Annotated in this window: 52 protein-coding genes; 26 read left to right on the plus strand and 26 right to left on the minus strand. The window is 61.9% G+C overall.

The window, feature by feature from the left end; all coding sequences use genetic code 11:
* On the plus strand, nucleotides 1-224 hold a 224-nt coding region (locus P3C18_RS09495; protein WP_275961620.1), incomplete at its 5' end, for a hypothetical protein.
* Between the two features lie 42 nt (nucleotides 225-266).
* Here P3C18_RS09495 and pssA read toward each other — a convergent pair.
* Both pssA and ilvC read right to left on the minus strand, forming a co-directional pair.
* A complete protein-coding gene (gene pssA, locus P3C18_RS09500; RefSeq protein WP_275961621.1) occupies nucleotides 267-1,079 on the minus strand; it encodes a CDP-diacylglycerol--serine O-phosphatidyltransferase in 813 nt (270 codons plus the stop codon).
* Nucleotides 1,080-1,235: 156 nt separating this feature from the next.
* On the minus strand, nucleotides 1,236-2,252 hold the full coding sequence (ilvC, locus tag P3C18_RS09505) for a ketol-acid reductoisomerase (protein ID WP_275961622.1): 1,017 nt from the start codon (nucleotides 2,250-2,252) through the stop codon (nucleotides 1,236-1,238).
* 125 nt (nucleotides 2,253-2,377) lie between these two features.
* On the opposite strand from ilvC, the gene ilvY reads away from it, so the two are divergent.
* Entirely contained in the window at nucleotides 2,378-3,259 is an 882-nt protein-coding gene (ilvY, locus tag P3C18_RS09510; RefSeq protein WP_275961623.1) for an HTH-type transcriptional activator IlvY, read from the plus strand.
* 78 nt (nucleotides 3,260-3,337) lie between these two features.
* On the opposite strand, the gene ilvN is transcribed toward ilvY, so the two are convergent.
* Both ilvN and P3C18_RS09520 read right to left on the minus strand, forming a co-directional pair.
* Entirely contained in the window at nucleotides 3,338-3,829 is a 492-nt protein-coding gene (gene ilvN / locus P3C18_RS09515; protein ID WP_090256033.1) for an acetolactate synthase small subunit, read from the minus strand.
* 2 nt (nucleotides 3,830-3,831) lie between these two features.
* Nucleotides 3,832-5,556 (minus strand): acetolactate synthase 3 large subunit, encoded by a 1,725-nt coding sequence (locus tag P3C18_RS09520; protein WP_275961624.1) that lies wholly within the window; start codon nucleotides 5,554-5,556, stop codon nucleotides 3,832-3,834.
* A 407-nt stretch (nucleotides 5,557-5,963) separates the two neighbouring features.
* On the opposite strand from P3C18_RS09520, the gene P3C18_RS09525 reads away from it, so the two are divergent.
* The gene (locus P3C18_RS09525) at nucleotides 5,964-6,407 is read left to right on the plus strand and encodes a DUF4124 domain-containing protein (protein WP_275961625.1); all 444 of its coding nucleotides are present in this window, start codon (nucleotides 5,964-5,966) and stop codon (nucleotides 6,405-6,407) included.
* Nucleotides 6,408-6,422: 15 nt separating this feature from the next.
* On the opposite strand, the gene P3C18_RS09530 is transcribed toward P3C18_RS09525, so the two are convergent.
* The 3 genes from P3C18_RS09530 to mrcB are packed head-to-tail and all read right to left on the minus strand — an operon-like array spanning nucleotide 6,423 to nucleotide 9,786.
* Entirely contained in the window at nucleotides 6,423-6,752 is a 330-nt protein-coding gene (locus P3C18_RS09530; RefSeq protein ID WP_275961626.1) for a YqcC family protein, read from the minus strand.
* Nucleotides 6,752-7,450 carry a tetratricopeptide repeat protein gene (locus P3C18_RS09535; RefSeq protein ID WP_275961627.1) on the minus strand — a complete coding sequence of 233 codons (699 nt, stop codon included), beginning with the start codon at nucleotides 7,448-7,450 and terminating at the stop codon, nucleotides 6,752-6,754. Before P3C18_RS09535 ends, P3C18_RS09530 begins: the two co-directional genes overlap by 1 nt.
* 17 nt (nucleotides 7,451-7,467) lie before the next feature.
* Nucleotides 7,468-9,786, minus strand: a complete 2,319-nt coding sequence (gene mrcB, locus P3C18_RS09540; protein ID WP_275961628.1) for a penicillin-binding protein 1B — start codon at nucleotides 9,784-9,786, stop codon at nucleotides 7,468-7,470.
* A 117-nt stretch (nucleotides 9,787-9,903) separates the two neighbouring features.
* Here mrcB and P3C18_RS09545 point away from each other — a divergent pair, with 117 nt between their 5' ends.
* The 5 genes from P3C18_RS09545 (at nucleotide 9,904) to P3C18_RS09565 (ending at nucleotide 13,867) form a co-directional block, all read left to right on the plus strand.
* Entirely contained in the window at nucleotides 9,904-11,466 is a 1,563-nt protein-coding gene (locus P3C18_RS09545) for a bifunctional aminoglycoside phosphotransferase/ATP-binding protein (protein ID WP_275961629.1), read from the plus strand.
* An 85-nt stretch (nucleotides 11,467-11,551) separates the two neighbouring features.
* Entirely contained in the window at nucleotides 11,552-11,896 is a 345-nt protein-coding gene (locus P3C18_RS09550; RefSeq protein WP_275961630.1) for a pentapeptide repeat-containing protein, read from the plus strand.
* Nucleotides 11,893-12,648 (plus strand): class I SAM-dependent methyltransferase, encoded by a 756-nt coding sequence (locus P3C18_RS09555; protein ID WP_275961631.1) that lies wholly within the window; start codon nucleotides 11,893-11,895, stop codon nucleotides 12,646-12,648. The genes P3C18_RS09550 and P3C18_RS09555 overlap by 4 nt, the downstream gene beginning before the upstream one ends.
* A gap of 39 nt (nucleotides 12,649-12,687) precedes the next feature.
* A complete protein-coding gene (locus tag P3C18_RS09560; RefSeq protein ID WP_275961632.1) occupies nucleotides 12,688-12,960 on the plus strand; it encodes a TfoX/Sxy family protein in 273 nt (90 codons plus the stop codon).
* 106 nt (nucleotides 12,961-13,066) lie between these two features.
* Complete coding sequence (locus tag P3C18_RS09565) at nucleotides 13,067-13,867, plus strand: cyclic nucleotide-binding domain-containing protein (protein WP_275961633.1); 801 nt, start codon at nucleotides 13,067-13,069, stop codon at nucleotides 13,865-13,867.
* A 276-nt stretch (nucleotides 13,868-14,143) separates the two neighbouring features.
* Here the strand turns inward: P3C18_RS09565 and P3C18_RS09570 are convergent, their stop codons facing one another.
* The 9 genes from P3C18_RS09570 to P3C18_RS09610 are packed head-to-tail and all read right to left on the minus strand — an operon-like array spanning nucleotide 14,144 to nucleotide 21,052.
* Nucleotides 14,144-14,551, minus strand: a complete 408-nt coding sequence (locus tag P3C18_RS09570; protein ID WP_160088618.1) for a nuclear transport factor 2 family protein — start codon at nucleotides 14,549-14,551, stop codon at nucleotides 14,144-14,146.
* Nucleotides 14,552-14,605: 54 nt separating this feature from the next.
* On the minus strand, nucleotides 14,606-15,487 hold the full coding sequence (locus P3C18_RS09575) for a ChaN family lipoprotein (RefSeq protein ID WP_275961634.1): 882 nt from the start codon (nucleotides 15,485-15,487) through the stop codon (nucleotides 14,606-14,608).
* Between the two features lie 10 nt (nucleotides 15,488-15,497).
* Nucleotides 15,498-16,265 (minus strand): heme ABC transporter ATP-binding protein, encoded by a 768-nt coding sequence (locus P3C18_RS09580; RefSeq protein ID WP_275961635.1) that lies wholly within the window; start codon nucleotides 16,263-16,265, stop codon nucleotides 15,498-15,500.
* On the minus strand, nucleotides 16,265-17,302 hold the full coding sequence (locus tag P3C18_RS09585) for an iron ABC transporter permease (RefSeq protein WP_275961636.1): 1,038 nt from the start codon (nucleotides 17,300-17,302) through the stop codon (nucleotides 16,265-16,267). The genes P3C18_RS09580 and P3C18_RS09585 overlap by 1 nt, the downstream gene beginning before the upstream one ends.
* Entirely contained in the window at nucleotides 17,299-18,198 is a 900-nt protein-coding gene (locus P3C18_RS09590) for an ABC transporter substrate-binding protein (protein ID WP_275961637.1), read from the minus strand. Before P3C18_RS09590 ends, P3C18_RS09585 begins: the two co-directional genes overlap by 4 nt.
* Entirely contained in the window at nucleotides 18,185-18,616 is a 432-nt protein-coding gene (locus P3C18_RS09595; protein WP_275961638.1) for a biopolymer transporter ExbD, read from the minus strand. The genes P3C18_RS09590 and P3C18_RS09595 overlap by 14 nt, the downstream gene beginning before the upstream one ends.
* The gene (locus tag P3C18_RS09600) at nucleotides 18,613-19,254 is read right to left on the minus strand and encodes a MotA/TolQ/ExbB proton channel family protein (RefSeq protein WP_275961639.1); all 642 of its coding nucleotides are present in this window, start codon (nucleotides 19,252-19,254) and stop codon (nucleotides 18,613-18,615) included. The genes P3C18_RS09595 and P3C18_RS09600 overlap by 4 nt, the downstream gene beginning before the upstream one ends.
* A gap of 1 nt (nucleotide 19,255) precedes the next feature.
* Nucleotides 19,256-20,326, minus strand: coding sequence for a ChuX/HutX family heme-like substrate-binding protein (locus tag P3C18_RS09605; RefSeq protein WP_275961640.1), 1,071 nt, complete (start codon nucleotides 20,324-20,326; stop codon nucleotides 19,256-19,258).
* A 21-nt stretch (nucleotides 20,327-20,347) separates the two neighbouring features.
* Complete coding sequence (locus P3C18_RS09610; RefSeq protein ID WP_275961641.1) at nucleotides 20,348-21,052, minus strand: energy transducer TonB; 705 nt, start codon at nucleotides 21,050-21,052, stop codon at nucleotides 20,348-20,350.
* Nucleotides 21,053-21,182: 130 nt separating this feature from the next.
* Here P3C18_RS09610 and P3C18_RS09615 point away from each other — a divergent pair, with 130 nt between their 5' ends.
* Together P3C18_RS09615 and P3C18_RS09620 are read left to right on the plus strand one after the other, a co-directional pair.
* Complete coding sequence (locus P3C18_RS09615) at nucleotides 21,183-23,375, plus strand: TonB-dependent hemoglobin/transferrin/lactoferrin family receptor (protein WP_275961642.1); 2,193 nt, start codon at nucleotides 21,183-21,185, stop codon at nucleotides 23,373-23,375.
* Nucleotides 23,376-23,501: 126 nt separating this feature from the next.
* Entirely contained in the window at nucleotides 23,502-23,828 is a 327-nt protein-coding gene (locus P3C18_RS09620) for a Rieske (2Fe-2S) protein (protein WP_275961643.1), read from the plus strand.
* Here P3C18_RS09620 and P3C18_RS09625 read toward each other — a convergent pair.
* Nucleotides 23,825-24,715, minus strand: coding sequence for a triacylglycerol lipase (locus tag P3C18_RS09625; protein WP_275961644.1), 891 nt, complete (start codon nucleotides 24,713-24,715; stop codon nucleotides 23,825-23,827). The two genes, P3C18_RS09620 and P3C18_RS09625, sit on opposite strands and share 4 nt — an antisense overlap.
* 121 nt (nucleotides 24,716-24,836) lie before the next feature.
* Between P3C18_RS09625 and P3C18_RS09630 the strand changes: the two genes are divergently transcribed.
* Complete coding sequence (locus tag P3C18_RS09630; protein WP_275961645.1) at nucleotides 24,837-25,574, plus strand: class I SAM-dependent methyltransferase; 738 nt, start codon at nucleotides 24,837-24,839, stop codon at nucleotides 25,572-25,574.
* Here P3C18_RS09630 and P3C18_RS09635 read toward each other — a convergent pair.
* Together P3C18_RS09635 and P3C18_RS09640 are read right to left on the minus strand one after the other, a co-directional pair.
* Complete coding sequence (locus P3C18_RS09635; RefSeq protein ID WP_275961646.1) at nucleotides 25,555-26,679, minus strand: fatty acid desaturase; 1,125 nt, start codon at nucleotides 26,677-26,679, stop codon at nucleotides 25,555-25,557. The genes P3C18_RS09630 and P3C18_RS09635 overlap by 20 nt on opposite strands.
* Entirely contained in the window at nucleotides 26,660-27,775 is a 1,116-nt protein-coding gene (locus tag P3C18_RS09640; RefSeq protein WP_275961647.1) for a ferredoxin reductase, read from the minus strand. The genes P3C18_RS09635 and P3C18_RS09640 overlap by 20 nt, the downstream gene beginning before the upstream one ends.
* Before the next feature lie 141 nt (nucleotides 27,776-27,916).
* Here P3C18_RS09640 and P3C18_RS09645 point away from each other — a divergent pair, with 141 nt between their 5' ends.
* From P3C18_RS09645 to P3C18_RS09675, 7 genes are all read left to right on the plus strand, one after another.
* Nucleotides 27,917-28,579 (plus strand): TetR family transcriptional regulator, encoded by a 663-nt coding sequence (locus tag P3C18_RS09645; RefSeq protein WP_275961648.1) that lies wholly within the window; start codon nucleotides 27,917-27,919, stop codon nucleotides 28,577-28,579.
* A 178-nt stretch (nucleotides 28,580-28,757) separates the two neighbouring features.
* The gene (gene ureE / locus P3C18_RS09650; protein ID WP_275961649.1) at nucleotides 28,758-29,258 is read left to right on the plus strand and encodes an urease accessory protein UreE; all 501 of its coding nucleotides are present in this window, start codon (nucleotides 28,758-28,760) and stop codon (nucleotides 29,256-29,258) included.
* Nucleotides 29,255-29,929 (plus strand): urease accessory protein UreF, encoded by a 675-nt coding sequence (locus P3C18_RS09655; RefSeq protein ID WP_275961650.1) that lies wholly within the window; start codon nucleotides 29,255-29,257, stop codon nucleotides 29,927-29,929. The genes ureE and P3C18_RS09655 overlap by 4 nt, the downstream gene beginning before the upstream one ends.
* 150 nt (nucleotides 29,930-30,079) lie before the next feature.
* On the plus strand, nucleotides 30,080-30,694 hold the full coding sequence (gene ureG / locus P3C18_RS09660; protein WP_275961651.1) for an urease accessory protein UreG: 615 nt from the start codon (nucleotides 30,080-30,082) through the stop codon (nucleotides 30,692-30,694).
* A 100-nt stretch (nucleotides 30,695-30,794) separates the two neighbouring features.
* Nucleotides 30,795-31,367 (plus strand): HupE/UreJ family protein, encoded by a 573-nt coding sequence (locus P3C18_RS09665; protein ID WP_275961652.1) that lies wholly within the window; start codon nucleotides 30,795-30,797, stop codon nucleotides 31,365-31,367.
* Nucleotides 31,368-31,609: 242 nt separating this feature from the next.
* Nucleotides 31,610-32,521 (plus strand): glycerophosphodiester phosphodiesterase, encoded by a 912-nt coding sequence (locus tag P3C18_RS09670; protein ID WP_275961653.1) that lies wholly within the window; start codon nucleotides 31,610-31,612, stop codon nucleotides 32,519-32,521.
* Between the two features lie 1,174 nt (nucleotides 32,522-33,695).
* Entirely contained in the window at nucleotides 33,696-34,652 is a 957-nt protein-coding gene (locus P3C18_RS09675) for a DUF808 domain-containing protein (RefSeq protein WP_275961654.1), read from the plus strand.
* Nucleotides 34,653-34,692: 40 nt separating this feature from the next.
* Here the strand turns inward: P3C18_RS09675 and P3C18_RS09680 are convergent, their stop codons facing one another.
* The 6 genes from P3C18_RS09680 to P3C18_RS09705 all read right to left on the minus strand — a co-directional run bounded on the left by P3C18_RS09680 (nucleotide 34,693) and on the right by P3C18_RS09705 (nucleotide 45,077).
* The gene (locus P3C18_RS09680; protein WP_275961655.1) at nucleotides 34,693-35,541 is read right to left on the minus strand and encodes a mechanosensitive ion channel family protein; all 849 of its coding nucleotides are present in this window, start codon (nucleotides 35,539-35,541) and stop codon (nucleotides 34,693-34,695) included.
* Between the two features lie 56 nt (nucleotides 35,542-35,597).
* A complete protein-coding gene (locus P3C18_RS09685; RefSeq protein ID WP_275961656.1) occupies nucleotides 35,598-36,503 on the minus strand; it encodes a transglutaminase family protein in 906 nt (301 codons plus the stop codon).
* Entirely contained in the window at nucleotides 36,500-38,992 is a 2,493-nt protein-coding gene (locus tag P3C18_RS09690; RefSeq protein ID WP_275961657.1) for a circularly permuted type 2 ATP-grasp protein, read from the minus strand. The genes P3C18_RS09685 and P3C18_RS09690 overlap by 4 nt, the downstream gene beginning before the upstream one ends.
* 106 nt (nucleotides 38,993-39,098) lie before the next feature.
* Nucleotides 39,099-42,389, minus strand: a complete 3,291-nt coding sequence (locus P3C18_RS09695) for a transglutaminase family protein (protein WP_275961658.1) — start codon at nucleotides 42,387-42,389, stop codon at nucleotides 39,099-39,101.
* 337 nt (nucleotides 42,390-42,726) lie between these two features.
* Entirely contained in the window at nucleotides 42,727-43,839 is a 1,113-nt protein-coding gene (locus P3C18_RS09700; RefSeq protein ID WP_275961659.1) for an SO2930 family diheme c-type cytochrome, read from the minus strand.
* Entirely contained in the window at nucleotides 43,839-45,077 is a 1,239-nt protein-coding gene (locus P3C18_RS09705; protein WP_275961660.1) for a parallel beta-helix domain-containing protein, read from the minus strand. The genes P3C18_RS09700 and P3C18_RS09705 overlap by 1 nt, the downstream gene beginning before the upstream one ends.
* Nucleotides 45,078-45,241: 164 nt before the next feature.
* Here P3C18_RS09705 and P3C18_RS09710 point away from each other — a divergent pair, with 164 nt between their 5' ends.
* The 8 genes from P3C18_RS09710 to pgi all read left to right on the plus strand — a co-directional run bounded on the left by P3C18_RS09710 (nucleotide 45,242) and on the right by pgi (nucleotide 56,130).
* Nucleotides 45,242-45,418 (plus strand): hypothetical protein, encoded by a 177-nt coding sequence (locus P3C18_RS09710; RefSeq protein ID WP_275961661.1) that lies wholly within the window; start codon nucleotides 45,242-45,244, stop codon nucleotides 45,416-45,418.
* Entirely contained in the window at nucleotides 45,402-48,356 is a 2,955-nt protein-coding gene (locus tag P3C18_RS09715; RefSeq protein ID WP_275961662.1) for a sensor histidine kinase, read from the plus strand. Before P3C18_RS09710 ends, P3C18_RS09715 begins: the two co-directional genes overlap by 17 nt.
* Before the next feature lie 76 nt (nucleotides 48,357-48,432).
* Nucleotides 48,433-49,860: a sigma-54 dependent transcriptional regulator gene (locus P3C18_RS09720; protein WP_275961663.1), complete on the plus strand. Its 1,428-nt coding sequence runs from the start codon at nucleotides 48,433-48,435 to the stop codon at nucleotides 49,858-49,860.
* A 701-nt stretch (nucleotides 49,861-50,561) separates the two neighbouring features.
* Nucleotides 50,562-51,968: a polynucleotide adenylyltransferase PcnB gene (locus tag P3C18_RS09725; RefSeq protein ID WP_275961664.1), complete on the plus strand. Its 1,407-nt coding sequence runs from the start codon at nucleotides 50,562-50,564 to the stop codon at nucleotides 51,966-51,968.
* Nucleotides 51,965-52,465: a 2-amino-4-hydroxy-6-hydroxymethyldihydropteridine diphosphokinase gene (folK, locus tag P3C18_RS09730; RefSeq protein WP_275961665.1), complete on the plus strand. Its 501-nt coding sequence runs from the start codon at nucleotides 51,965-51,967 to the stop codon at nucleotides 52,463-52,465. The genes P3C18_RS09725 and folK overlap by 4 nt, the downstream gene beginning before the upstream one ends.
* 236 nt (nucleotides 52,466-52,701) lie before the next feature.
* Nucleotides 52,702-53,502: a 3-methyl-2-oxobutanoate hydroxymethyltransferase gene (gene panB, locus P3C18_RS09735; RefSeq protein WP_275961666.1), complete on the plus strand. Its 801-nt coding sequence runs from the start codon at nucleotides 52,702-52,704 to the stop codon at nucleotides 53,500-53,502.
* Entirely contained in the window at nucleotides 53,499-54,359 is an 861-nt protein-coding gene (panC, locus tag P3C18_RS09740; protein ID WP_275961667.1) for a pantoate--beta-alanine ligase, read from the plus strand. The genes panB and panC overlap by 4 nt, the downstream gene beginning before the upstream one ends.
* A gap of 106 nt (nucleotides 54,360-54,465) precedes the next feature.
* Entirely contained in the window at nucleotides 54,466-56,130 is a 1,665-nt protein-coding gene (gene pgi / locus P3C18_RS09745) for a glucose-6-phosphate isomerase (protein WP_275962042.1), read from the plus strand.
* Here pgi and P3C18_RS09750 read toward each other — a convergent pair.
* Nucleotides 56,127-57,131 (minus strand): GlxA family transcriptional regulator, encoded by a 1,005-nt coding sequence (locus P3C18_RS09750; RefSeq protein WP_275961668.1) that lies wholly within the window; start codon nucleotides 57,129-57,131, stop codon nucleotides 56,127-56,129. The two genes, pgi and P3C18_RS09750, sit on opposite strands and share 4 nt — an antisense overlap.
* Nucleotides 57,132-57,201 lie beyond the last annotated feature (70 nt).

Raw genomic sequence — 57,201 nt, forward strand, 5'->3', positions numbered from 1 at the left:
CGCATTCTACGCAGCTTTCGCTGCTTTGCAACTCCTTTTTCAAATCTAACTTCTTGTTTTATAAGAAGTTTAAGGAGCCGCATACGCCTGAAGAGCTGCGCATTATAGGGACTGCCGAACGAAGGTCAATCGATTGTTATGCTTTTGTTTCAATAGCCACGAAATCAAGGGCTGCAGCCACACAGCCACCTGCGCGCCGCCTGCAGAAACGACAAAGCCGTTGAAGCTGACGCTTCAACGGCTTTGTCGAACCCACTGCGCAGTAACTAGGCGCTTTTACCGCGACGCAGGCGCAGCAGGTACTGAATCGGCCCCGAAGCCGCGTAAGCCAGGAAGATGATCAGCAGAATTCGCGGCGGATCACTGAACACCACCGCAAACACCAGCACCACCGCCAGGATCGCTACAAAAGGCACACGCCCTTTCAGGTCCAGATCCTTGAAGCTGTTGTACTTGATATTGCTGACCATCAGCATGCCAGCAGCGGCTACCAGAATGGCAACTACAAAGGCCATGTTCGAGCCTTTGATACCGAAATCACTGAAGGCCCACACAGTACCCGCCACCACACCCGCAGCAGCCGGACTGGCCAGACCAATAAAGTAACGCTTGTCGACGCTGCCGATCTGCGTATTGAAACGCGCCAAACGCAGCGCGGCACCGGCTACATAGATGAAGGCCACCATCCAGCCGACCTTGCCCATGCTACCCAGCGCCCACTCAAACGCGAGCAAGGCAGGCGCGACACCGAAGGCGACCATATCGGATAGCGAATCGTACTCGGCACCAAAGGCGCTCTGGGTATTGGTCAGACGCGCTACACGACCATCGAGGCCATCCAGCACCATGGCAACAAACACTGCGGCGGCGGCCACATAGAAGTTGCCGTTCATAGCATTGATGATGGCGTAGAACCCGGCAAACAAGTTGGCCGTGGTAAACAGGTTGGGCAGCAGATAAATACCGCGATGACGGACCTTGCGCCCTTCGGCGTCATGCCCCTCTTCTATATGCTCATCGATTGGCAGCAAACTTTCGGCATCGGCGGGAGACTGCGGCTCATCTGGACGTTCATTCATGAACAACACCTTGCAACGGATTTGGAGAATTTCGACAGACGCTGACGAACAGGGTTCACGCCAGCGCCCATGCAACACTCAGGCTTTATACCAGAAGCCTTGCCGCACCATGAAAAAACGCGGCCTTGGCCGCGTCTTTTCTTACGTCATAAAACCTTAGTTCTTGGCTTTGTCGACGATTTTGTTGGCACCGATCCACGGCATCATGGAGCGCAGTTGCTCACCGATGATCTCGATACCGTGTGCAGCGTTGTTACGACGCTTGGCGGTCATCGAAGGGTAGCCGGTCGCACCTTCGCTGATGAACATCTTGGCGTATTCGCCGTCCTGAATGCGCTTCAGGGCATTGCGCATGGCCTGACGGGATTCGGCGTTGATCACTTCCGGGCCGGTCACGTACTCACCGTACTCGGCGTTGTTGGAGATCGAGTAGTTCATGTTGGCGATACCGCCTTCGTACATGAGGTCAACGATCAGCTTCAGTTCGTGCAGGCACTCGAAATAGGCCATTTCCGGCGCGTAACCGGCTTCAACCAGAGTTTCAAAACCGGCTTTGACCAGCTCAACGGTACCGCCGCACAGAACGGCTTGCTCGCCGAACAGGTCGGTTTCAGTCTCGTCCTTGAAGGTGGTTTCGATGATGCCGGTACGACCGCCACCCACACCAGCAGCGTAGGACAGGGCAACATTCTTGGCGTTGCCGGAAGCGTCCTGATAGATCGCGATCAGGTCAGGAATACCACCGCCTTTGACGAACTCGGAACGTACGGTGTGGCCTGGGGCCTTCGGCGCAATCATGATCACGTCGAGATCGCTACGCGGCACAACCTGGTTGTAGTGGATCGCGAAGCCGTGGGAGAAAGCCAGGGTGGCGCCTTTCTTGATGTTCGGCTCGATTTCGTTTTTATACAGCGAGGATTGGAACTCGTCCGGGGTCAGGATCATGACCAGATCGGCAGCAGCAACGGCGGAAGCAACGTCAGTCACTTTCAGGCCATGGGCTTCAGCCTTGGCAACAGTGGCCGAGCCTTTGCGCAGGCCAACAGTCACGTCAACGCCAGAATCTTTCAGGTTGCACGCCTGAGCGTGGCCCTGGGAACCGTAGCCGATGATGGCAACTTTCTTACCCTGGATGATCGAGAGGTCACAGTCTTTGTCGTAATAAACTTTCATGTTCTTGGCTCTTTTAATCGAAAAAGGATGGGGTGCATGCACCGCGACGAAGACACCTTAAGTGATCCGCCCCATTGCGTAAAATGATATATTTGCAACACAACATGCCGATAATTGAAATAATCATGGATAGTCACGCACTCAGGCTTTTTCTCTCTCTGGCCGACAACCTGCACTTCGGTAAAACCAGCCGTGAGCAACACGTCAGCCCTTCCGCGCTCAGCCGCAGCATCAAACAGCTTGAGGACGAACTGGGCGCACCACTGTTTCTGCGCGACAACCGCTCAGTGCGCCTGACCCGCGAGGGACAACAGTTTCGCGAGTATGCCAGCGAAGTTATCAACGGTTGGCAAGCCATCCGCCAGACCTTCAAGCAGGACCAGTTGATCCTGCACGGCGAGCTTTCCCTGTATTGCTCGGTAACGGCCAGCTACAGCTTCCTCTATGACATCTTGAGCAGCTTTCGCCAGGACTACCCACGCATTGAAATGAAGCTGCACACCGGCGACCCGGCCAAGGCCGTAGAACGTGTGCAAGAAGGACTGGAAGATCTGGCCATTGGCGCCCGCCCCGACAGCTTGCCGGCCGGCATCGAATTTCAACCGATAGCCCGCTCCGCGCTGTGCTTTATCGGCCCGCAGTCACCGCAGCTATTAAGCGAAGAACAGCTTAGACATCCCACAGCGGAGAGCTGGCGGGATGTGCCGATGATCCTCTCGGAAGAAGGCCTCGCCCGTACCCGAACCGACCTGTGGCTGAAAAGCCACAACATCAAACCGCGGATTTATGCGCAGGTGAGCGGTAACGAAGCCATCGTCAGCATGGTGAGCCTGGGCTTTGGCATTGGCGTAGTCCCGCAGATCGTTCTCGATAACAGCCCACTGACCGCACGCATCCGCATCTACGATATTCAGCCACCGTTAACCGCATACGACATTGGCCTGTTCGCGCTGGAGAAGCGTCTTAAAGACCCGCTGATTAATGCCTTCTGGAATCGCCAACGCTAAGAGGCATTTACCCCAAAATGCAAAAAGCCCTCAGAGGACACTCCCCCGAGGGCTTTTGGTTTTATCAGTACAACGTAATCAGATGCTCAGCACCTTGTCGCCACGGGCAATGCCGGTCACACCACTGCGCACGGTCTCCAGAATCGACGCAGTGCCGATGGCCTGGATAAAGCTGTCCAGCTTGTCGCTCGTGCCGGCCAGCTGAATCGTGTAGACGCTGCTGGTCACATCGACGATCTGCCCACGGAAGATGTCGGTGGTGCGTTTGACTTCAGCACGCTGAGCACCAGTCGCCTTGACCTTGACCAACATCAGCTCGCGCTCGACGTGAGCGCTTTCCGACAGATCGACCAGCTTGACCACTTCAACCAGCTTGTTGAGGTTTTTGGTGATCTGCTCGATGACTTCATCATGACCCACAGTGGTCAGCGTCAGACGCGACAGGGTCGGGTCTTCGGTCGGCGCCACAGTCAGGCTTTCGATGTTGTAGTTGCGCTGCGAGAACAGACCGACCACGCGGGACAATGCGCCGGGCTCGTTTTCCAGCAGCAGGGAAATAATGTGTCGCATGATTAGGTACGCTCCGTCTTGCTCAGCCACATATCGCGCATTGCACCGTCTTTGATCTGCATCGGATAGACGTGCTCACTGGTATCAACCTGGATATCGAGGAACACCAGGCGATCTTTCATCCCGAAGGCCTCCTCCATCTTCGGTTTTAGATCCTTCAGATCAGTGATGCGCATGCCGACATGGCCATAGGCCTCGGCCAGCTTGACGAAATCCGGCAACGATTCCATATAGGAATGCGAGTGACGGCTACCGTAGTTCATGTCCTGCCACTGGCGCACCATACCCAGCGCACCGTTGTTGAGGTTGACGATCTTCACCGGCAAACCGTACTGCAGACAGGTCGACAGCTCCTGAATGTTCATCTGGATGCTGCCTTCACCGGTCACGCAGGCGACCTCGTCATCCGGGAAGCTCAGCTTGACGCCCATGGCAGCAGGGAAACCAAAGCCCATGGTGCCCAGACCGCCGGAGTTGATCCAACGGTTCGGCTTGTTGAAGCGGTAGTACTGGGCTGCGAACATCTGGTGCTGACCCACATCAGAGGTCACGAACGCGTCGCCACCGGTAACTTCGGACAGCGTCTCAATTACGGTCTGCGGCTTGATGATGCTGCCGTCGCCCTTGTCGTAAGGGAACATGATGCGACCACCGCGCCACTCTTCGATCTGCTTCCACCAGCTCGCCAGGGCATCCTTGTTCAACTGCTCGCCGATTTCTTTAAGGATCGCGACCATCTCGGTCATAACACTATCAACCGGGCCGACGATTGGGATATCGGCCTTGATGGTCTTGGAGATGGAAGCCGGGTCGATATCGACGTGAATGATCTTGGCGTTCGGGCAGAACTTGCTCGCGCCGTTGATCACCCGGTCATCGAAGCGTGCGCCTACCGCCAGGATCACATCGGCGTGGTGCATTGCCAGGTTGGCGGTGTAGCTACCGTGCATACCGAGCATGCCGAGGAACTGGCGATCGGTGCCTGGATAGCCGCCCAAGCCCATCAGGGTGTTGGTAACTGGCAGGTTGAGCATCTGCGCCAGCTCAGTCAGCGGCGCTGCAGCACCGCCCATGATCACGCCACCACCGGAATAGATGACTGGACGCTTGGCCGTCAGCAGCAGTTCGGCCGCCTTGCGGATCTGCCCAGAGTGACCGCGCAAAGCCGGGCTGTAGGAACGCAGCTTGACCTTCTTCGGATAGACGTACTCGAACTTCTCAGCCGGGTTGGTCATGTCCTTCGGAATATCCACGACCACTGGGCCTGGACGGCCGGATTGCGCCAGATAGAAGGCTTTCTTCAGGACTTCCGGGATCTCCGAGGCGTGCTTGATCATAAAGCTGTGCTTCACGATCGGCCGCGAGATACCGATCATGTCGGTTTCCTGGAAGGCATCGGTGCCGACCATGGTGCTTGGCACCTGGCCAGACAACACCACCATCGGAATAGAGTCCATATAGGCAGTGGCAATACCGGTGATGGCATTGGTTGCGCCAGGGCCAGAGGTTACCAGCACCACACCGGCTTTACCGGTGGCACGGGCATAGCCGTCAGCCATATGGGTTGCCGCTTGTTCATGACGAACCAGGATGTGCTGCACTTCCGGCTCTTTGAACAGGGCATCGTAGATGTGTAGAAGAGCACCGCCCGGGTACCCATAGATGTTCTTAACGCCTTCGTCACGCAAAAAGCGGACGACCATTTCAGCGCCGGATAAAAGCTCCACGTTGTTCACCTCTAAAACGCCAGAAAACCGCCCAACAAGGAGGACGGCCTAAGATAGGTTTACTGTCAGCAGAGCATGAGCGACGGTGGTCGCCGACTACGTCAGCTACAACTGAGCAAGTATTGGGAATGCCCCAAAGTGTTGCGGGGTCTTCCCACCCAGCGCGAGGTAACGCGTTGCGGGTGTAACAGGTCGGCGCGGGTGTGCACCTCATGTCTACTGAGCTAAAGCCTGCTTGCGGCGGACTCCACTACAGCGAGCGTGGAATTGTTCGGATTCGGCGCTGCCAAGTCAAGCAATCCGTGATTGAATCTGCAATCTTCTGCTGTGACGCAGCGCAGGATGACGATTCGAACATTTTGGTTATAGTAGTCAGCAGGCACCGCAGCTCAATATAAGGAAACCGCATGCGCCGCATGATCATCACCAGCAGCTTGCTGCTCGCCATGAGCGCTACCGCCATGGCCAGCCAGGTTTACAAGTGGGTCGACGCCCAAGGTGTAACGCACTTCAGCGCACAGCCGCCACAAGGCCAAGAAGCCACCAGCATCAATACCGCAACACCACCGCCCAAGCCTGCCGTCGCAGAAGAGAAGAAAGCGGCGCCGACCTTCGAAAGCATCGCCGACCCCGAGCAGGCTGCCATCGACGAAAAGGTCAAACAGGAGGTTGCCGCCAAAGAAGTGGAGCGCAAGAAGTACTGCGCAGATGTGCGCACCAACCTTTCGCAACTGGAAAATAATCCGCGCGTACGCGTTGATGTAGACGGTGAAGTACGCCGCCTAAGCGAAGAAGAGCGCCAGAGCCGTATCAGCGAAGCGCAGAAGGCGATTGCCGAAAACTGCAAATAAGCCTGTCGGCGCGGCTCAGGTCGCGCCAACGATCAGCTGATCAAATTCACCCAGCAGTTTGATCAGCTCTCTGGCCTTTTTGGCCTGACCGCCATACACCTGCTCGGCCATCGGCTGAATCCCGGAAACACTGGGCAATGCCGCCCCTGCTTCCAGCACCTGCTTCATCCTCGGTAGAAATATCCACTGCAGCCACTGCTCGAACGCCAGCGTATCGACACAGAACGGCTGCTGGCTGGATAGCGCCTGCGCACTAGGCGCCTGCGCATCCCACCAACCTTGCACACGCAGCTCTCGCTCGATCAGCAGCAGCTGCTCCGCCACCGCCGGCACGCGTGCATCCATCAGAGACTGACTCGCGCCTGCTCGCGAGCCTGGGCGGCACCCGCAGCATCACCCTGACGCTCGCGCGCCTGCGCAATCAGGTTCCACAGGCTGGCCTGCAAGGCAGGACGACCGCTGGCATAGCTCAGCCCACGACGGGCGAACTGCTCGGCCTGAGCCGCATCGCCTTGAGCCAAACGTACTTCGGCAAGTTTGTAGAGCACCTGCGGCTCACGCGGAGCAATACGCTGGGCGCGCTCCAGGCTGGAGGCGGCGCCATTCAGATCACCACCACCCTGCTGCTGCTGAGCCGTCGTCAACAAGGCCAGAACCGGGCCATCCAGCTGCTCATCCATGGCCAAACCACCACTTGGGATGCCACTGGGCGCCGGCGCGACATAGCCGCCTTGGGTGGCAGCAGGTGGCGTAGCACTCCACGGCTGGGTAGTGCTGCCGATATCCAGCGGTGCATTGCTTGCCGGGAACGACTGAATCGGCGCGGAACTACCGCCACCGCCCGGCACCATTACCACCACGCCAGAGTCTTCCGGCAGGGCCTGAGGCTGTGTGACTGGCGCACCATAACCGCCTGGCGTACCCGATTGCGCGCCGGCTACCGCAGTACCGCCTTCAACTACCGGAATCGAGCCGCGCGGCACGCTGCTACAGCCGGCCAACAACAACGAAGCCGTTACAGCTGGAATCAACCACTTATTCACGTCACGCCCTCTTTAACTTAATCCAACCAGCCGCGTACCCAATCCATCACTTCGTTGACCGGCGCCTGAATACCACAGGCCGGCCCGGCGACGGGTTGGCTGCCGCGAATATACGGCATCTGTACTGCATTCGGACAACTCGGGTCAGTGCCCTGGCCGCTGCTGGCATCCACCCAGGCCTGCACCACGTTATCCGGCACGGGCATATCCAGCGGCAGTGGGTCGGCCTTGCGCATAAAGTCCGTCCACACCTGCAGTGCGCCCGTCGCCCCGGTCAGCGGCGTCGGACCGTTGTCATCACGGCCCAGCCAGACCACCGCCAGCACATCCTGGCTGAAGCCGGCAAACCAGCTGTCGCGCGAATCGTTACTGGTGCCGGTCTTGCCGGCCAGGGCCAGGGAGCGCGGCAGCTGACTGTAGACCGAACGCCCTGTGCCTTCTGACATCGTGCGCTGCATGGCGTTCTGCAGCAGGTAGATAGCGCCGCTGTCAAAACGCTGCTGAATCTGGAATGGATAACGCTTGAGCGGCTCGCCCTCGGCCGTCAATACCGCACGAATACCGCGCAACGGCGTATTGAAGCCACCATTGGCTAGGGTCTGGTACATATTCGCCACGTTCATCGGGCTCAGCCCACCAGCGCCGAGCAGCATCGACGGATACGCCGGCCACTGCTGCTCGACACCCAATCGATTGAGGGTCTTCAGCACTTCTGGCACGCCGAGTTCCAAGCCGAGCTTGGCAGTCGACAGGTTGTAGGAGTTAACCAGGCCCTGGTACAGGTAAATCGTGCCATGGGCCTTGCGATCGTAGTTCTGCGGGCTCCAGACCTGACCGTCCTGGCCCTTGATGGAGAACGGCTGATCTTCCAGCAGACTGGTCAAGGTGTACTGGCTGGGCCGCTCCAACGCGGTCAAGTAAATCGCCGGTTTGATCAGCGAACCAATCGGCCGTACTGCATCCAGCGCGCGGTTGAAGCCGGCAAAGCGCGGCTGGCGGCTACCAATAATGGCCTGCACCTCACCACTTTCCGGACTGGTCACCACCATCCCGGCCTCGACCTGATCAACCCCTTTGCGCCCGGACAAGCGTTTCAGGGTGTCGGCCAAGGCGCTTTCGGCCTTGAGCTGCATGATCGGATCGAAGCTGGTGAAGATGCGCAGGCCCTCTTCGGTCAGGTCCTGCTCCTGGTAGTCCTCGCGCAGCTGGCGCTTGACCAGATCAAGGAAGGCTGGGAACGAGCTGTCTGCCAAGGTACCGCGCTGGGTAATGCCCAAAGGTTTCTGTTTTGCCGCTTCCACTTCTTCGGTGCTGGCCACGCCCTGCGCTGCCAGTACATCGAGCACCAGGTTACGTCGTTCCAGCGCACGCTCGGGGTTGCGCCGCGGGTTGTAGTAGGTCGGCCCTTTGACCATACCCACCAGCAGCGCCACCTGATCGAGCTTCAATTCGGACAGTGGCTGACTGAAGAAATACTGGCTGGCCAGACCAAAGCCGTGCACCGCACGCTGGCCGTCCTGGCCGAGAAACACTTCATTGAGATAGGCCTCAAGAATGTCCTTCTTCTCGTAATGCAGCTCCAGCAGCACCGCCATCATGGCTTCGGTTGCTTTACGGGCCAGGGTGCGCTCGTTGGTCAGGTAGAAGTTTTTCACCAACTGCTGAGTCAAGGTACTGCCGCCCTGGCGCAGCTGACCGGCAGTGGCATTGATCCACACCGCGCGGGCTACGCCCTTGGGCGAAACGCCAAAGTGGTTGAAGAACTCGCGGTCTTCAATCGCCACCAGGGTTTCCACCAGATACGGCGGCACCTGCTCCAGCTTGATCAGCACGCGGTCTTCCTGGTGCGCCGGGTACAAGCCGCCAATCAGCAACGGCTCAAGCCGCGCCACTGCAAGGTTGCCGCCGCTCGCCTGAGTCAGGCCGGCAACGTAATCACCAGAGAAGCGCACACGTACGCGTTGCGATGGTTCAACACTTTCGTAGAACTGAAAACCGCGTGAATGCAGCTCGATATTGTTGCCGGCGACCGAAACACCGCCAGGGCCGGCCACCGCGCTTTCACGGCGATAACCCAGGGCATCCAGCTCCTTGAGGAAGTCATCCTTGGCCAGTTTCTGCCCAACAAACAGCTCCAGCGGCCTGGCATAGACCTTGGCGGGCACAGTCCAGCGCTTGCCGGAGAATTTCTCCTGCACCACTGCATCGAGGTAAACCGCAAACACGGCGAGCACCACCAAGCCAACCAGGCCGAGCTTGATAGCCCAGCCTAACCAGGGGCGCATACCGCCGGAACGGCGTTTAGAACGGGGACGAGAAGATCGGGTACGAGTCATGGCGCGGCATTATACGCACTTTGCCCACTTGCCAGCAGACCAGCGCAGCGGTTTGCAGACTGGCGTTGAGCGGCCATAATGGCCGCCTCTTATTCAGTACAACGCCAAGGATCGCCCGTGAGCCAAGCTCTGATCGCCGCACTGCAGAACCCGGCCCTCTACCCTCATCCCGTGGAGCAGTTCCAGGTTATCGAAACCCATATTTCCTGGGTGGTGCTCACCGGCCCCTTCGCCTACAAGCTCAAGAAGCCGGTGAACTTCGGCTTTCTCGACTTCACCGAGCTGAGCGCCCGCGAACACTTCTGCAAGGAAGAGCTGCGCCTCAACCAACGCCTGACCCAGGGCCTTTACCTGGACGTACTGCCGATCAGCGGCAGCGTCGATGCGCCGCAACTCGGTGGCAGCGGCCCAGTGATCGAATACGCACTAAAAATGCGTCAATTCCCGCAGAGCCAGCTGCTCAGTGACGTGCAGGCACGCGGCGAACTGAGCGAGGCGCATATCGATGCCCTGGCCAAACAGATCGCCGACTTCCACGGTTCGACCCCTGCGGTCGCGGCCAGCCATGAATTGTGCACGCCCGAGGCAATTGTCGCGCCGATGCGGCAGAACTTCGAACAGATCCGCCCGATGCTCGGTGACGCGGCCGACCTGCAGCAGCTGGAAGCCCTGGAGGCCTGGACCGAAGCCAGCTACGCGCGGCTTGAACCGCTGCTGGCCACGCGCGCGGCCAATGGCTCGATCCGCGAATGCCACGGCGACATCCACCTGGGCAACGCCACCCTGCTGGATGATCAGGTGGTGCTATTCGACTGCATCGAGTTCAACGAGCCGTTCCGTCTGATCGATATCGCCTCGGACGCCGCCTTCCTCGCCATGGACCTGGAAGACCGCGGCCTCAAGGCCCATGCCTGGCGCTTCGTCAATGCTTGGCTGGAGCACACCGGTGATTACGCCGCTCTGGAGCTGCTGAATTTCTACAAGGCCTACCGCGCCCTGGTACGCGCCAAGGTCGCGCTGTTCAGCCTGGCGCATCAGACCGATGCCGTGCAAAAAGCCGTGACCCTGCGCCAATACCGCAACTACGCCAACCTGGCGGAAAGCTACAGCGCCATCCCCTCCAATTTCCTGGCCATTACCCACGGTGTTTCTGCTGTAGGCAAAAGCCATGTGGCCATGCGCCTGGTCGAGGCGCTGGGCGCTATTCGTCTGCGTTCGGATGTAGAGCGCAAGCGCCTGTTCGGCGAGCAGAAGGATGCTGACCTCGGCAAACTCAGCGCCGGCATCTACACCCAGGACGCCAGCGCCGCCACATACCAGCGCCTGCACCAGCTCGCCGAAGCGGCCCTGCATGCCGGCTTCCCGGTAGTCATCGACGCCACCTACCTCAAGCAGGCGCAGCGCGAAGCGGCCAGCCAGGTTGCCGAAGCCTGCGGCGCGCCCTTCCTGATTCTGGAATGCAGCGCCCCGGACGAAGTGATCGCCAGCTGGCTGGAGCAACGCAAAGTCGCCGGTAGCGACCCGTCGGACGCCACCATGGACGTCGTACGTGCCCAACAAGCCAGCCGCGAAGCCTTGAGTGACGATGAACTGCTGCACAGCAAACGCGTCGACACCCACGAAAGCGCCAGCCTGGACACCTTGATCGCACGTATTCGCCAGCGCCTGACGGGCCTGTAATAGGCAAAACGGGCAACAGAGTTGCGGCGCGAGCAGAGCGCGCCGCGGCTTCTATACTGGCGGTGAGTCCATAAGGAGATGCACCATGAGCCAGCCCCGACAACTGGATAGCCCGCTGTATAGCCTGATCCACAACGAACAAATTTCTGCCTTCAATGCGCAAAAGCCCAAAGACACGGTCGTCGACCTGAGCGGCGGCGACTTTCGCGGCATTGACCTGCGCGCCCTGAATGCCGAGGGCATTAACTTCACCAACGCCTACTTTCGCGGCACCGACCTGCGCGGCCTTGACCTGCGCAATGCCCAGCTCGAAGGGGCCAGCCTGGCCCACGCGCAGATTTCCGGGGCCTACTTCCCGGTCGAGCTGACGGCAGACGAGATTCTGATGTCGGTAAATTTCGGCACCCGCCTGCGCTATAACACCCGTTGAGCGGTAACCACGTCAGCCAGCTGTTCGGCGCCCGAGCAGATGCCTACGCCAGCTTCCGCCCGCATTACCCAGAAAACCTGTTTGCCTGGCTGGCCGCGCAATGCGCGGAACGCCTGCGGGCGCTGGATATTGCCTGTGGCAATGGCCAGGCCAGCCATCCGCTGCGCGAGCACTTCAAACAGGTGCTGGCCTGCGATGCCAGCCTGGAACAATTGCAGGCCGGCGCGGATCAACCTGGCCTGCAGCTGTTCGTCGCCGAGGCGCAAACGCAGCCCCTGCCCAGCCAGAGCCTGGACCTGATCGTGGTGGCGCAGGCCCTGCACTGGTTTGCCACACCGGCGTTCTTTGCCGAAGTACGCCGCCTGCTCAAGCCTGGCGGGGTGTTCTGTGCCTGGTGTTACAGCTTGATGCGCATCGACGATGAGCTGGACGCGCTGATCGACGAGTTTTACTGGAATACCCTCGGCGGTTACTGGCCGCTGGGCCGCGCCAGTGTCGATGCCGGCTACCGTGATATCGACAATCCCTTTACCCCACTCGCCCCGCCCGCCTCGGCTATCGAAGTCAGCTGGTCGCTGGAACAGCTGCTGGGCTACCTGCTCACCTGGTCAGCGGTGCAGCGCTACGAGCAGCAAAACGGCGTCGATCCACTGCGGCAACTGCAGCCAAAACTGCGCCAGGCCTGGGGTGATGCCAAACAGCCACGCTTTGTCCGCTGGCCGCTACACTTTCTGGCAGGCACGCCAAACTGACTCCATCCGCACGACTGCCCAGCAGCGCAAGGAGGCTTGATGAACGATGAACTGCAACACCTGAAGAACCTCGGCAAAACCTCGGCCCAGTGGTTACACGCAGTCGGTATCCACAGCGCCAATGACCTGCGCCGACTGGGCGCGGTTAGTGCTTATCGCGCGGTACGCGCACGGGGCTTCAGGGCATCCAAGGTGCTGCTGTATGCAATTGAAGGCGCACTGCTGGACGTGCACTGGAACGAGCTGCCACCCGGACATAAAGCCGAACTGAACGGCCAGCTCGATGAAAGTTCACCCCACAACAAGAGCTAGCTCACAACCTCTCAGGCTTTTGATTTACCTGAAGCGTGCTGGCAACTATTGTTTTAGGGACGTTCGTGCGGTTTAGTATGCCCAGCCAGTTCAAGGAAATTCGCTCATGTATTTACTCGGGGAGCAACCGGCTTACGCCGATCAGCTGATCAACCGACTACAAAGCATCCCCACTCAATTGCTCGATGGGCTTGCACCTGCTGGATCGCCACTACAGCTTGAACGTGCAGAAGACCTGGCCAAGGTGCTGCCGGGCAATCAGCTATTCATCATTGAAAATGGCCTGCTGCATGCAGTGGTCGATGAACGTCCGCTGTTTTATCTGCAGGAAGGCGACCTGGTTGGCCTGCGCCAGGGCCTGGACATGCCCAGCTGCCGTTACAGCAGCGAGGAGCAACTGAGCCTGATCCCCTATTCGCGCAGTGATGTGTTCAAGCACATCTATGCCAGCGAACAGCGCCAGGAACTGTTTATCCAGTACCTGATCGGCCATACCGCCCTGCTGTCCGACGCTCTGGCTCGCTTGAAACAGCCAGAAATTCGCCCATCCACCGGCTTCCAGCACTTTGCTGCGGGTGAAGAGCTGATCCATCAGGGTGATGTCGCCGACAACGTCTTTATCATCATCGAAGGCCATGCCGAGGCCTATGTCGATGGGCACAAGGTCGGCGATGTGCAGAAGGATGAAATCTTCGGCGCCATGGCCGTGTTCACTCGCGAGAAGCGCAGCGCCACCGTGCTGGCGAGCGAGCCGTGCACCGTAATGGTCATCCCCAAGGAGCAGTTCCTCAGCTTGATGCAGAGCAACCCGCGGATTGCCCACAGCCTGATTGAGAGCATGGCCAAGCGTATCGACCTGCTGAACAAGGAAGTCACCCAGCTGCGCTTGCCGGCCGAAGCGTCCTGAAACCGGCTTACGACCTCAACAACCCGACCTTGTGTCGGGTTGTTTGTTTATGGGCCGAACAGGTCGCCAGCAGATCGATAAAAAAGTTTGCTTGAAGGTGTTGACTTGAAAATGAGAATTGTTATTATTACCACAACTGGTCGCGAGATCAGCCGATAAGCTTAAGAGACCTTCAGTCGGCCTCTTCAGATTATCTCCTCATCAGGCTAATCACGGTTATTGACCCGGCTCTTGCCGGGTCTTTTTTTGCCTGTCGAAAAGTACGCTCAGCAACCTTTAGAAATCGACCTGCGCCAACCACTCCGGCAGATTGAAGTGCTGGCTGACCCGGCAGATCTTGCCGTCACGAATCTCGAAGAAGCTCGCCGCCGTCAGTTGATAGCTCTGACCACAGGCATCTGGCAGACCATCATCGGTGCTCAGGTATTCGCCGCTCAGGGTGAATTCGCAGGCGGCGCGCTGCCCGCTTGGCTCGGTGAGGATCTGCAGGTTATCGATGCTTTCGCGATAGCAGCGCTGGGTGCGCTCCAGATAATCGGCAAAGGCTTGTACGCCCTGCTCGCGCGGGCCCTGGTTGATATCCAGCAGCACATCGTCGCTGAGCAGGGCCAGGCAGGCGCGGCTGTCGCGTTCGTTGAGGGCGTTGAAGTAGCGGGTAAGCAGGGCGTGGGCAGCGGCTGGCATCGGCAGTCTCCGGTGAAAACCGCAGACTACCTGCTCAGCCGCAGGCAAGTCGGGCTAGGGTCGCAGTTTTGCGCAGTGGTCCTGCTCAGGTTGCGCCGGGGTGTACCAGACGTAATCGGCCGACTCAGCAGCAACCTGGCTGCCAACCTCCGCCAGAATTAACACCTGCACGCCTTCCGCTGCCCCTAAATCCTGCAGATGCAGTGGCACACCCAACTCACGGCGCACATGGAAGGCGCCAGCAAACAGCAGACTTGGCGCCGGCGCGACCAGCAGCGCTTCAGCCATTCGCCGGTCACGTTGCTGCTGCACGGCAAGCATGGCGGGCAGCTGGCTGTCCGGCAGCAGATTGCAATGCGACTGGCGAATCTGTTTGAACAACGCCTCACGCACCGGTGGCGCGGTGGATGCCTGGCCATTCAGCTGCGGCACCTGGGCATAGATCTGCATGATTTCGCGACGCTCAAGATTGGCCGCCAACAACGGATAAGGCTGACGCAGCGCATGCTGCACCAGCGGCCCGTACTGCGACCAGGCCCAGCCCGGCTGCCAGGCCAGGGCGCTGAGCATGTCCTGCGGCGCCTGCCCGGCCGCGATAGCAGCACGCACCTGATCGACCTTGGCCTGCTGATCCGGCGTCAGCATTTCCAGCAGCAGGCTACCTTGCGGCCGCTGCGCTGCCAGCGCGCGCAACAGCCAGAGCTGCAGCGCATGGTGATCGGGATTGTCATGCCGCTCGCCGACCAGCACCTTGGGCGCAGCAGTCAGACGTTCCAGCAGCTGCGCCGGGGTAAGCCGCGCACCGGTGCGCAACTCGACAATCTGCCCCAGCTCAGGATGCTGCAAACCTTGCGGGCTTTGCCAAGCAGGTAAAGCCGGTAGCGAGGCCTGACAGGCGCTCAACAGCGCCAACACCAGCAGTAATGCAATACGCATAAACACAACCTTAGCGAGCAACGATTAAAGGATGACCCCGTTCCGGATGCCGCTGCACCAGCACCTCCAGACCAAACACAGCCTGCAGCGGTTCGGCGCGCAAGACTTCCTCAGGGGAACCGAGCGCATGGGGGCGGCCGCGTTCCAGCAGCAACAAGCGGTCGCAGTAACGCGCGGCCAGATTAAGATCGTGGAGGATCACCAGCACAGCGGCGCCCTGCTCGACAAAGGCGCGGGTGGCCTGCAGCGTGGTGTGCTGATGCAGTGGATCGAGCATCGAGGTGGGCTCATCGAGCAACAGCATTTGCCCTTCCCCACCTGGCCAGAGCTGCGCCAGCACCCGCGCCAAATGCACGCGCTGACGCTCGCCGCCGGATAACGCCAGGTAACTGCGCCCGGCCAGGTGCAAGGCATCGGCTGCCTCCAGCGCCTGCTTGATGATCTGCGCATCACGCACACGCCCGCTGGCGTGGGGCAAACGGCCCATACCGACCACTTCTTCCACGCGAAAGGCGAAGTTCAGCGTCGAAGTCTGCGGCAATACCGCCAGGCGTTGCGCGCGCTCGCTGCCGGGCCAGTCCTGCAGCCGCCGCTGATCCAGCCACACGTCGCCGTGGCTCGGCTGCAACTCGCCACACAAGGCACCGAGCAAGGTGCTCTTGCCTGCACCATTGGGGCCCAGCACGCCGAGCATTTCGCCCGGACGCAGCTCCAGGTTGATATCCGCCAACACCGTGCACGGGCCGCGCTGTACCGCCAGATTTTCCGCGCGCAGCATCAGGTACGCCCCCGCAGCAACAGATAAAGGAAGAACGGCGCGCCAATCAGCGCCGTGACGATACCGATCGGCAGTTCCGCTGGCGCCAGCACCAGCCGCGCCGCCAGATCCGCCAGCAGCAGCAGACTGGCACCCGCCAAGGCTGAGGCTGGCAACAGCACGCGATGATCCGGCCCCACCAGCAGACGCACCAGATGCGGCACCACCAGGCCGATAAAGCCGATCATCCCTGCCGCAGCCACAGCCGCGCCGACACCGAGGGCGGTGCAGAACACCAGCTCGGCCTTGACCCGTTCCACGGCAAAACCCAGGTGACGCGCCTCGGACTCGCCCAGCAGCATGGCATTCAGCGCCTTGGCCCGCCTTGGCAACCACAGCGCCACTGCCGCCGTCACCAGCAGCAGCGGCCACAGGCGCGCGTAACTGGCGCCATTAAGGCTGCCCAGGTTCCAGAACGTCAGGGTACGCAAGGTGGCGTCGTCGGCCAGGTAGGTAAACAGGCCGATGGCCGCACCGGCCAGGGCGGTCAGCGCGATACCGGCCAGGAGCATGGTTGCCACATTGGTTTCACCATCACGCCGGCCCAGGCGATAGACCAGCGCCGTCACCCCAAGGCCGCCGATAAAGGCGAACAACGACAATAGATAAGGTGCAAAGGCTTCCGGCAAACCACCCAGTGCCGCGCCACCGACAATTGCAATCGACGCGCCGAGCGCCGCGCCGCTGGATACGCCGATCAACCCAGGATCGGCCAGCGGGTTGCGAAACAGCCCCTGCATCGCCACCCCGCACAGCGCCAGCACCGCGCCGACCAGCAGACCGAGTAAGGTGCGCGGCAGGCGGATCTGCCCGAGGATCAGTTCGGCCTGGGCCAGATCATCACCCGCTTGCACCAGGCCCAGCAGGCGCAGCGCCGCTTTGAGGGTATCCAGCAGCGGCAGGCTGACCGGCCCCAGCGCCAGGGATAACCAGAGCGCGAGCGCCAACAGCAGGCTCAGTGCGATAAACAGTGAGCGCGGACGAATAACAGGATTCATGGCGTGGGCTTAGCTTCGGCGACCAGAGGTTGGCTGGCAGGATAAAAGGCTGCGGACAAGGCCGCCAGCCCATCCGGCAAACGCGGGCCGAGGCCCCCGACCAGCAGCGTCGGGTCGAGCATCAGCAAACGCTGGTTACGCGCCGCACGAGTCGAGGCCAGCGCCGGGTTCTGCTGCAGCAATGCCTCACGCGCGGCATCACCAGAAAGACTGCGATCAGCAATGATCACCACCTCCGGATCAAGCGCCAACAAGGCTTCGGTGGACAGCGCCTTGTAACCGCTATGGCTGGCCAGATTGCGCCCACCGGCACGCTCGATCAGCCAATCGGCCGAAGTGTCCTTGCCGCCCGCCATCGGGCTACCACCGGCATGCCCGAGCAACAGCAACACCCCCGGAGCCGCTTGCTGACGCTGCGCAGTCACCAGCCAGTCGGCCTGCTGCTGCAAGCGCTGCTGATAAGCCGCGAAGGCCTGATCGGCGCGTTGTGGCTCGCCCAGCAGGGTGCCGATACGTTGCAGGCTGGCCTGCAGGCTGGTCAGATCCGCCTTGGCCGAGAGCATTTCCACCCGCACACCGGCGCCGCGTAATTGCGCCAGCACGGGCGGCGGGCCCATTTCCTCGCTGCCGATCAGCATATCCGGGCGCAGTGTCAACATGCCCTCGGCCGCCAGCTGGCGCTGATAACCGATGCTCGGCAGCGTGCGCAGCGACTCTGGATACTGACTGGTGCTGTCCACCCCGACCAGGCGGCTTTCGCCACCCAACGCCACCACCCACTCACTGAGCGAGCCGCCGGAACTGATCCAGCGTTGCGGCAACGGCTCGGCAGCCATCAGCGAGGCACAGGACAACAGGCTCGCGCCCAGGGCGAGCAGAGTATTAAGGCGTTTCATGATTGGCCTCTAGAAGAATGCGACTGTCCTGAATGCCCTGCTGCTGCAGCAAGGCCATCAGATCGAGAAATGCCGACAGCGGTGCCTGACGATCCAGCGCCAGGTCCAGGCCCGCTGCGTTATCGGCGGCAAAGGCTGCAGTCATCTCAGTGCGTAACGCGCTGAAATCCGTCTGCGGGGTGCCGTTAAAGCGCCAATTCCCTTCGGCGGACAGCTGTATTTGCATGCGCTCGCCGCTGCCGGCACTCGCTGTAGGCAGCGCTTCACGGCTCTGCGGCAACTGCAGGGGCAACTCCAGCAACGGCGTTTGCGCGGTCAGCAGAAAGAACACCAGCACGATAAAAATCACGTCGAGCAGCGGCGTCAGATCGGGCAACAGATTGCCCTGGGAGCTACTGGCAGCCGGCAGACGAATCACGACAACACCCACTGCGCGGCCGGCTGATTACTCGGCAGTTCCAGCTCCAGGCCATCCAAAGCCAACTGGCAACGATTGAGCAACGCCTGCACGCCCTCCAGATAGCGCTCAGCCCACAAGGCAAAGCCCTGCCCGGCTGCCAGCGCCGGAATGGCGATCAGCAAGCCCCACACCGTGGTGTACAGCGCCTGCCACAAACCATCGGCGAGCAGCGCGGGGGTGACCGGGCTGTTCTGCCCGGCGATATTGGCAAACATCTCAAGCATGCCCAGCACAGTGCCGAGCAGCCCGAGCATGGGCGCCAGCATGCCGATCAGCTGCAGCAAGCGCAGTTGTCGATTGAGGCGCTGACGCTCTTCCAGCAACCAGCAGCCGAGCAGCTMTTCGCGCTGCACCGCCGGCAAGGCGCTGTGTTTGAGCAACAACGCCAGGCCATAGCGCCAACCACGCGCGCGGCCTTTGCAGTGCTCTCGCTCACAGGTGCGGCAGGCGCTGACTGCTGCACGCCCGGCGGCAGTGCTCAGCGGCTGCAAACGCAGAAAAACGCTGAGGCGCTCAAGTATCAGCGCCAGCGCCAGCAGCGAGCACAGTGCCAGCGGCCAACCCAGCGGCCCCATCGCACTCCACCACTGGCTCATCTCAGCACTCCAGCGCAGGCGCGCTTTCGGCAAGGGCGCGCCAGTCTTCGCGCTCCGGGATGCCCGGTTTGCGCGCGCCAAACAGCTGCACCACCAGCTCGCCATTGGCATCGAAGGCTTCCCAACTGGTGATCACGCCATCGCTGCTCGGCTTGCGCACCCGCCACAGCTCGGTCACGCCAGTGGTCTGCAGGTGCAGATTGAACTCGGGATCGAGCACGTTGAACCAAGTATCCATCCAGCGCAGGTTGCGTACCGGACCGGAGTGAATCTGGATGCAGTGGCGGTTGCCGACAAACACCATGATCGGTACTTCGCGCATACCGGCTTGCTCCAGCAGCTTCGGCAATTCGCGCACATCCACTGGCTCGGCCCATTCGCGCCCCGCCAGGCGCAGGGCCTGGGTGCGTGTGGTGCCGTGTTTTTTCAGCAGGGCAAAGAAGTGGTGAGTGTCCTTGAGGGTCGACCAACCCACGCGCAGGGCATTCACATCCACCTGGGCATCGGCTTGCGCCGGCTGCGCCTGGGGCAAAGGCATCAGCTCCAGTTCGGCGCTCTGCTCAGCCATACGCAAACGCTCCAGCAGCGGCGCCCAGGCACTTAGCTGACTGTCCTCGGTGAGGAAGACCTTATGCACCGCAGTGCCCTGACGGTCGAACACCTGAATGCTGCGTTGGGTGCCTTTGCCGGTCTGCTCTTCGATGGCAAACACACTGGCCCAGCCGCCGAGGAACAGGCGCAGGTCGATATCGGCCGAGACCACCAGGCCCATCTGGCCATTACCGGTCACCGTCACCTCACGGTAATAACCCTTGCGCTCATGCACGCAATGCTCGTTGCGGGTCAGCGCCATCACATAGCCCAGCTCGCCCAGTGCCGGCAGCAACTGCGCCCAATCCGGCTGCAGACGTACGGCGTCAACATCGAGGCGGCTGGCCACCAGTTCGGCCTCGCTGACGGCCAGACGTTCGGCGGCATCGCGAGCGCGCAGGCGTGGCTGCTCGCTGCGCAGCACCTGCCAGGCCAGATACAGGTCATTGGTGGTCGCGACAGGCTGGACGTGTGTACTCATGGAAAACTCCTCACTGATTAATCAACGGCTCGCCGTCAAAGCGAACTGAATAGGGATCTGTACGCGGCTAGGCACGGCCTGGCCGCCGCTGGTTTCAGGGCGAAAACGCCACTTGGCAACCGCCTCCAGGGCGGCGCGATCAAGGCTGTCCACGCCCGAGGAACGCAGCACATTCAGGCTGCGCTGCTGGCCGCGCTCATCCAGGCGCACCTCGACCAGCACCACGCCCTGCTGATTACGCCGCCGCGCCTGGGACGGGTAATTCGGCTGGCGGGGCGGCTCGCGAAAGCTCGGCTTGCTGCTAAGCACTTCAGCGGCCGGCGTTGCGGCAACCGGCTTGGCGGGCTCGGTTTGAGCCGCTGCACGCACCGCTGCCGACTGACTGGTTGTCTCGGTTGGCTGCGCTTGCACGGGCTGGTTTTGAGTTGGCTGTGCCACTACCGCTGGCTTTGGCTTGGCCACGGGCGCCTGCACTGCCGGCTTAGGTGTCGGTGCCTGCGCCTTTCTCGGCACCACCGCCTGGCGTTGCGGTTGCGGTTGCGGTTGCTCAGGCTGCTTGGCCGGTGCCGGAGGGGCCTGTTGCAACACTGCAGCCAGGCGTAATACCTGGGGCGCTTCACGGGTTTGCGCCGCACTCAACGCCGGCACTTGCGCATCACCATGCAGCAGCCAGCCGGCGATATGCAGCGCCAGCGACAGCAGCAGAAATAGCGACAAACGCAACATGCAAAGACCCAGTCAAAGCGAACAAGATCTATTTGATAATTATTTGCATTAGCATGTCAATGTCGTTTAGCTTTGCCGCCGATGCCAACCCGGTGGCCAGAGAAGCCACCTGTACGACCCTGGAGTCCCCATGCACAGAAGTCCTCCATTCGCCCGCCGCCCCTGGCTTGCCCTACTGTTACTCAGCCCATCGCTGGCCCTTGGCGCCGAGAAAGCGCCGAACCAGTTCGATACGGTGACCGTCACGGCAACCCGCACCGAACAGACCCTCGACCAGGTTCCGAGCACCGTGTCGGTACAGACCGAACGGCAGATCGACCAGCAGAACATCAAGAACATCAAGGATCTGGTGCGCTACGAGCCTGGCGTGTCGGTCGGTGGTAGCGGTGATCGTTTCGGCCTTTCCGGCTTTACCATCCGCGGCATTGGCGGCAACCGTGTACTGACCCAAGTAGATGGTGTCGGTATGCCAGACGCCTTCTCCTTTGGTGGCTTCCTTAACGCCAAACGCGATTACGTCGACCTCGACACCGTCAAGCAGGTAGAGATCATCCGTGGCCCAGCCAGTTCGCTGTACGGCAGCGATGCGATTGGCGGCGCGGTGAGCTTCCTGACCAAGGATGCCGGTGACTACCTGGACGAAGGTGATGACGCTTACGCCCGCCTGAAAACCGGCTATGACGGCAGCGATGACAGCTGGCAGCGCAGCGCCACCTTCGCAGCGCGCCTGGGTCAGGTCGATGGCCTGCTACACCTGGGCCGGCGCAGTGGCCAGGCCACGGATACCCACAGCGGTCAGGGTGGTATAGGCGCAACTCGCGAGCAGGCCAATCCACTGGATTACCGCACCGACAACCTGCTGAGCAAATTCGGTTGGGATTACAGCGACGGCGGCCGCCTGCAACTGACCTACGAGCGTTATCAGGACGATACCGACACCCGCGTGCTGAGCAACTACAGCAACACTGCGACCATCCGTACCCAGGATGCTGAAGACCGCGTCGACCGTGAGCGCTATTCCCTCGCCCATACCCAGCAACTCGACACCCTGCTTGCTGATCAGATCCACAGCCAGCTCAGCTACCAGGACAGCCAGACGCGTCAGCAAACGTTCGAGGACCGCGTGGTCGGCGGACAGCCACGCTACCGCACACGTGATTCGTACTACGAAGAAAAACTCTGGGCGTTCAATACCAAGCTGGACAAGGCCTTCAGCATCGGCAGCACAGAACATGCGCTGGTCTATGGCCTGGACGTCAAACACCTGAAGAACGCGGATCTGCGCGAAGGCGGTGAAACAGTACTGGCCACCGGCGTGACCACGCCTGTTCTGCCCACCAGCGATTTTCCCGATCCGACCACCAAGGAATACGCCCTGTTTGCTCAGGACAGCATCAGCATCGGCCGTTGGACATTGCTACCGGGCCTGCGCTACGACCACTATGAGATGAGCCCACACGTCACCGACAAGTACCTCAATAGTCAGGCTACCGAGCGCAATCCGAGCGACTTCAAGGATTCGGCGCTGTCGCCCAAGTTTGGCGTGACCTACCAACTCGACGACGCCCACAGCGTCTACGGTCAGTACGCTGCAGGTTTCCGCGCGCCACAGGCAATCGAGATCTTTGGCGAGTTCGCCAACCCCGGCATGTACCGCACCCTGGCCAACACCAACCTGAAGGCGGAAACCAGCGACAGTTTCGAGCTGGGCCTGCGCGGTCAGTACGCCATCGGCAGCTTTGGCGCGGCGCTGTTCTACAACCAGTACGACGACTTTATTGAACAGGTCAGCCGGCCCTCCAGCGTGCCGGGTTTCCCCTTCGGCGAGTTCCAGTACGTCAACCGTGATCGCGTGACCATTCGCGGTGCGGAAGCCAAAGGCGAGCTGTTCCTCGACCAACTGGGCCTGCCGGCTGGCTGGAAAGCCCGCGGCAGTGTGGCTTACGCCCGCGGCAAGGATGAAGGCACAGGCCAGCCGATCAACAGCGTCGACCCGCTCAAGGGTGTATTCGGCCTGGGCTACAGCGAGCCGAGCGGCAAGTTTGGTGGCGAGCTGAGCTGGACCCTGGTGGCGGCGAAAACCCGCGTCGACATGACCCAAACCGCCAATCACGCCGAGACCTCGGGTTATGGCGTACTCGACCTCAATGGCTGGTGGCAGATGACTGATGCCTTCGCCGTGAATGCCGGCCTGTTCAACCTGACCGACAAAGAGTACTGGCAATGGGGCGACGTACGCGGCCTGACCGAAAACAGCCCAAGCATGGGCCGTTTCAGCCAGCCGGGCCGCCACGCCGCAGTCAATCTGGTTTGGGAAATCTGACACAGCAACAGGTCTACCGCGCTATCAACTAGCCGCGAAAAAGAGTTCCACTTGGCGCAAGGATGCGCCCTCCTCTTTCACTTCCGCGCCAAGGCGGCATAATGCCGGCCTGTCGGGGAGGTTCCTATGTTGCGTTTATGTGCACCGGATGAGTTGGCCGAAGGCCAGAGCCGGGGCTTCGAGATAGCTGAAGAGAAGCTGTTTACCGTGCGCAAGGACGGCCAGCTGTATGCCTATCGCAATCGCTGCCCGCACCGCGGCATCCCACTGGAGTGGCTGCCCGACCAGTTTCTCGATGCCAGCGCCAGCCTGATCCAGTGCGCCACCCATGGCGCGCTGTTTCTGATCGAATCCGGCGAATGCGTCGCCGGCCCCTGCGCCGGGCAATCGCTGCAAGAGCTTGCCATCCGCGAAGATGAGCAGGGCATCTGGGTTGATCTAAACGAAGCCTAAAGGCCTGCAGCCTGCAGCCGTTGCGCATGCTCGACAAACAATTTGACCGGCTCGGCACCTTTACCGACCAGACCGAAGGTCTGATTGATGATGTCGAAGTGATCCAGCGGGTACTGATCGCCAATCACCGTGCCCAGGTGTGAGCTGTAGCGCCCGACCATGCCATCGCACTGCCCCACCTCACGCTGAAAAGTCTTGGCAAACATTCGGCAGGCAACATTCGGCCCATCGAAGCGGTTGCCACCTTTATCGGTGATACCCGGCTGAATGGTGCCGGACCAGGAGTAGTAGCGCACGCCGTTGACCTCGGCTGCGCCCTCACCGCCCCAGACTTCAGGCAGGCCCTGCGGATACTGCGCATTAAAGGCCGCCACACCGTCGCTGGTCAGCGATTGCTGCGCGGCGGCCACATCCATCGGCAGTGGCTCGCCTTTATAGCCGCGCTCCAGCCAGGCCATGCAGCGAGCCACGCCACGCAGCAAGGCGCTCAAAATGCGCTCACGCAGGCTGCCGTGCGGGGCTTTGCGTTTGAGAAAATCCGCCAACTCCGAACCATGATTGGGCCCGGCTACCGAGGTAACGGACGCTACCCATTCGGGCTTTAGCGCCGCCGCATAGCGCGCCGTTAGGGCGCCCTGGCTATGGCCGATCAGATGGACCTTTTCTGCGCCGGTCTCTTGCAACACATCGGCGATACGCAACAGCAGTTGCTCGCCGCGCACCTCGGTGGAATGCACCGAAGACACCAGCACCGGAAAGACTTTTGCACCGATGCGGCGCAGCGCCGTGACGATACCGTACCAGTAGGGGTAACCGAGCAAGCTGACAAAGCCGAGTAAACCTGGCACCAGGACCAGGGGATAACGGGGTGCAGAAGATGTCGACATAGCAAACCATCCTTGTGTCATACCGCCGAGAAAGAAAGTGCTGAACCACGAAACATGCCAATGCCGCTCGTGGGAAAAGTGGGCCGCCTGGCATATAGTCCCGGCTTCTCTTTGCGCTGCCATGACCATGCATACCATCGAACGGATTTACCCGAAGGACCTCAACCCGCTCAACCCGGATGACCAGGCCAGCCTGCAGATTCATATGCAGCGCTATGAATTCGCCGCCCTGCACCTCAGCGGCCAGCGCGTGCTGGATATGGCCTGTGGCTGCGGCTATGGCACGGCGCTGCTGGCCGAGCGCAACCCGCACATGCAGGTCACCGGGGTAGACATCGACCCGGCGGCCATTGCCTACGCCCGCGCGCATTACCAGCTGGCCAACCTGCGTTATGAATGCGCCGATGCCGAACAGTTCAGCAGCGACCAGGGCTTCGATTGCATCGTCAGCCTGGAAACCATTGAGCATCTGCCGCGCCCGCAGGTGCTGCTAGCCAACTATGCGCGTTTATTGGCTGAAGGCGGCAAGGTGATCGCTTCGGTGCCGATCACTCCGACCCTGGACGGCAACCCTCACCACCTGCATGACTTCAGCAAACGCAGCTTTTATGCACTGTTCCGCCAGCAAGGGCTGCATGCCAGCCAGCACTTGGAACAGATTCAGTGGTGGCAGTTCAAAGGTTTATTCTCGAAACAGGCCGATCAACAGAAACAGCACCGCTCCGAAGGGGTCGGCAATGCGGTGCTGCTGTACTACCGCAAGCGCCCCCTGTACCTGTTTAGCCGGCTGTATTCGATGCTGCGTTACGGTTTTAGCAACCGCTACCTGACCTGCGTGTTTACACGCCAGCCGGCGTAGCCTCGACCGGACGCTGGCGGTAGATCCAAATTCGCTTAAGCACCGTCGAAAACTGGCTCCACAGACTGCCGTTGTTGTAGACCTGACCGTAACGCTCGGCGATCTCGCGCACTTCCACCGCCAACGTCGCATAGCGCCGCGCCGGCAGATCGGGGAACAGGTGGTGTTCGATCTGGTGGCTCAGGTTGCCCGTCAAAATATGAAAAAGCGGTCCACCATTCAGGTTGCTGGACCCGCGCAGCTGGCGCAGGTACCAGTGCCCCCGGCTCTCGCCGACCACCGACTCCTTGCTGAACACGGCCGCCTGCTCGGTAAAGTGACCGCAGAAGATCACCGTGAAGGTCCACAGATTGCGGAGCAGATTGGCCAACACATTACCGGCCAGAACCGCCAAGGCATTGGCCCCGAGCAGCAACGCCAGCAGCGGGAAGAACAGGTAATCCTTGCCCCACTGCCGCAGGATCTTGGCGTTGAACTGTTTGATCAGCGGGCGCACTTCGGCCTTGCTCAGCTTGCCCTTGTAGACCTTGTCCAGACGCAAATGCTGGATCGCCACCGAGTACTGGAACAGCACCGCCTGAATCGTCACCCACAGCGGCTGCCAGCGGTAGAACGGCTTCCAGCGCTGCTCGGGAAACAACCGCACCACGCCATAACCGACGTCATCGTCCATACCCAGCACATTGGTCCAGGTGTGGTGCACATGGTTGTGGGTGTGCCGCCAGAAGTCGCTCGGCCCGGCGATATCCCACTCGTAGCTGCGCCCAGCAAACTCCGGGTCATTCATCCAGTCGTACTGGCCGTGCATCACGTTATGGCCAAGCTCCATATTCTCCAGAATCTTGCCCAGGCCCAGCAGCAGAGTGCCAAGCAACCAGGTCGGCGGAAACCAACCGAGCATCAGCAGGCCGCGCCCACTCCAGCAACAGAACCGCACCGCTGCGCGAATGCGGCGGATATAGCGTGCATCCACCGCGCCCAGATCGGCCAGGGTGCGTTGGCGCAAGGCGTCCAGCTCGTTGCCGAAGGCGTTCATTTCATCCGTGGAAAGCTCGCGATCACGACGCATGGGATTCCCTCGCAAGTTAAAGATCAATCTCGACATCAGTGTGCGGCGCGCTGACACATAAGCGAATCGGCTGACCCGGCTCGCTAAACAACAGCCCGCTGCGCAAATCGCGCACCGTGCCGCTGAGCAAGGTGCAGGTGCAGCTGGCGCAGATACCCTGGCGACAGCCATGCACCGGCTGCAGGCCATGGGCCTCGGCCTGTTCCAGCAGGCTGTGCTGATTATTGGCCGTCGCCTGCTGATGGCTGCGGGCAAAGCCCAAACGCACCTGACGCAGGCTGACATCGGCGCGCAGCACGGGCGCAGTGAAGGCCTCAATCTGCAGCGCGCCAGGCAATCTGGTGGCCTGCCACCACTGCTGCACCTGGGCGACAAACCCCGCCGGCCCGCAGGCCAGCACACGGCGCTGATCCAGCTGCGTGACCTCGGCCAGATGCTCGCCGGTAAAACGTCCGGCCAAAGCCCCCGACTCAACCCCGGCAGCGGTCAGCGACCAGCGCACCTGCAAATTACTGTGCTGCGCCTGCAAGGCCTGCAGCTCGGCAACAAAGCCACGCTGACCCTGCTCGCGCACGTAATGCAGCAGCGTGATCGGCGCACTGAAACCCTGAGCCAGCGCAGCGCGCAGCATGCCCAGCAGCGGCGTGATGCCACTGCCAGCTGCCAGCAGCAACACGCCCTGTTGCGCCTCGGGCCAGCTCAGCTCGCCATACACCGGGCCCAGCTCCAGCACATCGCCCACCGCCAGATGCTCCAGCAGGTAGGGCGAAACGCGGCCAGCCGCCTGATGCTTGATCGCGATCTGCAGGCGGCCTTTCGCCTGCACCGCAGTCAGGCTGTAACTGCGGCTCAGGCGTACGCCATCACGTTCGAGATACAGCTGCAGATGCTGCCCCGGCTGCGCGCCGCGCCAGTTGCCGTTGGCCTGCAGGGTCAATTCGAGCATGTCATCGGCCACCCAGTGGCGCTGGGTGACCCGAGCAAACACCCGGTTCAGCCGCAGCGCCGGATGCAACAGCGCCAGTCCGGCATCGACATCACTTTCGCGCAACCAGCCGTGGGCGACCAGCACGCGCAACGGATACAGCAGGCTTGCGAGCCCGCGTACCCAGGCAAAAGGAAAAAGGGCCATGGCAAGACTCCAGTGAACAATTGTTCACTAGACTGGCAGAGCATATTTATTCAGTCAACACTCGTTCACTCAAAATCAACTAAGCAACCGCGGTTCGACGTAAACAACGGCCATTTGTTAGAGTGCGGCGCTGATTTCGCAATGCAGAGCCATGCCCGCTTGAAACCACTACAACCGCGCGCCGAACAAAAACTGCAGACCCGCCACGCCCTGATGGACGCCGCGCGCAGCCTGATGGACAGCGGCCGTGGTTTTGGCAGCCTGAGCCTGCGCGAGGTGGCGCGCTGCGCTGGCATCGTGCCGACTGGTTTCTACCGGCACTTCGAGGATATGGACGCCCTGGGCCTGGCGCTGATCGCCGAAGTGGGCGAAACCTTCCGCGAAACCATTCGCCAGGTACGCCACCACGAGTTCGAACTGGGCGGCGTGATCGACGCCTCGGTGCGCATCTTCCTCGACGCCGTGGCGGCCAACCGCTCGCAGTTTCTGTTTCTCGCCCGCGAGCAATACGGCGGCTCGCTACTGGTACGCCAGGCAGTGGGCGCATTGCGTGAACGCATCACCGCCGACCTGGTGGCGGATCTGGCGGCTATGCCGAAGCTGCAGCACTTCGACGCCCCGGCGCAAAACGTGATCGCCGACCTGGTGGTAAAAACCGTATTCGCCACCCTCCCCGAACTGATCGACCCGCCTGCACCAACCTTGCCGATGCACGCCTCGCCCGAGGTCAAGATGATCGAGCAGCTGCGCTTTATCTTTATCGGGGCTAAGCATTGGCAGGGTCTGGGCCAGACCCGCGACTGATCGCAGCGCGCCAATAGCACCAAAAGCGCGCATAAAACTGACGCGCGCACCAATCCATAGCTCATCACGCTCCAACTTCAGCCACACCACACCCCACGCGCCCCGCTCTGCGTGGTGCAACGGCAGCTTGGCAAGGCACTTGCTCTATAACCGGCATTGACCTGCCGGAAACTGCCCCATGTTGGTGATCCACCGTCGTATTGCCGCCCAGCCGCACTGGGACGCCGAACTCGAACTGAGCTTCGAAGCCCGCAGCAAAAGCCGCCTGCGCTGTTTCAGCCGCACGGGTGAGGATGTCGGTCTGTTCCTTGAGCGCGGCCAACCCGCACTGCACGACGGCGAATGCCTACAAGCCGAAGACGGCCGCATCGTGCGCGTGATCGCCCGCCCCGAGCCGCTGCTGCACGTCACCTGCGCCAACCCTTTCGAACTGATGCGCGCCGCCTATCACCTGGGCAACCGCCATGTCGCCCTGCAACTCGGCGATGGCTGGCTGCGCCTGCCGGATGACTATGTGCTCAAGGCCATGCTCGAACAGCTCGGCGCCACGGTGGAGCTGATCGAAGCGCCCTACCAGCCCGAGCAAGGCGCCTACGGCGGCGGCCATCACCACTCCCATGCTGGCGATGCCGAATTCAGCTACGCACCGCGCTTGCATCAATTCGGTGCGCGCAAGTGAATAAAGCTTGGCAGTTGCTCCGGCTGGCCAGCCCGCAGCTGCCGATTGGCGGTTATAGCTATTCCCAAGGCCTGGAAATGGCGGTGGATCAGGGCCTGGTCGATAACGCAGAAAGCGCCCAGCGCTGGATTGCCGATCAGTTGTTGCTCAATCTCGCGCGCTTCGAGGCACCGCTGCTGCTCGCCCATTGCCAGGCAGCAGCCGTCGAGGACTGGACGCAGCTGCGCCAGCTCGCCGAACAACAACGCGCCAGCCGCGAAACCCGAGAGCTGCGCCTGGAAAGCCGGCAAATGGGTTACTCCCTGCAACAGTTGCTCACAGGCTTGCCAGAACTGGATCAACCGGCGCAACAGCTGTTTAGTGAGTTGGACGAACCTGGCCTGGCCGTTGGCTGGGCGCTGGCGGCGCGGGCTTGGCAGATCGCGCCAGAGGATGCCCTCGCCGCCTGGCTCTGGGGCTGGCTGGAAAACCAGCTGGCGGTGCTGATGAAAACCCTGCCGCTGGGCCAGCAAGCCGCTCAGCGTCTGACCTCGCAACTGCTGCCGCTGCTCGATCAGGCCCAGCGTCAGGCCAGTGAACTGCAACCACAACACTGGGGCAGCGCCGCCTTCGGCCTGGCCCTGGCGAGCATGGCGCACGAGCGCCAGTACAGCCGGCTATTCAGGTCATAACAAATAAACCTGTAGGAGCGGGCCATGCCCGCGATCAGCTTTCGCGGGCATGGAACTAGGCGTCGCCCCCGCTCCTACGTGGAAGAACTCAGTCGCCCGCAGGCAATAGCCTCGGTCGGCACTCAAGTGAAGATGGGAGTGAGAAAAACCATGAACAGCCAACCCCTGCGTATCGGCATCGGTGGCCCGGTCGGCTCCGGCAAGACCGCCCTGACCCTGGCCCTGTGTCTGGCCCTGCGCGAGCGCTACAACCTGGCGGTGGTAACCAACGATATCTACACCCAGGAAGACGCGCAGTTTCTGGTGCGCAACGAAGCACTGGCGCCGGAGCGGATTATCGGCGTGGAAACCGGTGGCTGCCCGCACACGGCAATCCGTGAAGACGCCTCAATCAATCTGGAAGCGGTCGATCAGCTCAACCGGCGCTTTCCGGGACTGGACCTGATCATCGTCGAATCTGGCGGCGACAACCTCTCGGCCACCTTCAGCCCGGAGCTGTCGGACCTGACCATCTACGTGATCGACGTGTCGGCCGGCGACAAGCTGCCGCGCAAAGGCGGCCCGGGCATCTGCAAGTCCGACCTGCTGGTGATCAACAAGGTCGACCTGGCCCCGCTGGTCGGCGCATCGCTGGAGGTAATGGAGCGCGACACCCTGAAGATGCGCGGCGACAAGCCGTTTGTGTTCAGCAACCAGAAGGTCGGCCAGGGCCTGGAGCAGATCATCGCCTTTATAGAACAACACGGAATGCTCACCGCCGCGTAGGAGCGGGCCATGCCCGCGAGCGTTTCGCGAGCATGGGACTAGGCATCCCCCTCGGTCTTACGGAAATCCAAGCCTCACGAACAATCAAGGAGACACCCCCATGAACCTGCGCAAAACCCTGTTCGCCATCGCCCTGTTTCTCAGCCCCGCTGTGGCCTTCGCCCACGCCGGCCACGACCACGCAGGAGTGATGGCCGGTCTGGCACACCCGGTATTCGGCCTCGATCACCTGCTGGCGATGCTCGCCGTCGGCCTGTGGGCCGCGCAGCAATCCGGCGCGGCGCGCTGGGCGCTGCCGCTGACCTTTGTTGGCACTATGTTGATCGGCGGCCTGCTGGGCTTTAACGGCCTGCAGATTCCGCTGATGGAAACCGGTATCGCTGCCTCGGTATTAGCTTTCGGTCTGCTGGTCGCTGTAGCCATCCGCCTGCCGATGGTTATTTCCATCGCCCTGACTGCACTGTTTGCCCTGACCCACGGCGTTGCCCACGGCCTGGAGCTGCCGGCGCTGGCCAGCCCATGGGGCTACGCTGCAGGTTTCGTGGTCGCAACCGCCGCCCTGCACGCCAGCGGCTACGCCCTGGTGCGTCTGCTGCCCCAAGCCGCTGCACCGGTAGTGCGCGTGCTCGGCGCGGCCTCGGCCGTGACCGGCGCCTGGTTGCTAGCTGGCTGACAGGGGCGACGTCCACTCGTCCATCGCTGAACGCAACGTCGTGTAGCCCGGATGCAATCCGGGGCTGGTTTGCCGAAGTCAGATCTGCCCCGGATTTCATCCGGGCTACTAATAAAGTGCTTTCCACTTGGCGTAGATGGCCCTAGGGCTGGCGCATTTCGCCTCTCGCCCAGCCGCCATGGCTTTGTCATAGTCGAGGCGTATTAAAGCCCCTCCCCCATTGACTGCACTGGACCCTGACCATGCTGCGCGTTGCCCGCTTTCTCTCTGTTCCACTGTTGTTGCTGGCCATCGCCCTCGGCGTGCTGGCCCTAACCAGCAAACCCGCCCAACCGGCGGCGGTGCTCAGCAGCTTTGCCGAGCAACCGCTGGTGATTGCCCACCGGGGCGGCAAAGGCCTGTGGCCGGAGAACAGCCTGTTTGCCTTCGAGCGTGCCAGCGCCCTGGGCGTGGACATGCTGGAGATGGACCTGCACCTGTCCAGTGATGGTGAGCTGGTAGTGATCCACGACCGCACCCTGGACCGCACCACCGATGGCGAAGGCCCGGTTGCCGCGCTCAGCCTGGCGCAGCTGCAAGCGCTGGACGCCGGTTACCGCTGGAGTGCAGACGGCGGCCAGAGTTTCCCCTACCGTGGCCAGGGCGTGCGTATCCCAACCTTTACCGAGGTGCTGGAACGTTTCCCCAGCATCCCTAAGGTGATTGAAATCAAGGTGCCGGATGTCGGCATGGAAGCCCTGCTGTGTGATGCCCTGGAAGCACACCAGCAACGCGAACTGGTGATTGTCGGCAGCTTCTATGACCGCAGCCTGCAGCTGTTCCGCGAGCAGTGCCCAGGCGTGGCCACCTCGGCCGGGCCTGGCTCGGTACGCCTGCTGGTGGCGCTCAACTGGGTCGGCCTGGGCAGCCTGCTGTCGCCGTCCTACCAGGCGCTGCAGATTCCCGAAGCCCATGGCGGCCTGCGCGTTGCCAGCCCGAGCCTGCTCAAGACGGCTGCACAACGCGGGCTGAACGTGCAGCTATGGACCATCAACGAACAGCCGGACATGCGCCGCCTGCTCGACCAGGGCGCCCATGCGTTGATCACCGACTACCCGGACCGCGCCCTGCAGGTACTGGGGCGGTCAACCCAGATCAGCGCCCTGGAAGACTAAGAGCCTTTTACGATCTGCTGCGCGTCGGCCCTGCTGCGTTGAAAACAGGCTCGGAATGCTCATTTACAGCTCGTAAACTCCGCTTCCTCGCCTGTTTTCGCCTTGCAGTGCTCTAGCTCGCGAGATCGTAGAAAGGCTCTGACCACTCGCCGCTGTATAAAAAACAACCTACCGCGCTCAGGCCACGCCCACTGTGGCCTGAACGCAAGCGTACGCAGCTTATCCACAGATCACTCCACAGCAACCTGGGATAAGTTATCCACCGTGCGCCGCAGCACTGCGGCAAAGCCTTGAAATAGCGCGATTATTGCTTGACTCGGCAGAGCGTAAATGACGTATTTCGAGACCTCGGCAAGCTGCTCAAAAATCGATCAAATGGCGCAAAACCAGGCCTTATAAGCCTCTCAGCCAGGCATACCAGAGTTATCAACAGCTCTACCCACAGTAGCCGTGGACAACTTCAGTGCTACCCTAAAACGCCCTGAATAACCAGGCTAACTTGTTGTTTCTACGATAAATAACGTGCTGATCAAAAAGCGTACAAACACCGCAAACAACCACGCGACTAAGCCTGCAAGCGCCTACGCCCACCTTATCCACAGTTCGCTCCACAGTCTTTGTGCACAACTACCCGCATGCAGCGGCAAGGGCTGTGCATAACGCCAACACGGCGGCTGGCTATGAGCCCTATCGAGACAATCAACAGCCCAGCCGCCGAGCACAGGCGTAACGTCACTCCACTCACTCAGGAGATACGCCCATGCCGCTCAATGACCTGTTACGCAGCCTGCTCGCCGCCTATGCCAGCGGCGCCAGCGGCAGCAGTAACGATTAGTCTCACGACACAAAAGCTGCCGCTTCCGTGGGAGGGGCCGGGCGGCGTTCCGCTTTAGCCGCGACGCTTTCAGCGTTCTATGGGGTCAATCGCGGCTAAAGCCCCTCCCACATCGCCGGCCTATCTACCGACAGATCAGGGGCGGTGCCGCTATAGCAGTGCCGTCGCGCCCGCATGGCATTCGCGGCCGATTTTTTCGTGCACTGCGGCAAAACGGGGTTTGCCGCCTATGGCTGATGCGTGCTGACTCACGTATAAATCTGCGCACTATTGCCTACAGATCTGCCTGCAGTTCTGCCAGGCGATTCGCCCCAGAAACCGTAGAAAGGAATCCGACCCATGGCCGGCGCTAGCCTGTTAACCCTGCTCGATGATATTGCCGCCGTCCTCGACGACGTCGCGGTGATGACCAAAATCGCCGCCAAGAAAACCGCTGGGGTGCTCGGCGACGACCTGGCGCTAAATGCCCAGCAGGTCAGCGGCGTACGCGCCGACCGTGAGCTGCCGGTGGTCTGGGCGGTAGCCAAGGGCTCGTTCAAGAACAAACTGATTCTGGTACCGGCCGCCCTGCTGATCAGCGCCTTTGCGCCCTGGGCGGTAACGCCGCTGCTGATGTTTGGCGGCGCCTTCCTTTGCTACGAGGGCTTCGAGAAGCTGGCGCACAAGTTCCTCCACAGCAAGGCCGATGCCCAGGTGCAGCATGTCGAACGCCTGCACGCCGTGGCCGACCCCGAAGTGGACATGCTGGCGTTCGAAAAGGACAAGATCAAAGGCGCAATCCGCACCGACTTTATCCTCTCGGCGGAAATCATCGCCATTACCCTTGGCACCGTGGCCCTGGCCAGTTTCGGCAAACAGGTCGCGGTGCTCTCGGGTATCGCCCTGCTGATGACGGTCGGGGTTTATGGCCTGGTGGCGGGTATCGTCAAGCTGGATGACGCTGGCCTCTATCTCAACCAGCGTGATGGCGACGGCCTGGGCAGCCGACTGCAACGCAGCATCGGTCGCGGCATTCTGTTTACCGCGCCGTATATGATGAAAACCCTGTCGGTTCTTGGCACCGCGGCGATGTTTATGGTCGGCGGCGGCATCCTCACCCACGGCGTACATGCCGCACAGGAATGGATCGACCAACTGGCGCAGAGCGTGGCGGCCAGCAGCGGCCTACTCGCAGCCTTGCTGCCAACCCTGCTGAATGCCATCGCCGGGATCATCGCCGGTGCCGCTGCCCTGCTGCTGGTCAGCCTGGCGACACGCATCTGGAAAGCCGTGAAACCGAACAAGGCGCACGCCTGATCCAGCGCCGGCCGCCATCCCTGGCGGCCGGCCTCCTCTGTTATCCCGCCTGCTGCATGATCACCGTCTGCGCCGGCATCGGCGCCGGGAAGCCGCCTTCGCCGAGGGCATCCTTGATCATCTTGTTGGTGTCGAAATACACCTGCCAGTAATGATCGGTGTGGCAATACGGGCGCACCGCCAGCACCGGCCCGACCAGATTGAACTCGATAATTTCCACATCCACTGCCGGCTCCTTGAGCACGTTGGCAATGCCGCCGATGCGCTCCTTGAGCAGCGCCGCAGCGGCTTTGTAATCCGCCGCGCCGGAAAGCTGCGCCTGCAGATCAACCCGGCGAAACGCGTTGTGGCTGAAGTTCTGGATGTTGTCGGAGAAGATCTTGTTGTTACCCACCAGAGTCATCACGTTGTCCGGGGTGTTGATCGCGGTGACGAACAAGCCGATCTCGGTAACGGTGCCGACCACGCCGCCGGCGCTGATAAAATCGCCGACCTTGAACGGCCGCAGCACGATGATAAAACCACCGGCCGCGAGGTTGGCCAACAGCCCCGACCAGGCCATGCCGATGGCCAGGCCGACCGCCGCAATCAACGCCGCCAGGCTGGTGGTCTGCACGCCGAAGTAACCGAGAATACCGATGACCAGAATGATGTTGAGGGTCACCGAGATAAAGTTGCCGACATAGCGCAGCACCGTCGGGTCCACCCGCTGCTGGCCCAGCGCACGCTGCACCATGCCGACGGCAAAGCCGATCAGCCAGCGGCCGATCACCCAGAAGGCAATCGCTGAGAGAATTTTGATGGCAAACGCCGCGCCGTACTGCGCGACCAGGTTGTAGAGATCGGCAACTTTCTCGGTGCCGAGATTGATCAGATTGGTTTCTTCCATGGCGCAGCTCCAGTGAGTGTTCACTGGAAAAACGCTAGCACGCCGTTACATAAGCGCTAGCCCTCTATCGCGGGGATCGGCAGCACCGTCACCTGCACCTCGGGGTCATGGCTGCCGCCGCCGAGAATCACCCCGCGCAGCGGTGAGACATCGGCAAAGTCGCGGCCCCAGGCCAGGGTGATATGCTCCAGCGCCGGGCGGATATTGTTGGTCGGATCGAAATCCACCCAACCCTGCTGCGGGCAGAACACCGAGACCCAGGCATGCGAGGCATCGGCGCCGATCAGCCGGGGCTGGCCGGGCGGCGGCTGGGTCAGCAAATAACCACTGATATAACGCGCGGAAAGGCCCATGGAGCGCAGGCAGGCAAGCATCAGGTGGGCGAAGTCCTGACACACACCGCGCCGCTCCTCTAGCACTTGCAGCAGCGGCGTGGCCACCTGGGTGGCGGCCGCATCGAAGCTGAACTCGCTGAAGATCTTCTGCATCAGCCCGTCCACCGCCGCCAGCAGCGGCCGGCCGGGGCTAAAGCAATCCGCCGCGTAGGCGGCGAACACCTGCTTGAGGTGCACATAGGGCGATTCGAAACGAAAGCGCGTGGCCTCCAGCACCCCAGGCAATAGTGCCTGACCGCTGTAGCGCAGCGCCGTGCAGGCCTCCTCCCAGGGCGGCGACGCCTGCAGATCCAACGTTGGCCGCGCCAGCACTTCGACCTGCAGCCGCGCACTGACCTTGAGTTCATCATGCGGGCGCTCGAACACCAGACGGGTCAGCGGGTTGCCGAACACATCCAGGGCGTCCTGGCGCTGGCACGGCTGCGGGCTGACCAGCAGCTGTTGATTGTGATTGCGCTGCCAGGGGCAGGCGCGCGGCCACAGATGCGCCAGCTGCTGGGCCAGCGACACCGGGCTGGCGTAGCGGTAATGGGTGTCGTGAAGAATCTGGTAGCAGGCGCTGCTCATGAGGATTGCGTCCGCTGGCTGGCGTCGACATGCACAAAGAAGCGCAAGCCTAAACGGTCGGAGATTTCCGCACTGGCCTGGCTGATGCTTTCCAGCAGCGCAGACAGGCCGTCGAGCACCTCCTGCACGCTGGCCGCGCCAAACAGCGGATTCTCCAGGCTGGCCAGACTAAAACGCGCCAGCTGCCCTTCCAGGTGTTTCAGCCGGCGCTCGCTGGGCAGCTCGAAACGCTCACCCAGGCGCGCCAGGGAACGCAGCAGAGTGCGCACCTGAAACAACACGGCGTGCGGGTTCTGCTCATCCAGTAGCAACAGGTCGAGCACAGGAATCAGCTGCGCCGAGGCCAGGTAACGGGTGCGGTAGGTGATGCTGCTGTTGCCCAGCTCCAGCAACCATTCCAGCGCAGATTGGTCCTGCGCCGCGCTGCTGGTGAGGAAGTTGGCCAGGCTGTCGCAGAGAAACTGCAGGCGTTCGATACAGCGGCCGATCATCAGAAAGCGCCAGCCGTCATCGCGGGTCATGTCATCTAGGGCAAAGCCCGATAGCGCCGCCAGCGACAGCAGCAGGCGGTCGAGAAAATCCAGCAGTTCGCCAAAGTCGGCCTGTTCAGCATCCAGGCCCTGGGCCTCGCGCTGCAGCTCCAGCAGGGCCTGCCAGTTGGCCTGGGACAGCTTGCCGCGCACGCTGCCAGCCACCCACTGCAGGCGCTGCAGATTGCCGCGCAAGCTGTCGGGCCAGTCCTCGCCAAGCAGCGCCTCAAGCAGCCGCGCTTGCAGTTCGCCGCTCTCGGCATCCGGCAGCAGGCCCAGGCTCTCGGCCAGGCTCAGGGCGGTTTGCAGCGCTTGCGGGTCGTCGTCGTCATCCACATAACGCGCCAGCATGATGCGCAGCAGCCGCGCACCGTCCTCACAGCGTTCGCTGTAGCGGCCGAACCAGTAGAGGTTTTCCACCACCCGCGAAGGCAGATAGGGGTCGCTGCGCACCAGATCGGCCACGCCCAGCGGACGCAGCCATTGCCAGGGCTCGCCGCCGGCATGCCGTTCACCGAGCACCCAGGTGTCCTTGCTTGCACCGCCGCGCTGCATCGACACCACTTCGGCGTCGGCTTCGGCGGCTACCCGGGTCAGGCCACCGGGCATTACCCGATACCCCTCGGCGCTGGCCACGGCAAACACCCGCATGCCGATGGCGCGCGGCGCCAGCTGGCCTTCTTCCGGCTGCCAGACCGGCGCCTGCGACAGTTGCGCCAAAGCCTGAGCGACATAGGCATAAGGCCGCGCCTTGAGGCGTTCGGCCAACTCGGCGCGCTGCGCCGCGTCCAGATCACGGCCAAACACCGGCGCAAAGCTCTGCGAGGGAAAGCTGGCGCGCACCAGCAACTCATCGAGCTGCTCCAGGGCCTTGTCCAGTACCGGCGGCTCGCCGCACCACCAACTGGCGATGCTCGGCAGCAGCAGTTCTTCGCCCAATAATTTTTCCGCGATGGCCGGCAGAAAGCCCGGCAAACCGGGGGATTCCAGCACGCCGCTGCCAAGGGCATTGGCCACCAGCACATTGCCCTGGCGCACCGCTTCGAGCAGGCCGGGCACGCCGAGGGCCGAGTCGGTGCGCAATTCCAGCGGGTCGCAAAAGTCATCATCCAGACGACGCAGCACCGCATGCACGCGGCGCAGGCCGGCCAGGGTCTTGAGGTAGACCTTGGCGTCGCGCACGGTCAGGTCGCTGCCTTCCACCAGCGGGTAGCCGAGCTGACGCGCCAGGTACAGGTGCTCGAAGTAACTCTCGTTGAAACGCCCAGGGGTGAGCAGCACCACCAGCGGTGTTTCACTGCCGGCCGGGGCCTGGCGCGCCAGGGTGTCCTGCAGGGTGCGGAAGAAGCCGGCCAGGTATTGCACGCGCAGATCACGGTACAGCTCTGGGAACGCGCGGGAAACGATCTGCCGATTTTCCAAGGCATAACCCGCGCCAGACGGCGCCTGGGTGCGGTCTGCGGTTACCCACCAGCGGCCATCCGGCGCGCGGGCCAGGTCCACCGCATACAGGTGCAGGTAGGTGCCGCCGGGCGGCTGCACACCCTGGCAGGGCCATAAGTAGTTGTTGTGGCCAAACACCAGTTCAGCCGGTAAAAGCCCGTCGGCCAGCAGCTGCTGCGGGCCATATAGGTCGGCCAGCACGGCATTTAGCAAACCGGCACGCTGCGCCACGCCAGCGGCGATTTGTTGCCATTCTTCGGCCGGAATCAGATTGGGCAGCAGGTCCAGCTCCCACGGCCGGTCAGCGCCATCGGGGTCGGCGTAGACGTTGTAGGTCACGCCGTTTTCCTGAATCTGCCGCGCCAGCAGCGCCTGACGCTGCGCCAGCTGCGCCGGACTGCTGCGCTGCAAACGCTCCAGCAACAGGCGCCAGTGCGGGCGCACCTGACCGTCGGCGTCGAACAGTTCATGGTAAGCCCCTGGTGTCAGGGGGTAGTCGGCAAGCAGGTCGGGCATGGCAGGCTCGATAAAAGGCATTTCGTATGTGTAGGAGCCAGCTTGCTGGCGATCCGTAGCGACGCAAGAGCATCGCCAGCAAGCTGGCTCCTACAACACGCGCTGACTAGGTCAGGCGCAGATCCAGGGTCATGGGCAATTCATTATTGTTGATTGGCGCCAGTGTTGGGCGCTTGCCTGGGCTATGGCCTAGGCGGAAGAAGCGCGCCAGGCGCCGACTCTCCGCCTCATAGGCGTTTACCGGCAGGCTGTCGTAATTGCGGCCGCCCGGATGGGCGACATGATACTGGCAACCGCCGAGGGAGCGGCTCATCCAGCTGTCCACCAGGTCGAATACCAGCGGTGCGTGCACTTCAATGGTCGGATGCAGGCAGTTGGCCGGCTGCCAGGCGCGAAAACGCACGCCGCCGACAAACTCGCCGACCTTGCCGGTAGGCCGCAGCGGCACCGGCACGCCGTTGCAGGTCAGCACATAACGGTCACTCGGCAGACCGCTGAGCTTGACCTGCATACGCTCCAGCGAGGAATCGACATAACGCACCGTACCGCCGCCCCCACCCTCTTCGCCCAGTACATGCCAGGGCTCCAGGGCCTGACGCAGCTCCAGCTCGATGCCCTTGACATTGAAATCGCCGGATTTGGGGAAGCGAAACTCGAAATGCGGGGCAAACCACTCGCTGTGCAGGCGATAGCCGCAGCCGTCCAGCTCCTGCAGCACGTCGGCAAAATCCTGCTCGATAAAGTGCGGCAACAGATAGCGGTCATGCAGCTCGGTGCCCCAGCGCACCAACCGCGCCGGTTTGTAGGGTTCACGCCAGAAACGCGCGATCAGCGCGCGAATCAACAGCTGCTGGGCCAGGCTCATCTGCGCATGGGGCGGCATTTCAAAGGCGCGCAGTTCCAGCAGACCAAGGCGCCCGGAGGCCGAGTCTGGCGAGTACAGCTTGTCGATACAGAACTCAGAGCGATGAGTGTTACCGGTCACGTCCACCAGCAAATTGCGCAGCAGACGGTCGACCAGCCAGGGCTGACAGTCGCGGCCCACTTCGGGCATCTGCGCGAAGGCGATTTCCAGCTCGTACAGCGCATCGTTACGCGCTTCATCAATACGCGGGGCCTGGGAAGTGGGGCCGATAAACAGGCCGCTAAACAAGTAGGACAACGACGGGTGGTTGTGCCAGTAGCTGATCAGGCTGCGCAGCAGGTCCGGGCGGCGCAGAAACGGCGAGTCCGCCGGCGTCGCGCCGCCGAGAACAAAGTGGTTACCGCCGCCGGTGCCGGTGTGGCGGCCGTCGATCATAAATTTCTCGCTGGAAAGGCGGCATTCGCGGGCCTGGGCGTAGAGAAACTCGGTACGCTCGACCAGCTCATCCCAGCTGGCGGCCGGGTGGATATTCACCTCGATCACGCCAGGGTCCGGAGTCACCCGGAAGAACTGCAGGCGCGGGTCCAGCGGCGGCTCGTAACCTTCGAGCAACACCGGGCAGTTCAGCTCGGCGGCGGTGGCTTCGATGGCGGCCACCAGTTCCAGATAGTCTTCCAGGCGCACCAGCGGCGGCATAAACAGATAGAGCTTGCCCTCGCGCGGCTCGGCGCACAGCGCGGTACGCACTACACCAGCCGCTGACTGGCCAAGCAGCGGGCGCTTGTTTGCACCGCTCTGGCTACCCGACCAGACGCCACGCGACTGCGGTTTGATCTGCGCCGCAGCCGGCAACGGGGCGAAGCGCTGACTGGGGTCTTCCGGGGTGACGTAGGGGTAATCGGCGTCACTGACCCAGGGTTGCGAATCCAACGGCAGGCGGTAGCCCATCGCCGAATCGCCCGGTATCAGCCGGCAATGCTGGTCACGCAAGAACCAGCTGCCACTCTGCCAGCCCAACTGCTTGGCCTGCCGGGCCAGCGGCAGGATATGCCCGACCACCTTGTCCAGCCCCTGCTCGAACACCTTGCGCAGACGCTCGCGCTCCAGCGGGTCAGCCAGGCGCGGGTCTTCGGCGCTGACGTTGCTCGGCAGCTTGCGCTCGCGCCACAGGTAATAGAAACGGTCCTCATAGGCCGGCACGCAGTATTTAGCGTCCACACCCAGGCGCTCGGCGAGCAAGGTAAGAAAGTCGGCGGCCTTGGCCGCATCGACGCCGTAGTCTTTTTGTTCATCGGCATACAGCGCCGGGTTGTGCCACAGCGGCTCACCATCGCGACGCCAGTAGGCATTCAGCGACCAGCGCGGCAGCTGCTCACCGGGGTACCACTTGCCCTGGCCGAAATGCACCAGCGCGCTCGGCGCGTAGTGCTCGCGCAGGCGATGAAACAGCTCGGTGGCCAGGCGGCGCTTGTTGGGCCCCAGGGCGGCGGTGTTCCACTCCGGATCATCCGGGTAATCGAGGGCGACAAAGGTCGGTTCGCCGCCCATGGTCAGGCGTACGTCCTGCGCTTGCAGGTCTTCATCAATTTTCTGTCCGAGCGCGACAATCGCCTGCCACTGCGCGTCGCTGTAAGGCTTGCTGACGCGCGGCGCTTCCCAGATACGCTCGACCCACATCTCGTGGCTGAACTCGCACTCGCTCTCATCCACGCCGCCGCTGATCGGCGCCGCCGAGGACGGTTCGGGGCTGCAGGCCAGCGGAATATGGCCTTCACCGGCGAACAAACCGCTGGTCGGGTCCAGGCCGATCCAGCCGGCACCGGGCAGATAGACCTCGCACCAAGCATGCAGATCGGTGAAATCCACCTCGGTGCCGGAGGGGCCGTCGAGGGATTTCACATCGGCTTTCAGCTGAATCAGGTAACCGGAAACAAAGCGCGCGGCCAGGCCCAAATGGCGGAACAGCTGCACCAGCAGCCAGGCCGAATCGCGGCAGGAGCCGGAGCCTTTCTCCAGGCTTTCTTCCGGGGTCTGCACGCCCGGTTCCAGGCGGATCAGGTAGCTGATATCGGTTGAAAGGCGCTGGTTCAGCGCCACCAGAAAGTCCACGCTCGGCAGTGGCGTGCGCTCGATGCTGGCCAGGTACTCGGCAAACAATTTGCCGGCCGGCAGCTTGACCAGATAGGGCGCCAGCTCCAGCTGCTCGCCCTCGGTGTAGGCGAAAGGAATTTTTTCGGCGTAGGGTTCGAGGAAGAAATCGAAAGGGTTGAAGACTGCCATTTCGGCGACCAGATCGACCTCGATCTTCAGCTCGCGGGTCTTCTCCGGAAACACCAGCCGCGCCAGGTAGTTGCCCTGGGGGTCCTGCTGCCAGTTGATAAAGTGCTCGCCCGGCTCGACCTTCAACGCGTAGGACAGAACCCGGGTACGGCTGTGCGGTGCAGGACGCAGGCGCACGACCTGCGGGCCAAGATTGACCGCGCGGTCGTAGCGATAGTGGCTGACATGGTGCAAGGCGATATGAATCGACACAGCGGGCCTCCTGCGAGCCTGGGCGATAACCAGGCAGCGCAAGACTTATGCCAGTGATCCAAGCCAGCACTGGCGCGGCCTGGCGCATTCACCCGCTACAGGCGCGCACCACAACAGGGCCGGCCATGCCCCATGCCTGCCTCGGCGCACGAAAACAGGTCGCGCGTGTTCAAGCTCGCATAGCAGCTTTGTGGGAGGCGCTTTCGGCTCTGGCATCCTGCTTCGCTCTACCTCCTGCATCCATGCAGTCGTAGCGGCGAAAGCTGTCGCGGCTGAAGCGGATCGCCGCCCGGCCCCTCCCACAATCCCTATGCCAAGTCATATAGCCAAAGGTGATTCAGCAATCCCCTTGCAGACTGGAGATCCAGCGCTGCAACACGTCCACGCCTTCAGCATGCACAGTGGAACGGCCCAGCTCCGGCATCATGATGCTCGGGTCGACACTTTCCACGCGAAACAGCAGTACCGACTTATCCGGCTGGCCGGGGTGAATATCCACCAGGCGATCACCCGAACCTTTACCCGCAGCCACCGGCTGTTTGCACAGGCCATAGCTGATGCCGATGGCCGTGGCCGGATCGAGTAACAATCCCGAGGTACGCCCCGGGCCCTTGGGGTTGTGGCAGTGGCTGCAGTTGGCATCCAGATAACTGCGCGCCTGTTTTGCCAGGCTTTCGCCATCGCGCGGCGTCGGCCATAAGGCGTTCTGCGGCACGCCCTGCAACTCGGCCGGTACGCCCTGCAGACGGCCCTGCTGCTGCCAATGCTGCAACTGATTGTGCGTGCCGTCGGCGTAGGCAAAATCCTTGTTCAGATGGCGCGCCTTGGGCCCCAGCGGGTTGACGCCCTGTCCTGCGGTTTCCTCATGGCAACCGGCGCACTGGTTAGCGTCCGGCACCTGATAGGCCACCGCCTGAGTCTTGCCCTCGGCATTCAGCAGGCTCAACTGGCGGCTGTCGCCCGCCCATTCCAGGTGCGCCTCCTGTTGCTGCTCATCCCACACATAGGGCAACGCCACCCAGCCGTCCTGCTGCTTAAGCAGAATGCGCGTCTCGATCAACTGCACCCGCGCCAGCTCCAAACCGCGCTGCGGGTCGCGGTCATCCTGTTCATTAAGCAGCAGGCGGCCCTGGGCATCCTTGGGGTAGTAGAAGGTTTTGCTTAGCACCGTACCGACCGGGTAATCGAAATGCGCCTCGGCGTAGGTCGCCGACGTGCCTGCCGGCATCCAGACGCTGCGCAGCTTGTGTGCGTAGTCGGTGAACAACGGGGTATTGAGGTCATAGGGCAAGGCCTCGGCAACGGGCGCGATAAAACCATCGGCGCGTTGCAGCATGCCCCATTCGCTGAGCTTTTCCGGGTAGCTGTCACCTTGCGGCAGATACAGCGGGGCCGGCTGCTGCTCGCAGCCAGCAAGGAGCAACAGCGCCCCCAATAACAGACGACGCATCAGGCCCCCTGGTCGGCGTCAGCCGAGGCCAGTTTGACCGCTGGCAGCGGCGGCAGGCTGCAGCGGTAGTCGGTCATATCGGTGCTGATGTTCTTGTAGTTGTTCGGCCCGTCGACGTTGATCATCCCCGCCTCGCCGTTATTGATGCAGATCGCCCGATCCGCCGGCAGCTTGCCATCCACCAGGATGTAGAGGTTGACGTAGCCATCCCAGAGAATATCCGGCAGGCGACCGTTCAAGCCGAACTGGCTGACCTTCAGCGCCTTCAACTCCAGGTGATCCGGGCTTTCGCCACCCGGGCCAAAACGGTTGCCGTGGATATGGATGCCTTCTGGATAGGGGTCGAAGTTCTCGGCGGTGGAGAGGTCGGTGTAACCGGTGCTGAAGTAGCTGCTGATGATCACGTTGGCGGTCTTGTGGTCGCCGATATCGTTGTCGAACACCTCAACATCGTCATTGGAGTTGATCACCACCCCGGAGCCGGCCGGCACGCTGGCCACCGGTGTGCCTTTGTGGCCAAAGTTCTTGTGGTTGTTGCCTTCGATCTTGTTGCGGAACACTCGCGTCACCCGGCCGGCCTGCGGCAGGTTGGGCATATTGAACACCAGAATGCCGCCGGTGTTGCCAGTGGCGACGTTGTCGTATACGTCGGCGTCGATGGTGTTTTCGATCTCGATGCCGGCGACGTTGCGCTCGGCGCGGCTGTTGCGCACCACCACGTTGCGCGACTGGCCGACATAGATACCGGCATCCGATGCGCCAATGGCCACCGCGCCGTCGATCAGGGTGTTCTCGGTCTGCACCGGATATATGCCATAAGCGCCGTTCTCGGTGGCCGGGCCATTGGTCCACTCGGTGCGCACACGGCGGATAATGATGTTCTTGCCGCCCACCACTTTCAGCGAATCACCCAGGGTGTCCTCGAAGGCGATGTCTTCAATGGTGAAATCCGAGGCATCCACCAGCAGGCCTTCGGCGCCGGACTTCTGCCCCTTGAAGCTGAGGATGGTCTTGTCCATGCCCGCGCCCTTGATGGTCACGCCACTGACTTTCAGGCTCAGGCTGCGGTCGAGCTGGTAGGTGCCGGCAGGAATCTCGATCACGCTGCCGGGCTTGGCCTTGATCAGCTGGGTCTGCAGGTCTTTCTGGAAATCCAGATCGGCCACCGGGGCCGGTTCTTCGCTGCAGGCGGCAAGCAGCACAGACAGGGTAAGCACGGAAAGCGGGGCAAGGCGCATGGCAATCTCCAGCGTTTTTCTTATTAAGTGGAACGATAGTACCAATTAATAAGAAAAAGCCAAGCCCCGCGCCAGCACAGCGCAACTCTCCCGACCAACAGCCAGCCTACGCAGAGCGCGATGCATCCGTTACCATCGCCGGCAATTAAGCGAAGAGATGCGGCATGTATATCTATCGATTGGTGCTGATCCTGGTGGTGGGGATCTACCTGTTCTCCCCGGCCATCATGGACTGGTGGATCGACCCCAATGGGGCCTGGTACCGCCCCTACCWGCTGTGGCTGATCCTGATAGTCGTGACCTTCATTCTTCAGAGCCAACGTGATGCTGACGAGCTTTAGCCTGAGCCAGCTGATTCTGATCAGCGCTGCCTACCTTCTTATTCTGTTCGGCGTAGCCTGGATCAGTGAACACGGCCTGATTCCGCGCTGGGTGATTCGCCACCCACTGACCTACACCCTGTCGCTCGGCGTCTACGCCAGCGCCTGGGCCTTCTACGGCACAGTGGGGCTGGCCTATCAATACGGCTACGGTTTTCTCGCCAGCTACCTGGGGGTTTCCGGGGCCTTTCTGCTGGCGCCGGTGCTGCTCTACCCGATCCTGCGCATTACCCGCACCTACCAGCTGTCATCGCTGGCCGACCTGTTCGCTTTCCGCTTTCGCAGCACCTGGGCTGGCGCCCTGACCACGGTATTTATGCTGGTCGGCGTATTGCCGTTGCTGGCTCTGCAGATTCAGGCGGTGGCCGACTCCATCGGCATCCTCACCCGTGAACCGGTGCAGGAGCGCGTGGCGCTGGCCTATTGCGGGCTGATCATTCTATTCACCATTCTGTTTGGCGCCCGGCATATCGCCACCCGCGAGAAACACGAAGGCCTGGTGTTCGCCATCGCCTTTGAGTCGGTGGTCAAGCTGGTGGCGATCAGCGTGATTGGCCTGTACGCCCTGTACGGCGTATTCGACGGCCCGCAGGACCTGCAGTCCTGGCTGGTGCAGAACCAGTCCTCGCTGACCAGCCTGCACACGCCGCTGCAGGAAGGCCCGTGGCGCACCTTGCTGCTGGTGTTTTTCGCCTCGGCCATCGTTATGCCGCACATGTACCACATGACCTTTACCGAGAACCTCAACCCGCGCGCCATGGTCAGCGCCAGCTGGGGTCTGCCGCTGTTTCTGCTGCTGATGAGCCTGGCAGTGCCGCTGATTCTCTGGGCCGGGCTCAAACTCGGCGCCACCACCAACCCGGAATACTTCACCCTCGGCGTCGGCATCGCGGTCAACAGCCAGACCCTGGCGCTGATTGCCTATGTCGGCGGCCTGTCGGCCTCCAGCGGCTTGATCATCGTCACCACCCTGGCACTGTCCGGCATGGTGCTCAACCATGTGGTGTTGCCGCTGTACCAACCGCCGTCGGAAGGCAATATCTACCGCTGGCTGAAGTGGACCCGCCGCGCGCTGATCCTGCTGATCATCATGGCCGGCTACGGCTTCTATCTATTACTCGGCGCCGAACAGGACCTGGCCAACCTGGGTATCGTCGCTTTCGTCGCCACCTTGCAGTTCCTCCCTGGCGTGCTTTCGGTGCTGTACTGGCCGACCGCCAACCGCAAAGGCTTTATCGCCGGGCTGCTGGCGGGGATCGGTGTGTGGGTGGTGAGCATGCTGTTGCCGATGCTCGGCAACCTGCAGGGGCTGTATCTGCCCTGGTTCAACGTCATTTATGTGCTGGATGACAGCAGCTGGCACCTGGCGGCCATCGGCTCGCTGGCGGCCAACGTGCTGGTGTTCACCCTAGTGTCGCTGTTTACCGAAGCCAGCACGGAAGAGAAAAGCGCCGCCGAAGCCTGCGCCGTGGATAACGTGCGCCGCCCGCAGCGCCGTGAACTGCTGGCGGCCTCGCCGCAGGAATTTGCCGCGCAACTGGCCAAACCCCTGGGCGCCAAGACCGCCCAGCATGAAGTGGAACAAGCCCTGCGCGACCTGCATCTGCCATTCGATGAAGGTCGGCCCTATGCCCTGCGCCGTCTGCGTGACCGCATCGAAGCCAACCTCTCCGGACTGATGGGCCCGAGCGTGGCCCAGGACATCGTCGAAACCTTCCTGCCTTACAAAGCCGGCAGCGAAACCTACGTCACCGAAGACATCCACTTTATTGAGAACCGCCTCGAGGATTACCACTCGCGCCTCACGGGGCTGGCGGCCGAACTCGACACCCTGCGCCGCTACCACCGCCAGACCCTGCAGGAACTGCCCATGGGCGTCTGCTCGTTGGCCAAGGATCAGGAGATCCTGATGTGGAACAAGGCCATGGAAGAACTCACCGAAATCCCCGCGCAACGTGTAGTCGGCTCGCGCTTGAATACCCTGGGCGAGCCATGGCGCGGCCTGCTGCAGAACTTTATCGAACTGCCCGACGAGCACTTGCACAAACAGCGCCTGGCCCTCGACGGCCAGACCCGCTGGCTCAACCTGCACAAGGCGGCCATCGACGAGCCCCTGGCGCCGGGTAACAGCGGCCTGGTGCTGCTGGTTGAAGACCTCACGGAAACGCAGATGCTCGAAGACAAGCTGGTGCACTCCGAGCGCCTGGCTTCCATCGGTCGCCTGGCCGCCGGGGTGGCGCATGAGATCGGCAACCCGATCACCGGCATCGCCTGCCTGGCGCAGAACCTGCGCGAAGAGCGTGAAGGCGACAGCGAGCTGACCGAGATCAGCGAGCAGATCATCGAGCAGACCAAGCGCGTGTCGCGCATCGTCCAGTCACTGATGAGCTTCGCCCATTCCGGCAGCCACCAGAACAGCGAAGAGCCGGTCTGCCTGGCCCAGGTCGCCCAGGACGCCATCGCTCTGCTGGCCCTCAACCGGCGCAGCGTCGAAGTGCAGTTTTTCAACCTCTGCGATTCCGACCACTGGGTGGTCGGTGACCCGCAACGCCTGGCCCAGGTGCTGATCAACCTGCTGTCCAACGCCCGCGATGCCTCACCGCCAGGCAGTGCGATCCGGGTCAAGAGCGAACGTTTCGAGCACACCGTCGACCTGATCGTCGAGGACGAAGGCAGCGGCATTCCCAAGGCGATCATCGACCGTTTATTCGAACCTTTCTTCACCACCAAGGACCCGGGCAAAGGTACGGGACTGGGCCTTGCACTGGTCTATTCGATCGTGGAAGAGCATTATGGACAGATAACAATCGACAGCCCGGCCGACCCCGAGCTTCAACGCGGCACCCGCATTAGGGTCAGCCTGCCGAGGCATGTCGAGGCGACGTCCCTAGCGACTTAAACCAGCTACCAGCGAGCATGCCTGCCAGGCCCCTTAGTCCAGCGGCATGCCCCGAGACCGTCGAGAGACCGAATTGATGCCTCATATTTTGATCGTCGAAGACGAAACCATTATCCGCTCTGCCTTGCGTCGCCTGCTGGAACGTAACCAATACGAAGTCAGCGAAGCCGGCTCGGTGCAGGAAGCGCAAGAGCGCTTCAGCATCCCCAGCTTCGACCTGATCGTCAGCGACCTGCGCCTGCCGGGCGCCCCCGGCACCGAGCTGATCAAGCTCGGTCAAGGCACCCCGGTGCTGATCATGACCAGCTATGCCAGCCTGCGTTCGGCGGTCGACTCGATGAAGATGGGCGCGGTCGATTACATCGCCAAACCCTTCGACCACGACGAAATGCTCCAGGCCGTGGCGCGCATCCTGCGCGATCACCAGCAGGCCAAGAGCGCACCAGCACCCGCAACCGGCCCAGCAAAAGCTAGCGCCGACAAGGTGGTGGACAACAGCAACGGCGAAATCGGCATCATCGGCTCCTGCCCGGCAATGCAGGAGATGTACAGCAAGATCCGCAAGGTCGCGCCCACTGACTCCAACGTGCTGATTCAAGGCGAGTCCGGCACCGGTAAAGAACTGGTCGCCCGCGCCCTGCACAACCTCTCGCGCCGCGCCAAGGCGCCGCTGATTTCGGTGAACTGCGCCGCCATCCCGGAATCGCTGATCGAATCCGAACTGTTCGGCCATGAGAAAGGCGCCTTTACTGGCGCCAGCGCCGGCCGTGCGGGCCTGGTGGAAGCCGCCGATGGTGGCACCCTGTTCCTCGATGAAATTGGTGAACTGCCCCTGGAAGCTCAAGCGCGTCTGCTGCGCGTGCTACAGGAAGGCGAGATTCGCCGGGTTGGCTCGGTGCAGTCGCAGAAGGTCGATGTGCGCCTGATCGCCGCCACCCACCGCGACCTGAAAACCCTGTCGAAGATCGGTCAGTTCCGTGAAGACCTGTATTACCGCCTGCACGTAATCGCCCTGAAACTGCCGCCGCTGCGTGAACGCGGCGCGGATGTGATCGAAATTGCCCGCGCCTTCCTGATTCGCCAAAGCACCCGCCAGGGCCGTCTCGACCTGAGCTTTGCTGCCGATGCCGAACAGGCCATTCGTCATTACTCCTGGCCGGGCAACGTGCGCGAGCTGGAGAACGCCATCGAGCGCGCGGTGATTCTCTGCGAAGGCAGCAGCATTTCCGCCGAGCTGCTGGGCATCGATATCGAACTGGATGACTTGGAAGACGACTTCACCGGCCTGCCCGCGCAAAGCGGCGGCTTGGGCCATGAGCCGAGCGAACCAACCGAAGACCTGTCACTGGAAGACTACTTCCAGCACTTCGTGTTGGAGCATCAGGACCATATGACCGAGACCGAACTGGCACGCAAACTCGGCATCAGTCGCAAATGTTTGTGGGAACGCCGCCAGCGCCTGGGCATTCCACGGCGCAAATCTTCGGGGGCAACCGCAGGCTAGAAGGCCTGCGCCAGGGTGACAGACACGCACACACAAGGTTCCACAGTCTGTTACCCATTCAACACTTAGTAACAAAAGCCGGGTCTTATGGTAACGAGAACCCGGCTTTTTTATGCCACCCCAGCACCCTCAGCACAGCTCAACCCCTTGTTTTTAAAGGAATTGCAAAAACTGGCACGGGTTCTGCTTTATTGCTGGCACAACAACAATAACAAGCACGCTCCAAACCTAATAAAAATAAGACGTACCGACTCCAGCACAATAAAAACAACAACGCGGAGGCGCAGCTAACTGATTCTTTTGGAAAGGAATTGCCTTTGGGGTTCGCCCCAAAACCAGGCTGAGAATAATAAAACTGCCCTAAGGCAGCGCCAGAACTGGTTGGGTCACTGTGTGATCATGGCAGCATCAGCATCCAAAGCAATCCGTTTGCTCTTGATTCCCAGCTTGGGAAGTTTTCCAAAAGTCCTTGACTGGATGGAACGGGTAAATCAACAAAAACAACAAGCCCGCCATAATAATAAAAAAAGAGCACGCACCAATTTGGGGGGGAGCTTCGGCTCCCCCAGTAGCTTCAAACTCCCCGCCTGCAACAGTCTCCCGCCGTTTCCTGCATCAACCCCCGACTCAATGCTAGAATCCGCGCCATTCCTGCGGCCGGCATATACTCTGGCCAGTCATTTAGTCAAACAGTGCCTCCCATGCTGAAAAAGCTGTTCAAGTCCTTTCGTACCCCCATCCGCCGTGGCAAACATTCGCACAGCACGCCCGAAGTGCTGAGCAGTAGCCAGCACCCGATCGAGCGCGGTGAAATCAGCCGCTACGCCATCAGCGTGGTCGAACGCTTGCAACAGGCCGGCTACCAGGCGTATCTGGTCGGCGGCTGTGTCCGCGACCTGCTGCTGGACATCGACCCCAAGGATTTCGACGTAGCCACCAGCGCCACGCCCGAACAAGTGCGTGCCGAATTCCGCAACGCGCGGGTGATCGGCCGGCGCTTCAAGCTGGTCCACGTGCATTTCGGCCGCGAGATCATCGAAGTCGCCACCTTCCGCGCCAACCACCCCGAAGGCGATGAGGAAGAGAACAGCAACCTGTCCTCGCGTAACGAGAGCGGGCGCATCCTGCGCGACAACGTGTATGGCAGCCTGGAAGACGACGCCCAGCGCCGCGACTTCACCATCAATGCGCTGTATTACGACCCAAGCACCGAGCGCATTCTCGATTACGCCAATGGCGTGCACGACATCCGCAATCACCTGATCCGCCTGATCGGTGATCCGACCCAGCGCTACCAGGAAGACCCGGTGCGCATGCTGCGCGCGGTGCGTTTTGCCGCCAAGCTGGATTTCGACATCGAAAAACACAGCGCCGCACCGATCTACAAACTGGCTCCGCTGCTTGGCGGCATCCCCGCCGCGCGCCTGTTTGATGAAGTACTCAAGCTGTTCCTCGCCGGCTACGCGGTGTACACCTACGAACTGCTGGTGGATTACGGCCTGTTCGGCCAGCTGTTCCCGGCCAGCGCCGAGGCACTGAAACTCAACCCGGACTACACCGACCAGTTAATCCGTAATGCGCTGGACAACACCGACCTGCGCATTCATCAGGGCAAGACAGTCACCCCGGCGTTCCTCCTTGCCGCATTGCTCTGGCCGGCCCTGCCAGCCCGCGTGATCAAACTGCAGGACCGCGGCATGCCGCCGATCCCGGCCATGCAGGAAGCCGCTCACGAGCTGATCAGCGAGCAATGCCAGCGCATCGCCGTGCCCAAGCGCTTCACCATGCCGATCCGCGAAATCTGGGATATGCAGGAACGCCTGCCACGGCGCAGCGGCAAACGCGCCGACATGCTGCTGGAAAACCCACGCTTCCGCGCCGGTTACGACTTCCTGCTGCTGCGTGAAAGCGCAGGCGAGGAAACCGGCGGCCTCGGCGAGTGGTGGACCCGCTATCAGGATGTTAGCGACAGCGAGCGGCGCAATATGATCCGCGACCTCAGCAGCAAGGACGATGGCCCCGCCGGCCCGCGCAAGCGCAAACGCAGCAACAGCAAGCGCAAACGCGGCCCGGCCAGTGACGCCGCCAGCCCCGCCGCGAGTGAATGATGGAGCGCGTGTATATTGGCCTGGGCAGTAACCTGGCCACCCCGCTCGAACAACTGCGCAGCGCCCTGGCCGCCCTGGCCGCGCTGCCGCACACCCGCCTAATCGCCCAGTCGTCCTTCTATGCCAGCGACCCGCTCGGCCCGGCGGATCAACCGCGCTATGTAAATGCCGTGGCCGCACTGGATAGCGAACTCAGCCCACTAGCCCTGCTTGATGCGCTGCAAACCATCGAGCTGGAACAGGGCCGCACGCGCAAGGCCGAACGCTGGGGGCCGCGCACCCTCGACCTGGATATCCTGCTGTTCGGCGAACGCCAGCTGGATGAACCACGCCTGACCGTGCCGCACTACCATATGCATGCCCGCGCCTTTGTCCTCTACCCGCTGGCCGAGATCGCCCCTGGGCTGCAGCTACCGGATGGCCGCGCGCTGACAGAGCTACTTAGCGCCTGTCCCTTTGTCGGGCTGGAACGCCTTAACGAAGCAGAGCTGACCTGAAAGCAGGTCAATCTCGACTGCCGGGTCATACAGCCGACGCAACGCTAACCTCGGCAGCTAGCAGGTGCATTGGCGGTAACGCCAGTAACAGGCCGGTAACACCTGCAATTGACTTCGAGCCCCCCCATCAGGACTATAGGCGTCCCGTTGCCCCGCACCGGTGCAATTCGAGGCCAATGCAGGCCAACTTGAAGCAGCACAACTGCTGACTGAACGCCTGAGTGAGGACAGTTTTCATGCCTGATGTAACCCTGACCACCCTGCAAAGCCTCAAGCAGAGCGGCGAGAAAATCGCCATGCTGACCTGCTATGACGCCACGTTCGCCCAGACGGCCTGCCAGGCCGGTGTCGATGTGCTGCTGGTGGGCGATTCCCTCGGTATGGTCTTGCAAGGCCATGACAGCACGCTGCCCGTCACTGTCGCCGAGATGGCGTACCACACTGCCAGCGTTAAACGTGGCAACCAGGGCGCGCTGATCCTCGCCGACCTGCCGTTTATGGCCTACGCCACCATTGAGCAGACCCTCAACAACAGCGCTGCGTTGATGCAGGCTGGTGCGCATATGGTCAAGCTCGAAGGTGCCGCCTGGCTGGCTGAGCCGATTCGCCAATTGGCCGAACGCGGCGTCCCGGTGTGCGCGCACCTGGGTTTGACCCCGCAGGCGGTCAACATCCTCGGTGGCTACAAGGTACAAGGCCGCCAAGAGGCCCAGGCGCGGCAGATGCGCGCCGACGCCATGGCGCTGGAGCAGGCCGGCGCGGCCATGCTGTTGCTTGAATGCGTGCCCAGTGAACTGGCCGCTGAAATCAGCCAGGCGGTGAAAATCCCGGTGATCGGCATCGGCGCCGGCGGCGCAACCGACGGCCAGGTGCTGGTGCTGCACGACATGCTCGGCCTATCCCTGAGCGGCCGCACGCCGAAGTTCGTGAAGAACTTTATGGCCGGCCAGAGCAGCATCCAGCACGCCATCAGCGCCTACGTCAAAGCGGTCAAAGACCAGAGCTTCCCAGCAGCCGAACACGGATTTTCTGCATGAACACAGTTAAAAGCGTGCGCGAGTTGCGCGCCGCTGTCGCCCAGGCTCGCGCCGAAGGCAAACAGATCGCCTTCGTACCGACCATGGGCAACCTGCATGCCGGCCATGCCGCACTGGTAGAAAAAGCCGCCCAGCGCGCCGATTTTGTGGTCGCCAGCATCTTCGTCAACCCGTTGCAGTTCGGCCCCAGCGAAGACCTCGACAAGTACCCACGCACCCTGCTCGCCGATCAGGAAAAACTGGTCGAAGCCGGTTGCCACCTGCTGTTCACCCCGGATGTTGAAGATATGTATCCGCACGGCATGGACGGTCAGACCCGCGTCAGCGTGCCAGGGGTTTCCGAAGGCCTGTGCGGCGCCAGTCGCCCAGGGCACTTCGAAGGCGTCGCCACCGTAGTCAGCAAGCTGTTCAACATGGTGCAGCCGGACCTGGCAATTTTCGGCCAGAAAGATTTTCAGCAACTGGCGGTGATTCGCACCCTGGTACGTGACCTAAATATGCCGATCCAGATTATCGGCGAGCCCACCGTACGCGCCGAAGATGGCCTGGCGCTGTCTTCGCGCAACGGCTACCTGAACGCCGAACAGCGTGAAGCGGCGCCTGTGCTGTACCGTTCATTGCAGGAGATGAGCGCGGCAATTCGCACCGGCGACCGCGACTACGCCAAGCTGGTTGCGGCGGCGCAGCAGCAACACAGCGCCGCCGGTTTTCGCCCGGACTACCTGGAAGTACGCGAAGCCAACAGCCTGCGCCCGGCCAGCGCCGATGATCGTCAGCTGGTCATTCTCGTGGCCGCCTTTATTGGCAGCACCCGACTGATCGACAACCTGGCCTTCGACCTCGATACTCCAGGCTGATCTACTGCGTAGATGCTGGCCCCCACCCGCCAGTTACACTCAAGGCCCGGATCACTCCGGGCTTTTTTGCATGAATCGTCGAACCCAGAGCAAGGAACACGCACCAATGGCCTATTTCCAGCAGCCGCATGACGTCACCAGCCTGCCCGCCTGGCAGGCGCTACGCGAGCAGCGCGAGCAGATGAACGACTTCAGCATGCGTGAGGCCTTTGCCAGTGATGCGCAACGCTTTAACCGCTTCTCCCTGAGCAGCTGTGGCCTGCTGCTGGATTACTCGAAGAACCTGATCGACGAAAAGACCCTGGCCCTGTTGGTGCAACTGGCCGAACAGACCCAGCTGCAGGAGTCTATTCAAGCGCTGTTTACGGGCGATCAGGTCAATGCCTCTGAAGGGCGTGCCGCACTGCACACGGCCCTGCGCAGCCCGATTGGCCGCAGCCTGAAACTCGACGGTGTTGACCTGATTCCGCAAGTGCATCGCGTGCTGCATCAGATGACCGAACTGGTCAGCCGCGTGCACAGCGGCCTGTGGCGCGGCTACAGCGACAAGCCGATCACCGAAGTGGTGAATATCGGCATCGGTGGCTCATTCCTCGGCCCGCAGCTGATGTCCGAAGCGCTGCGGCCCTTTACCCAGCGCGGCGTGCGCTGCCATTACCTGGCCAATATCGACGGCAGCGAGTTCCGTGAGCTGACCGCCCGCCTCAACCCGCAGACCACCCTGTTTATCGTCTCGTCGAAATCCTTTGGCACCCTGGAAACCCTGAAAAACGCCCTGGCCGCACGCGACTGGTACCTGGCCTTGGGCGGCCCGGAAGCCGAGCTGCACAAACACTTTATTGCGGTGACCAGCAACCCGACTGCCGCCATCGATTTCGGCATCAAGGCGGAAAACATCTTCCCGATGTGGGACTGGGTTGGCGGGCGCTATTCGCTGTGGTCGGCCATCGGCTTGCCGATTGCCCTGGCCATCGGCATCTCCAACTTCAAGGAACTGCTGGCCGGCGCCTACGCCATGGACCAGCACTTCACCCAGGCGCCGCTGGCCGAGAACATGCCCGTGCTGATGGCCCTGCTGGGTATCTGGTACGGCAACTTCTGGGGCGCGAAAAGCCAAGCAATCCTGCCCTACGACCACTACCTGCGTAACTTCACCAAGCACCTGCAGCAGCTGGATATGGAGTCCAACGGCAAAAGCGTGCGCCAGGACGGCAGCCCCGTGAACTTCAGCACCGGGCCGGTGATCTGGGGCGGCGTTGGCTGCAACGGCCAGCACGCTTACCACCAGCTCCTGCACCAGGGCACCGAGCTGATTCCGGCGGACTTTATCGTGCCGGTGAACAGCTTCAGCCCGCTGGCCGACCACCACCAATGGCTGTTTGCCAACTGTCTCTCGCAGAGCCAGGCGCTGATGCACGGCAAGACCCGCGCCGAGGCTGAGGCCGAGCTGCGTGGCAAAGGCCTGGACGAGGCCGAGGTGCAACGCCTGGCGCCGCACAAGATGATTCCCGGCAACCGCCCGAGCAATATCCTAGCGCTCAACCGGGTTGACCCGTTTAACCTGGGTGCGCTGGTCGCGCTGTATGAACACAAGGTGTTTGTGCAGAGCGCCATCTGGGGTATCAACGCCTTCGACCAATGGGGCGTCGAGCTAGGCAAGGAACTCGGTCAGGGCGTCTACCAGCGTCTCACTGGTCAGCTCGACACGCCGGCCAGCGACGCCTCGACCCAGGGCTTGATCCAGCACTTCCGCGAGCGTCATCGCGGCTAACTGCGACAGAAGCGCTGACGATACTCATCTGGGGTAACCCCCAGATGCTGGCTGAAGCAGCGCCGCAAGTTGTACAGCGAAACAAAGCCGCACTGCTCAGCCACTCGTTTGAGGGAGCGGGCGCCCTGCTCCAGCTGGCGACAAGCCGCCTCCAGGCGCAGCTGCTGCAGATAATGCCCCGGTGTCATCTGCAGCTCCTCACGGCAACGGCGATGCAAGGTGCGCACCGACAGCGCCAGCCCCGCTGCGATGGCCTCGTTATCCAACCGCTGTTGCAGCCTGGGCTGCAGCCATTGTTTGAGGCTTGCCGCCAGCCCGCCTGGCGCCCCGCCCTGCGCCAGCAACTCGGCACTGAACTGACGTTGCCCGCCGCTGCGCCTGAGCGGTAGCACCAGGTCCTTGGCCACATCCAGGGCCATTGTCGGCCCACAGTCCTCTTCTACCAGCGCCAGACACAGGTCAATCCCGGCGGTCACTCCGGCCGAGCTGTAGCAGTTGCCATCCTTGATAAACAGCGCGTCGGCGCATACCTCGATATGCGCAAAGCTGCGCTGCAGCAGCTCGACATAGCGCCAATGGGTAACCGCCATACGCCCATCGAGCAGCCCGGCCTGGCCCAGCAGAAAGGCCCCGGTACAGACCGAACAACAGCGCGCCAACTGCTCGGCGGCCTGCCGCAACCAGGCGGCCAGCTGCCCGCCAGCCAGCGCCTGCATCACGCCGAAACCACCGGCCACCAGCAGCGTCGCCCCAGCCAGTTGAGCAACCGGCGGTAAGGGTTCGGTCAGCACCACCACACCCGCCGAAGCACGCACCTCGCCGCCGTGTTGCGAGACCAAGCGCAAGCGATAACGCGGCAGCAAGCCGGCAGCCGCCAGACGATCATTGACCACGGCAAAGACTTCCAGCGGCCCACTGGCATCGAGCAGCTGGAAATTGTCGAAGACCAGCAGCAGAACGTCCTGCAAATCAGCGGACGTCGGCAGGGGTAATTCGCGCATATCAATCATCCTTGGCACCGGCTCAAAGGCGCGCGAGCGTGCGGTACTGGCAGATATTCACTCAACAATG

Origin of the sequence: Pseudomonas sp. 1928-m, from assembly GCF_029269135.1 — a bacterium.
GTDB lineage: Bacteria > Pseudomonadota > Gammaproteobacteria > Pseudomonadales > Pseudomonadaceae > Aquipseudomonas.

Excerpts from the sequence above, each read along its gene's own strand:
- pssA (WP_275961621.1), bottom strand. The coding sequence starts at position 1,079 with ATGAATGAACGTCCAGATGAGCCGCAGTCTCCCGCCGATGCCGAAAGT.
- ilvC (WP_275961622.1), bottom strand. The coding sequence starts at position 2,252 with ATGAAAGTTTATTACGACAAAGACTGTGACCTCTCGATCATCCAGGGT.
- ilvY (WP_275961623.1), top strand. The coding sequence starts at position 2,378 with ATGGATAGTCACGCACTCAGGCTTTTTCTCTCTCTGGCCGACAACCTG.
- ilvN (WP_090256033.1), bottom strand. The coding sequence starts at position 3,829 with ATGCGACACATTATTTCCCTGCTGCTGGAAAACGAGCCCGGCGCATTG.
- P3C18_RS09525 (WP_275961625.1), top strand. The coding sequence starts at position 5,964 with ATGCGCCGCATGATCATCACCAGCAGCTTGCTGCTCGCCATGAGCGCT.
- P3C18_RS09530 (WP_275961626.1), bottom strand. The coding sequence starts at position 6,752 with ATGGATGCACGCGTGCCGGCGGTGGCGGAGCAGCTGCTGCTGATCGAG.
- mrcB (WP_275961628.1), bottom strand. The coding sequence starts at position 9,786 with ATGACTCGTACCCGATCTTCTCGTCCCCGTTCTAAACGCCGTTCCGGC.
- P3C18_RS09550 (WP_275961630.1), top strand. The coding sequence starts at position 11,552 with ATGAGCCAGCCCCGACAACTGGATAGCCCGCTGTATAGCCTGATCCAC.
- P3C18_RS09560 (WP_275961632.1), top strand. The coding sequence starts at position 12,688 with ATGAACGATGAACTGCAACACCTGAAGAACCTCGGCAAAACCTCGGCC.
- P3C18_RS09565 (WP_275961633.1), top strand. The coding sequence starts at position 13,067 with ATGTATTTACTCGGGGAGCAACCGGCTTACGCCGATCAGCTGATCAAC.
- P3C18_RS09570 (WP_160088618.1), bottom strand. The coding sequence starts at position 14,551 with ATGCCAGCCGCTGCCCACGCCCTGCTTACCCGCTACTTCAACGCCCTC.
- P3C18_RS09575 (WP_275961634.1), bottom strand. The coding sequence starts at position 15,487 with ATGCGTATTGCATTACTGCTGGTGTTGGCGCTGTTGAGCGCCTGTCAG.
- P3C18_RS09580 (WP_275961635.1), bottom strand. The coding sequence starts at position 16,265 with ATGCTGCGCGCGGAAAATCTGGCGGTACAGCGCGGCCCGTGCACGGTG.
- P3C18_RS09585 (WP_275961636.1), bottom strand. The coding sequence starts at position 17,302 with ATGAATCCTGTTATTCGTCCGCGCTCACTGTTTATCGCACTGAGCCTG.
- P3C18_RS09590 (WP_275961637.1), bottom strand. The coding sequence starts at position 18,198 with ATGAAACGCCTTAATACTCTGCTCGCCCTGGGCGCGAGCCTGTTGTCC.
- P3C18_RS09605 (WP_275961640.1), bottom strand. The coding sequence starts at position 20,326 with ATGAGTACACACGTCCAGCCTGTCGCGACCACCAATGACCTGTATCTG.
- P3C18_RS09610 (WP_275961641.1), bottom strand. The coding sequence starts at position 21,052 with ATGTTGCGTTTGTCGCTATTTCTGCTGCTGTCGCTGGCGCTGCATATC.
- P3C18_RS09615 (WP_275961642.1), top strand. The coding sequence starts at position 21,183 with ATGCACAGAAGTCCTCCATTCGCCCGCCGCCCCTGGCTTGCCCTACTG.
- P3C18_RS09620 (WP_275961643.1), top strand. The coding sequence starts at position 23,502 with ATGTTGCGTTTATGTGCACCGGATGAGTTGGCCGAAGGCCAGAGCCGG.
- P3C18_RS09625 (WP_275961644.1), bottom strand. The coding sequence starts at position 24,715 with ATGTCGACATCTTCTGCACCCCGTTATCCCCTGGTCCTGGTGCCAGGT.
- P3C18_RS09630 (WP_275961645.1), top strand. The coding sequence starts at position 24,837 with ATGACCATGCATACCATCGAACGGATTTACCCGAAGGACCTCAACCCG.
- P3C18_RS09635 (WP_275961646.1), bottom strand. The coding sequence starts at position 26,679 with ATGTCGAGATTGATCTTTAACTTGCGAGGGAATCCCATGCGTCGTGAT.
- P3C18_RS09640 (WP_275961647.1), bottom strand. The coding sequence starts at position 27,775 with ATGGCCCTTTTTCCTTTTGCCTGGGTACGCGGGCTCGCAAGCCTGCTG.
- P3C18_RS09645 (WP_275961648.1), top strand. The coding sequence starts at position 27,917 with ATGCAGAGCCATGCCCGCTTGAAACCACTACAACCGCGCGCCGAACAA.
- ureE (WP_275961649.1), top strand. The coding sequence starts at position 28,758 with ATGTTGGTGATCCACCGTCGTATTGCCGCCCAGCCGCACTGGGACGCC.
- ureG (WP_275961651.1), top strand. The coding sequence starts at position 30,080 with ATGAACAGCCAACCCCTGCGTATCGGCATCGGTGGCCCGGTCGGCTCC.
- P3C18_RS09665 (WP_275961652.1), top strand. The coding sequence starts at position 30,795 with ATGAACCTGCGCAAAACCCTGTTCGCCATCGCCCTGTTTCTCAGCCCC.
- P3C18_RS09670 (WP_275961653.1), top strand. The coding sequence starts at position 31,610 with ATGCTGCGCGTTGCCCGCTTTCTCTCTGTTCCACTGTTGTTGCTGGCC.
- P3C18_RS09675 (WP_275961654.1), top strand. The coding sequence starts at position 33,696 with ATGGCCGGCGCTAGCCTGTTAACCCTGCTCGATGATATTGCCGCCGTC.
- P3C18_RS09680 (WP_275961655.1), bottom strand. The coding sequence starts at position 35,541 with ATGGAAGAAACCAATCTGATCAATCTCGGCACCGAGAAAGTTGCCGAT.
- P3C18_RS09685 (WP_275961656.1), bottom strand. The coding sequence starts at position 36,503 with ATGAGCAGCGCCTGCTACCAGATTCTTCACGACACCCATTACCGCTAC.
- P3C18_RS09690 (WP_275961657.1), bottom strand. The coding sequence starts at position 38,992 with ATGCCCGACCTGCTTGCCGACTACCCCCTGACACCAGGGGCTTACCAT.
- P3C18_RS09700 (WP_275961659.1), bottom strand. The coding sequence starts at position 43,839 with ATGCGTCGTCTGTTATTGGGGGCGCTGTTGCTCCTTGCTGGCTGCGAG.
- P3C18_RS09705 (WP_275961660.1), bottom strand. The coding sequence starts at position 45,077 with ATGCGCCTTGCCCCGCTTTCCGTGCTTACCCTGTCTGTGCTGCTTGCC.
- P3C18_RS09715 (WP_275961662.1), top strand. The coding sequence starts at position 45,402 with ATGCTGACGAGCTTTAGCCTGAGCCAGCTGATTCTGATCAGCGCTGCC.
- P3C18_RS09720 (WP_275961663.1), top strand. The coding sequence starts at position 48,433 with ATGCCTCATATTTTGATCGTCGAAGACGAAACCATTATCCGCTCTGCC.
- P3C18_RS09725 (WP_275961664.1), top strand. The coding sequence starts at position 50,562 with ATGCTGAAAAAGCTGTTCAAGTCCTTTCGTACCCCCATCCGCCGTGGC.
- folK (WP_275961665.1), top strand. The coding sequence starts at position 51,965 with ATGATGGAGCGCGTGTATATTGGCCTGGGCAGTAACCTGGCCACCCCG.
- panB (WP_275961666.1), top strand. The coding sequence starts at position 52,702 with ATGCCTGATGTAACCCTGACCACCCTGCAAAGCCTCAAGCAGAGCGGC.
- panC (WP_275961667.1), top strand. The coding sequence starts at position 53,499 with ATGAACACAGTTAAAAGCGTGCGCGAGTTGCGCGCCGCTGTCGCCCAG.
- pgi (WP_275962042.1), top strand. The coding sequence starts at position 54,466 with ATGGCCTATTTCCAGCAGCCGCATGACGTCACCAGCCTGCCCGCCTGG.
- P3C18_RS09750 (WP_275961668.1), bottom strand. The coding sequence starts at position 57,131 with ATGCGCGAATTACCCCTGCCGACGTCCGCTGATTTGCAGGACGTTCTG.